At 72.4% G+C, this 55,618-nt stretch carries 58 protein-coding genes (2 of these 58 running past the window's edge); 23 read left to right on the plus strand and 35 right to left on the minus strand.

What is annotated here, in order from left to right; all coding sequences use genetic code 11:
* Positions 1 to 2,228, minus strand: partial view of a hypothetical protein gene (locus AB0G01_RS01395; protein ID WP_360938272.1) — the 5' portion only. Its footprint begins 601 nt before the window's first position; 2,228 of the gene's 2,829 nt are visible here — the first part of the coding sequence; its start codon is at positions 2,226 to 2,228; the stop codon falls past the left edge of the window.
* Complete coding sequence (locus AB0G01_RS01400) at positions 2,225 to 3,019, minus strand: DUF3027 domain-containing protein (RefSeq protein ID WP_360938275.1); 795 nt, start codon at positions 3,017 to 3,019, stop codon at positions 2,225 to 2,227. The genes AB0G01_RS01395 and AB0G01_RS01400 overlap by 4 nt, the downstream gene beginning before the upstream one ends.
* Positions 3,020 to 3,076: 57 nt before the next feature.
* On the opposite strand from AB0G01_RS01400, the gene AB0G01_RS01405 reads away from it, so the two are divergent.
* A complete protein-coding gene (locus AB0G01_RS01405; RefSeq protein WP_360938278.1) occupies positions 3,077 to 3,847 on the plus strand; it encodes a glutaminyl-peptide cyclotransferase in 771 nt (256 codons plus the stop codon).
* Here AB0G01_RS01405 and AB0G01_RS01410 read toward each other — a convergent pair.
* On the minus strand, positions 3,828 to 4,286 hold the full coding sequence (locus AB0G01_RS01410; protein ID WP_360938281.1) for an Lrp/AsnC family transcriptional regulator: 459 nt from the start codon (positions 4,284 to 4,286) through the stop codon (positions 3,828 to 3,830). The genes AB0G01_RS01405 and AB0G01_RS01410 overlap by 20 nt on opposite strands.
* A 69-nt stretch (positions 4,287 to 4,355) precedes the next feature.
* Between AB0G01_RS01410 and AB0G01_RS01415 the strand changes: the two genes are divergently transcribed.
* The 3 genes from AB0G01_RS01415 to AB0G01_RS01425 are packed head-to-tail and all read left to right on the plus strand — an operon-like array spanning position 4,356 to position 7,268.
* Positions 4,356 to 5,270, plus strand: coding sequence for a pyridoxal-phosphate dependent enzyme (locus AB0G01_RS01415; RefSeq protein WP_360938284.1), 915 nt, complete (start codon positions 4,356 to 4,358; stop codon positions 5,268 to 5,270).
* A gap of 34 nt (positions 5,271 to 5,304) precedes the next feature.
* Positions 5,305 to 6,783 (plus strand): MFS transporter, encoded by a 1,479-nt coding sequence (locus AB0G01_RS01420; RefSeq protein ID WP_360938287.1) that lies wholly within the window; start codon positions 5,305 to 5,307, stop codon positions 6,781 to 6,783.
* 11 nt (positions 6,784 to 6,794) lie between these two features.
* Complete coding sequence (locus AB0G01_RS01425; RefSeq protein WP_360938290.1) at positions 6,795 to 7,268, plus strand: DUF2771 family protein; 474 nt, start codon at positions 6,795 to 6,797, stop codon at positions 7,266 to 7,268.
* A 137-nt stretch (positions 7,269 to 7,405) separates the two neighbouring features.
* On the opposite strand, the gene AB0G01_RS01430 is transcribed toward AB0G01_RS01425, so the two are convergent.
* Entirely contained in the window at positions 7,406 to 8,251 is an 846-nt protein-coding gene (locus AB0G01_RS01430) for a tetratricopeptide repeat protein (protein ID WP_360938293.1), read from the minus strand.
* A gap of 482 nt (positions 8,252 to 8,733) precedes the next feature.
* Between AB0G01_RS01430 and AB0G01_RS01435 the strand changes: the two genes are divergently transcribed.
* A complete protein-coding gene (locus tag AB0G01_RS01435; protein ID WP_360938296.1) occupies positions 8,734 to 9,867 on the plus strand; it encodes a helix-turn-helix transcriptional regulator in 1,134 nt (377 codons plus the stop codon).
* Positions 9,868 to 9,908: 41 nt separating this feature from the next.
* Here the strand turns inward: AB0G01_RS01435 and AB0G01_RS01440 are convergent, their stop codons facing one another.
* Positions 9,909 to 10,295: a cold-shock protein gene (locus AB0G01_RS01440; protein ID WP_360939834.1), complete on the minus strand. Its 387-nt coding sequence runs from the start codon at positions 10,293 to 10,295 to the stop codon at positions 9,909 to 9,911.
* Between the two features lie 137 nt (positions 10,296 to 10,432).
* On the opposite strand from AB0G01_RS01440, the gene AB0G01_RS01445 reads away from it, so the two are divergent.
* Complete coding sequence (locus AB0G01_RS01445; RefSeq protein ID WP_360938298.1) at positions 10,433 to 10,624, plus strand: hypothetical protein; 192 nt, start codon at positions 10,433 to 10,435, stop codon at positions 10,622 to 10,624.
* On the opposite strand, the gene AB0G01_RS01450 is transcribed toward AB0G01_RS01445, so the two are convergent.
* On the minus strand, positions 10,590 to 11,228 hold the full coding sequence (locus AB0G01_RS01450) for an HAD hydrolase-like protein (protein WP_360938301.1): 639 nt from the start codon (positions 11,226 to 11,228) through the stop codon (positions 10,590 to 10,592). The genes AB0G01_RS01445 and AB0G01_RS01450 overlap by 35 nt on opposite strands.
* 60 nt (positions 11,229 to 11,288) lie before the next feature.
* On the opposite strand from AB0G01_RS01450, the gene AB0G01_RS01455 reads away from it, so the two are divergent.
* Positions 11,289 to 11,834: a TetR family transcriptional regulator gene (locus AB0G01_RS01455; protein ID WP_360938304.1), complete on the plus strand. Its 546-nt coding sequence runs from the start codon at positions 11,289 to 11,291 to the stop codon at positions 11,832 to 11,834.
* Between the two features lie 62 nt (positions 11,835 to 11,896).
* Positions 11,897 to 12,268: a YccF domain-containing protein gene (locus tag AB0G01_RS01460; RefSeq protein WP_360938307.1), complete on the plus strand. Its 372-nt coding sequence runs from the start codon at positions 11,897 to 11,899 to the stop codon at positions 12,266 to 12,268.
* A 22-nt stretch (positions 12,269 to 12,290) separates the two neighbouring features.
* Here the strand turns inward: AB0G01_RS01460 and AB0G01_RS01465 are convergent, their stop codons facing one another.
* From AB0G01_RS01465 to AB0G01_RS01480, 4 genes are all read right to left on the minus strand, one after another.
* Positions 12,291 to 13,082, minus strand: coding sequence for a metallophosphoesterase (locus tag AB0G01_RS01465; protein WP_360938310.1), 792 nt, complete (start codon positions 13,080 to 13,082; stop codon positions 12,291 to 12,293).
* A 322-nt stretch (positions 13,083 to 13,404) separates the two neighbouring features.
* Positions 13,405 to 14,133 carry a maleylpyruvate isomerase family mycothiol-dependent enzyme gene (locus tag AB0G01_RS01470; RefSeq protein ID WP_360938313.1) on the minus strand — a complete coding sequence of 243 codons (729 nt, stop codon included), beginning with the start codon at positions 14,131 to 14,133 and terminating at the stop codon, positions 13,405 to 13,407.
* A gap of 73 nt (positions 14,134 to 14,206) precedes the next feature.
* On the minus strand, positions 14,207 to 14,995 hold the full coding sequence (locus tag AB0G01_RS01475; protein ID WP_360938316.1) for an HAD-IIA family hydrolase: 789 nt from the start codon (positions 14,993 to 14,995) through the stop codon (positions 14,207 to 14,209).
* Positions 14,996 to 15,035: 40 nt separating this feature from the next.
* Positions 15,036 to 15,497 carry a MarR family transcriptional regulator gene (locus tag AB0G01_RS01480; protein ID WP_360938319.1) on the minus strand — a complete coding sequence of 154 codons (462 nt, stop codon included), beginning with the start codon at positions 15,495 to 15,497 and terminating at the stop codon, positions 15,036 to 15,038.
* A gap of 115 nt (positions 15,498 to 15,612) precedes the next feature.
* Between AB0G01_RS01480 and moaA the strand changes: the two genes are divergently transcribed.
* The 3 genes from moaA to AB0G01_RS01495 all read left to right on the plus strand — a co-directional run bounded on the left by moaA (position 15,613) and on the right by AB0G01_RS01495 (position 18,069).
* Positions 15,613 to 16,671, plus strand: coding sequence for a GTP 3',8-cyclase MoaA (gene moaA / locus AB0G01_RS01485; protein ID WP_360938322.1), 1,059 nt, complete (start codon positions 15,613 to 15,615; stop codon positions 16,669 to 16,671).
* A 1-nt stretch (position 16,672) separates the two neighbouring features.
* Positions 16,673 to 16,927 (plus strand): MoaD/ThiS family protein, encoded by a 255-nt coding sequence (locus tag AB0G01_RS01490; protein ID WP_360938325.1) that lies wholly within the window; start codon positions 16,673 to 16,675, stop codon positions 16,925 to 16,927.
* Between the two features lie 458 nt (positions 16,928 to 17,385).
* On the plus strand, positions 17,386 to 18,069 hold the full coding sequence (locus tag AB0G01_RS01495; protein ID WP_360938328.1) for a transglycosylase family protein: 684 nt from the start codon (positions 17,386 to 17,388) through the stop codon (positions 18,067 to 18,069).
* Between the two features lie 391 nt (positions 18,070 to 18,460).
* Here the strand turns inward: AB0G01_RS01495 and AB0G01_RS01500 are convergent, their stop codons facing one another.
* The 5 genes from AB0G01_RS01500 to AB0G01_RS01520 form a co-directional block, all read right to left on the minus strand.
* Positions 18,461 to 18,886: a molybdenum cofactor biosynthesis protein MoaE gene (locus AB0G01_RS01500; protein ID WP_360938330.1), complete on the minus strand. Its 426-nt coding sequence runs from the start codon at positions 18,884 to 18,886 to the stop codon at positions 18,461 to 18,463.
* Positions 18,883 to 19,386, minus strand: a complete 504-nt coding sequence (locus AB0G01_RS01505) for a MogA/MoaB family molybdenum cofactor biosynthesis protein (protein WP_360938333.1) — start codon at positions 19,384 to 19,386, stop codon at positions 18,883 to 18,885. The genes AB0G01_RS01500 and AB0G01_RS01505 overlap by 4 nt, the downstream gene beginning before the upstream one ends.
* Positions 19,383 to 19,856 (minus strand): cyclic pyranopterin monophosphate synthase MoaC, encoded by a 474-nt coding sequence (moaC, locus tag AB0G01_RS01510; protein ID WP_360938336.1) that lies wholly within the window; start codon positions 19,854 to 19,856, stop codon positions 19,383 to 19,385. Before moaC ends, AB0G01_RS01505 begins: the two co-directional genes overlap by 4 nt.
* A gap of 116 nt (positions 19,857 to 19,972) precedes the next feature.
* Entirely contained in the window at positions 19,973 to 21,361 is a 1,389-nt protein-coding gene (locus AB0G01_RS01515; RefSeq protein ID WP_360938339.1) for an NAD-dependent malic enzyme, read from the minus strand.
* Between the two features lie 191 nt (positions 21,362 to 21,552).
* On the minus strand, positions 21,553 to 21,738 hold the full coding sequence (locus AB0G01_RS01520; RefSeq protein ID WP_360938342.1) for a hypothetical protein: 186 nt from the start codon (positions 21,736 to 21,738) through the stop codon (positions 21,553 to 21,555).
* Positions 21,739 to 21,823: 85 nt separating this feature from the next.
* On the opposite strand from AB0G01_RS01520, the gene AB0G01_RS01525 reads away from it, so the two are divergent.
* Positions 21,824 to 24,067 carry a helicase-associated domain-containing protein gene (locus tag AB0G01_RS01525; protein ID WP_360938344.1) on the plus strand — a complete coding sequence of 748 codons (2,244 nt, stop codon included), beginning with the start codon at positions 21,824 to 21,826 and terminating at the stop codon, positions 24,065 to 24,067.
* 100 nt (positions 24,068 to 24,167) lie between these two features.
* Positions 24,168 to 24,443: a hypothetical protein gene (locus AB0G01_RS01530; protein ID WP_360938347.1), complete on the plus strand. Its 276-nt coding sequence runs from the start codon at positions 24,168 to 24,170 to the stop codon at positions 24,441 to 24,443.
* Positions 24,444 to 25,094: 651 nt separating this feature from the next.
* Here the strand turns inward: AB0G01_RS01530 and AB0G01_RS01535 are convergent.
* Genes AB0G01_RS01535 through AB0G01_RS01550 form a run of 4 tightly spaced genes read right to left on the minus strand, consistent with a single transcriptional unit; the run spans position 25,095 to position 30,282 of the window.
* Positions 25,095 to 25,700 (minus strand): ATP/GTP-binding protein, encoded by a 606-nt coding sequence (locus AB0G01_RS01535; protein WP_015097948.1) that lies wholly within the window; start codon positions 25,698 to 25,700, stop codon positions 25,095 to 25,097.
* On the minus strand, positions 25,681 to 26,427 hold the full coding sequence (locus AB0G01_RS01540; protein WP_360938350.1) for a DUF742 domain-containing protein: 747 nt from the start codon (positions 26,425 to 26,427) through the stop codon (positions 25,681 to 25,683). The genes AB0G01_RS01535 and AB0G01_RS01540 overlap by 20 nt, the downstream gene beginning before the upstream one ends.
* 31 nt (positions 26,428 to 26,458) lie before the next feature.
* A complete protein-coding gene (locus AB0G01_RS01545) occupies positions 26,459 to 26,878 on the minus strand; it encodes a roadblock/LC7 domain-containing protein (protein ID WP_015097946.1) in 420 nt (139 codons plus the stop codon).
* Entirely contained in the window at positions 26,875 to 30,282 is a 3,408-nt protein-coding gene (locus tag AB0G01_RS01550; protein WP_360938353.1) for a nitrate- and nitrite sensing domain-containing protein, read from the minus strand. The genes AB0G01_RS01545 and AB0G01_RS01550 overlap by 4 nt, the downstream gene beginning before the upstream one ends.
* Before the next feature lie 484 nt (positions 30,283 to 30,766).
* Between AB0G01_RS01550 and AB0G01_RS01555 the strand changes: the two genes are divergently transcribed.
* Entirely contained in the window at positions 30,767 to 31,705 is a 939-nt protein-coding gene (locus AB0G01_RS01555; RefSeq protein ID WP_360938356.1) for an ABC transporter substrate-binding protein, read from the plus strand.
* A gap of 88 nt (positions 31,706 to 31,793) precedes the next feature.
* Here the strand turns inward: AB0G01_RS01555 and AB0G01_RS01560 are convergent, their stop codons facing one another.
* The 4 genes from AB0G01_RS01560 to AB0G01_RS01575 all read right to left on the minus strand — a co-directional run bounded on the left by AB0G01_RS01560 (position 31,794) and on the right by AB0G01_RS01575 (position 34,752).
* Positions 31,794 to 32,609 carry a hypothetical protein gene (locus AB0G01_RS01560; protein WP_360938359.1) on the minus strand — a complete coding sequence of 272 codons (816 nt, stop codon included), beginning with the start codon at positions 32,607 to 32,609 and terminating at the stop codon, positions 31,794 to 31,796.
* Between the two features lie 100 nt (positions 32,610 to 32,709).
* Positions 32,710 to 33,180, minus strand: a complete 471-nt coding sequence (locus AB0G01_RS01565) for a hypothetical protein (protein WP_360938362.1) — start codon at positions 33,178 to 33,180, stop codon at positions 32,710 to 32,712.
* Positions 33,181 to 33,235: 55 nt separating this feature from the next.
* Positions 33,236 to 34,006, minus strand: a complete 771-nt coding sequence (locus tag AB0G01_RS01570) for a hypothetical protein (protein WP_360938365.1) — start codon at positions 34,004 to 34,006, stop codon at positions 33,236 to 33,238.
* A gap of 164 nt (positions 34,007 to 34,170) precedes the next feature.
* The gene (locus AB0G01_RS01575) at positions 34,171 to 34,752 is read right to left on the minus strand and encodes a hypothetical protein (RefSeq protein ID WP_360938368.1); all 582 of its coding nucleotides are present in this window, start codon (positions 34,750 to 34,752) and stop codon (positions 34,171 to 34,173) included.
* A 212-nt stretch (positions 34,753 to 34,964) separates the two neighbouring features.
* Between AB0G01_RS01575 and AB0G01_RS01580 the strand changes: the two genes are divergently transcribed.
* The 3 genes from AB0G01_RS01580 (at position 34,965) to AB0G01_RS01590 (ending at position 38,298) form a co-directional block, all read left to right on the plus strand.
* The gene (locus tag AB0G01_RS01580) at positions 34,965 to 36,626 is read left to right on the plus strand and encodes a DNA repair helicase XPB (RefSeq protein WP_360938371.1); all 1,662 of its coding nucleotides are present in this window, start codon (positions 34,965 to 34,967) and stop codon (positions 36,624 to 36,626) included.
* 66 nt (positions 36,627 to 36,692) lie between these two features.
* Positions 36,693 to 37,322, plus strand: coding sequence for a hypothetical protein (locus tag AB0G01_RS01585; protein WP_360938374.1), 630 nt, complete (start codon positions 36,693 to 36,695; stop codon positions 37,320 to 37,322).
* A gap of 25 nt (positions 37,323 to 37,347) precedes the next feature.
* Positions 37,348 to 38,298 (plus strand): o-succinylbenzoate synthase, encoded by a 951-nt coding sequence (locus AB0G01_RS01590; RefSeq protein WP_360938377.1) that lies wholly within the window; start codon positions 37,348 to 37,350, stop codon positions 38,296 to 38,298.
* Between the two features lie 2 nt (positions 38,299 to 38,300).
* Here AB0G01_RS01590 and AB0G01_RS01595 read toward each other — a convergent pair whose 3' ends face one another.
* The 4 genes from AB0G01_RS01595 to AB0G01_RS01610 form a co-directional block, all read right to left on the minus strand.
* A complete protein-coding gene (locus AB0G01_RS01595; protein ID WP_360938380.1) occupies positions 38,301 to 39,365 on the minus strand; it encodes a CapA family protein in 1,065 nt (354 codons plus the stop codon).
* A gap of 26 nt (positions 39,366 to 39,391) precedes the next feature.
* The gene (locus AB0G01_RS01600; protein WP_360938383.1) at positions 39,392 to 39,655 is read right to left on the minus strand and encodes a hypothetical protein; all 264 of its coding nucleotides are present in this window, start codon (positions 39,653 to 39,655) and stop codon (positions 39,392 to 39,394) included.
* A gap of 152 nt (positions 39,656 to 39,807) precedes the next feature.
* The gene (locus AB0G01_RS01605; RefSeq protein ID WP_360938386.1) at positions 39,808 to 40,926 is read right to left on the minus strand and encodes an XdhC/CoxI family protein; all 1,119 of its coding nucleotides are present in this window, start codon (positions 40,924 to 40,926) and stop codon (positions 39,808 to 39,810) included.
* On the minus strand, positions 40,919 to 41,095 hold the full coding sequence (locus AB0G01_RS01610; RefSeq protein WP_360938389.1) for a hypothetical protein: 177 nt from the start codon (positions 41,093 to 41,095) through the stop codon (positions 40,919 to 40,921). The genes AB0G01_RS01605 and AB0G01_RS01610 overlap by 8 nt, the downstream gene beginning before the upstream one ends.
* A 218-nt stretch (positions 41,096 to 41,313) precedes the next feature.
* Between AB0G01_RS01610 and AB0G01_RS01615 the strand changes: the two genes are divergently transcribed.
* A complete protein-coding gene (locus AB0G01_RS01615) occupies positions 41,314 to 41,535 on the plus strand; it encodes a PspC domain-containing protein (protein ID WP_360938391.1) in 222 nt (73 codons plus the stop codon).
* Positions 41,536 to 41,538: 3 nt separating this feature from the next.
* On the opposite strand, the gene AB0G01_RS01620 is transcribed toward AB0G01_RS01615, so the two are convergent.
* The 5 genes from AB0G01_RS01620 to AB0G01_RS01640 form a co-directional block, all read right to left on the minus strand.
* The gene (locus tag AB0G01_RS01620) at positions 41,539 to 42,831 is read right to left on the minus strand and encodes a beta-N-acetylhexosaminidase (protein ID WP_360939836.1); all 1,293 of its coding nucleotides are present in this window, start codon (positions 42,829 to 42,831) and stop codon (positions 41,539 to 41,541) included.
* Positions 42,832 to 42,890: 59 nt separating this feature from the next.
* Positions 42,891 to 43,724, minus strand: a complete 834-nt coding sequence (locus AB0G01_RS01625) for a carbohydrate ABC transporter permease (protein ID WP_360938394.1) — start codon at positions 43,722 to 43,724, stop codon at positions 42,891 to 42,893.
* Positions 43,721 to 44,611 carry a sugar ABC transporter permease gene (locus tag AB0G01_RS01630; RefSeq protein ID WP_360938397.1) on the minus strand — a complete coding sequence of 297 codons (891 nt, stop codon included), beginning with the start codon at positions 44,609 to 44,611 and terminating at the stop codon, positions 43,721 to 43,723. The genes AB0G01_RS01625 and AB0G01_RS01630 overlap by 4 nt, the downstream gene beginning before the upstream one ends.
* Entirely contained in the window at positions 44,608 to 45,900 is a 1,293-nt protein-coding gene (locus AB0G01_RS01635; protein ID WP_360939838.1) for an extracellular solute-binding protein, read from the minus strand. The genes AB0G01_RS01630 and AB0G01_RS01635 overlap by 4 nt, the downstream gene beginning before the upstream one ends.
* 89 nt (positions 45,901 to 45,989) lie before the next feature.
* A complete protein-coding gene (locus AB0G01_RS01640; protein ID WP_360938400.1) occupies positions 45,990 to 46,643 on the minus strand; it encodes a copper homeostasis protein CutC in 654 nt (217 codons plus the stop codon).
* A gap of 483 nt (positions 46,644 to 47,126) precedes the next feature.
* On the opposite strand from AB0G01_RS01640, the gene AB0G01_RS01645 reads away from it, so the two are divergent.
* The gene (locus AB0G01_RS01645; protein WP_360938402.1) at positions 47,127 to 47,732 is read left to right on the plus strand and encodes a sigma-70 family RNA polymerase sigma factor; all 606 of its coding nucleotides are present in this window, start codon (positions 47,127 to 47,129) and stop codon (positions 47,730 to 47,732) included.
* Complete coding sequence (locus AB0G01_RS01650; RefSeq protein WP_360938405.1) at positions 47,729 to 48,214, plus strand: carboxypeptidase regulatory-like domain-containing protein; 486 nt, start codon at positions 47,729 to 47,731, stop codon at positions 48,212 to 48,214. The genes AB0G01_RS01645 and AB0G01_RS01650 overlap by 4 nt, the downstream gene beginning before the upstream one ends.
* 197 nt (positions 48,215 to 48,411) lie before the next feature.
* Here the strand turns inward: AB0G01_RS01650 and groL are convergent, their stop codons facing one another.
* The 3 genes from groL to AB0G01_RS01665 all read right to left on the minus strand — a co-directional run bounded on the left by groL (position 48,412) and on the right by AB0G01_RS01665 (position 52,526).
* The gene (groL, locus tag AB0G01_RS01655; RefSeq protein ID WP_360938408.1) at positions 48,412 to 50,034 is read right to left on the minus strand and encodes a chaperonin GroEL; all 1,623 of its coding nucleotides are present in this window, start codon (positions 50,032 to 50,034) and stop codon (positions 48,412 to 48,414) included.
* Between the two features lie 360 nt (positions 50,035 to 50,394).
* Positions 50,395 to 51,669 (minus strand): serine/threonine-protein kinase, encoded by a 1,275-nt coding sequence (locus AB0G01_RS01660; RefSeq protein WP_360938411.1) that lies wholly within the window; start codon positions 51,667 to 51,669, stop codon positions 50,395 to 50,397.
* 212 nt (positions 51,670 to 51,881) lie between these two features.
* On the minus strand, positions 51,882 to 52,526 hold the full coding sequence (locus AB0G01_RS01665) for an AIM24 family protein (protein WP_360938414.1): 645 nt from the start codon (positions 52,524 to 52,526) through the stop codon (positions 51,882 to 51,884).
* A gap of 69 nt (positions 52,527 to 52,595) precedes the next feature.
* On the opposite strand from AB0G01_RS01665, the gene glp reads away from it, so the two are divergent.
* From glp to pssA, 3 genes are all read left to right on the plus strand, one after another.
* A complete protein-coding gene (gene glp, locus AB0G01_RS01670; RefSeq protein ID WP_360938417.1) occupies positions 52,596 to 53,804 on the plus strand; it encodes a gephyrin-like molybdotransferase Glp in 1,209 nt (402 codons plus the stop codon).
* Positions 53,805 to 54,086: 282 nt separating this feature from the next.
* A complete protein-coding gene (locus AB0G01_RS01675; protein ID WP_360938420.1) occupies positions 54,087 to 54,797 on the plus strand; it encodes a phosphatidylserine decarboxylase in 711 nt (236 codons plus the stop codon).
* A gap of 4 nt (positions 54,798 to 54,801) precedes the next feature.
* On the plus strand, positions 54,802 to 55,618 hold the 5' portion of the coding sequence (gene pssA / locus AB0G01_RS01680) for a CDP-diacylglycerol--serine O-phosphatidyltransferase (protein WP_360938423.1). 155 nt of this gene lie beyond the right edge of the window; only the first 817 of its 972 coding nucleotides appear in the window; it begins with the start codon at positions 54,802 to 54,804; the stop codon falls past the right edge of the window.

The following is a 55,618-nucleotide window of genomic DNA, read 5'->3' on the forward strand; positions in this document are numbered from 1 at the left end:
TCCACGACCTCCAGCGACGTCCGGACCCCGGCCGCCGCCAGCACGCGCGCGGGCAGGCCGACGTCGGGCACCACGTCGTACAGGCCGTCCAGGCCCTCGGCGTCGGCCAGCCGCCAGGCCGCCGGCGGCGCGCCGCCGAGGGAGGCGTAGCGGGCCAGCCACCAGCCCGTGTAGCCGTCCGGCTCGGTCACCGCGCGCCACGTCACCGGGTCGCCGGCCATCAGGCGCAGCGCCTCCGGCCACTTGTCGCGGGCCACCAGGTCCAGGTCGCGGATGCCGCGCACGCGCGTGGGCGGCTCGTCCGCGCCGTCCCACCAGTGGTCCTCGTCCGCCAGGTCGTGGTCGGGCCCGCTCGGCGCGTCGTCCACGACCACGGTGAACCCGTCCAGCACGCCCACGCCGGCCAGCACCTCGCGCGGCCACGACGAGGCCAGCCCGGCCGACAGCGTGCCGATCGGGGCGTCCTCCTCCAGCACCGGCAGCAGCGGCGAGTCCGGGAACGCCAGCTCGTCGGCGCGCCGCCACCCGCCCTCGGCGTCGGGGAGCGCCAACTCGCCCAGCCACGGCCGGCCACCGGCCCGCGCGACCAGCGACAGCACCGCCCGGACCAGCTCGGGGCCGTCCATCGCGGGATCGTCCAGGCTGCGGTGCACGGACTCGCGCACGGCCTCGGAGTCGAGCAGTTCGGCCGGCCCGGCCTCGGTCGCGCCCAGGCGCAGCAGCAGCGGGTGCGCGGCGTCCGGGTGCACGATCCGCAGCCCGGACAGGTCCGGCGGTACGTCCGAGGACAGCACCAGCACACCGCGCGGCGAGCTCACCAGCCGGCCGTCGGCCAGCGGCACGGGCAGCGCGGCCATCTCCTCGCGCGCGGTGGAGTCGACGTCCGCCAGCGGGGCCAGCGCCTGGTAGACCTGCCGCCACCAGCCCGGGTCGCCGCCGACGCCCGCCAGGGCCTCGACCACCTCGCCCACGGACATCCGCGGCACGTCCAGCGCGGCCAGCGCCCTGGCGTGGCCGGGCAACGTCAGCTCGGCGTCGAGCAGGCCGGGGACCACGTCCTCCAGCAGCTCGACCAGTTCCTCCGACGGCGCGTCCAGCACCTTCGCCGACGCCGGCGCGGCCCAGTCGCCGCTGGCCAGCGGCAGCCAGGCCGCCGTGCGCAGCGCGCCGAGCACCCCCTCGCGCAGCCGTCCGTCCACTTCGGACAGCGGGAAGCCGGGCAGCGGCACCAGCGCGGTCCGCTCGACGGCCGGCAGCGCGGTCACCAGGTCCGGGTACGCGGCGGCGGCCCGCTCCAGCACGAACGACGCGGCCGGGCCGACCAGCACCCGCCGCCGGGACGGCTCCACCGGCAGCGTGGCGATCAGGCGCGCGGGCAGCGACAGCTTCTCGTCGGTCGGCGTCGGCGCGTGCAGCACGTCGCCGGACAGCGGCTCGTCCATCGGCCACGCCCAGCACACGTGCCAGCGCGGTCGGGCCTCGACGCCCTGGACCAGCGACGACGGCAGCTCGCCGGCCGCGCGCAGGACCCGCCAGCGGGCCGTGCCGGCCGGGCCGGTGAGCACCACGACGCCGTCGTCCTCGGCGCGTTCCCACACGTCGGAGCCGATCTCGACCCGGCGCAGGCCGGGCAGCGCCAGCAGCAGGTCGGGGACCTGCTCGGCGAACTCGGCGAGCAGCGCCGAACCGTCGACCCGGAGCGGCAACCGCACCTCGGTGGCGAACCCCGGCGGCAGGTCGGCTTCGTCGGTCGGCCACACCATCCGCAGCACCGGCACGTCGCCGCCGCGCGCGGTGGCCAGCTCCGGCACCGCCTGCCGGGTGCGGGAGGCCGAGAACAGCACGCCACCGGAGGTGGACACGACGCGCGGCGCGTCGGTCACCGCCAGCACGGCCGCGAACCCGACGCCGAACTGCCCGACGGTGTCGGCGGACTTGGCCGACGCGCGCAGCGAGGCGAGCGCGGCCACGCCGGCCGCCGTCAGCGGCGCACCGGTGTTGGCCGCCCGCAGCTCACCGTCCACGACGGACAGCCGCAGCACGCCGGGTGCGGAGCCGGCCGCGTCGGAAGCGTTCTGCGCCAACTCCACCAGCAACCGGTCGCGGTAGCCGCCGAGCCTCAGGTCCTCCTCGGCGTTGGCGTCCTCGCGGAACCGGGTGGGCGAACCGCGCCACGCGGCGAGCACCGAGTCGCGCAGCGCCTCGGTGCCGAAGGGGTCCCGGTTCACCGAGAGGTGCCCGGCGCGGTCTCCGGTTCGGTCACCGCGTTCGCCTCGACGTCCAGCAGGGCGTCGTCGTAGACCAGGTCGGCCACCGGCACGGCGGGGATGTTCTCCACCTCGACCTCGGAGTGCGCGCCGCAGCCGTACTCCACGTGCACGACGTGGCCGTCCGCGGGCGTCAGCTCGTTCGCGCACACGCCGAACGCCGCGCCCAGCGATCCCGCCACCCGCTGGTAGAAGCCGCACGTGCCGCACTGCGCGGGCGCGCCGCGGGCCATGTCGCTGCGCGGGCCGAAGTCGCCGCCGTGCCAGCGCGCGGCGGCGTCGAGCACGCCTTCGCGGGACAGCACCCGCACGCGGCCGAGCCCGACCTCCAGCGCGACCTCCTCGACCGCCGGGTCCTCGGACTCGACGTAGCCGGGGACCAGGCGCGGGTCGTCCTCGCGGGGCGGGAGCAGGTCGCCGACGCCGAGGTCGCCCGCGCGGACGCGGTCGTGCCAGGGCACCCAGTCCGGCGCGACCAGCGCGTCGTCGCCGGGCAGGAGGACCACCTCGGACACGGACACGGGCGTGCCGTCGCCGGCGTGGGCGATGGTCACCGCCCAGGACCAGCCCCGGTAGCCCGCCCGTTCGGCCTCGAACAGGTGGGTGACCGACGCGTCGTCCTCGGCGAGCACCCCGACGTGGTCGCCGACGGGCTCGGCCCCGGCTTCCTCCTGCGCGGCGGCACGGGCGAGGTCGACCGCTCCGGAGTCGACGAGCACTGGATCGGGCTGCTGGGTCGGCGTGGCGGTCACAGGTGAATTGTGCCGCACGTCCGCGCGGTGCCGCGCACACGTGCCACCCTTTCGGACGTGCGGTGGCTCCCGGTGGTCGTGGTGTTCGTCCTGTCGGCGGCGTGCACGGCTGCGCCGAGCGGACCGGAACAGCACCCACCGCCCTCCTCCGGGGTCGAGGTCCTGGGCTCGATCCCGCACGACCCGGAAGCCTTCACCCAGGGCCTGGAACTGGTGGACGGCGTGCTCTACGAGGGCACGGGCCTCGAAGGACGGTCCACGATCCGCCGCGTCGACCCCCGGAACGGGCAGGTCACCAAGCAGGTCGACCTGGCACCCGAGCTCTTCGGCGAGGGCATCACCGTGGTCGGCGACGAGCTCTGGCAGATCACCTGGCAGAACGGCGTGGCGATCCGCCGGAACCGGGAAACACTCGAAGAAGTGAAGCGCGTCACGTACGAGGGCGAGGGCTGGGGCCTGTGCCACGACGCCGGCCGCCTGGTGATGAGCGACGGCACGGAGGAGCTGCGCTTCCGCGACCCCGGGACGTTCGCCGAGACCGGCCGGGTGACCGTGAAGCGCAACGGCGTCCCCCTGGTCAGGCTCAACGAGCTGGAGTGCGTCGGCGGTCAGGTGTGGGCCAACCTGTGGCAACTGGACGAGGTCGTGAGGATCGACCCGGCCAGCGGGAACGTCACCGCGACGGTGGACCTGGCGGGCATCCGCCCGCCGGACGTGCCGCGCACGGACGTGCTGAACGGCATCGCCGCCGTCCCCGGCACCGACGAGTTCCTGGTGACCGGCAAGAACTGGCCGACCACCTTCCGGGTCAGGTTCCCGACAGGGTGATGGCGAGCCCCGTCTTCACCGCGTCGAACACCGGCATCGTCTCGTAGCGCTTCACGTTCTCGTCCCGCTGGAACAGCGCGTCGCCCAGCTCCCGGCAGCGGCCCATGTCGGAGGTGGAGAGCACCACGAGGTAGTCCCACCGGCCGGCGAGCTCGTAGCACTGCTGCACCTCGGGCGTGGCCCGCATCCGCTCGGCGAACCGCCGGTGGTGCGCGTGGGACTCCCGCTCCAGCACGACCAGCACGACCGCCAGCATCCCGCCCAGCCGGGTGCCGTCCAGCACGGCGACCTCCCGGGTCAGCACGCCGGAGGAGCGGTAGCGGTTGATCCGCCGCTGCACCGCGCTGGGTGAGAGACCGACCAGTTCGCCCAGCTCGTGCAGGGTCAACCCGGCGTCGAGCTGGAGCTGGTCGAGCAAGGCGCGGTCCACGTCGTCCACGCAAAAATCTTGCGCCAAGGCGGGATGATTTTCAATCGCCACCACCGGGCCCCGCCCTACGGTTGCGGGGTGGACATCGCCTTGGAGAACATCGCCCGAGCGGCCGAGACCATCGACCCGGTGTTCCGGGGCAGCCCCCAGTACGTGGACGGGCAGTTGTGCGCCGAACTCGCCCGCCGGGTCCTGATCAAGGTCGAGACCGCCAACCCCCTGCGCAGCTTCAAGGGCAGGGGAGCCGACTTCCTGGCGGCCTCGCTGCCCGCCGGCCAACCGGTGGTGTGCGCGTCGGCGGGCAACTTCGGCCAGGCCCTCGCCTACGCCGGGCGCGGCCACGGCTTCCCGGTCGACGTGTTCGTCTCCACCCGGGCCACCCCCGCGAAGATCACCCGGATGCGCTCCCTCGGTGCCACCGTCCACGAAAGGGACGGCGATTTCACCCTGGCGAAGGACGCGGCCCGGGAGCACGCCGAACGGGTCGGCGCGACCTTCGTGGAGGACGGCAAGGAGCCCGCCATCACCGAGGGGGCCGGCAGCATCGCCGTGGAACTGCTCACCGCCGGCCGGGCGATCGACGCGGTCGTCATCCCGGTGGGCGACGGCGCGCTGATCACCGGGATGGCCCGGTGGCTCAAGGAGCACTCCCCGGCCACCCGGATCATCGGCGTCTGCGCCCGGGGCGCTCCCGCGCTGGCGCTGGCCTGGGCGGGCAAGACCCACAGCGGCCCGGTCGACACCATCGCCGACACCATCGCCGACGGCATCGCCGTCCGCGTCCCCGTCCCCGAAGCCGTCCCCCGCCTCCGGGCCCTGGTGGACGACATCGTCCTGGTCGACGACCAGGCGATCCGCCGAGCCGCCGACACCGCCTTCCGCGCCCTGGGCCTGGTGCTGGAACCGGCGGGCGCGGCGGGCCTGGCCGCCATCGCCGTGCACGACATCCCCGGCGAGACCATCGCCACCGTGCTCACCGGGAGCAATGTCTGAGACAGGGCGGTGCGCGTGAGGCAGGATTGACCACGTGACGCGTCCACCGCCGGAAGACCCGGCGCGGCGGTACCCGTGGGAAGACGACGAGTACAAGCCGCGCACCCGGCCGTACCCCTCGGCGGACCAGGAGGAAGCGCCCCCGCCGGCGGACCGCCCCACCGGTCCCACCGCGCCGAAGAAGCTCACCGTCACCCGGGTGGCGCTGTGGCGGACCAGGCAACTGGGCGGTCAGGCGGTGGCGGCGTTCCGCAAGGCCGCCCACGCCGACGGCGCGAAGCAGTCCGGCCTCTCCTCGCTCACCTACGCGGTGATGATGAACTACGCCGCCGACGCGGCGATGGCCGTGGCCCTGGCGAACACCCTGTTCTTCTCCGCCGCGACCGGCGAGAGCCAGGGCAAGGTGGCGCTCTACCTGCTCATCACCGTGGCACCCTTCGCCCTGGTCGCGCCGGTGATCGGCCCGGCCCTGGACAAGATCCAGCACGGCCGCCGGGTCGCCCTGGCGGCCTCCTGCGTCCTGCGCGTGGTCCTGGCCGTGGTCATGGCGGTGAACTTCGACAACTGGGGCCTCTACCCCGCCGCCCTGGGCAGCATGGTCCTGTCGAAGTCCTTCACCGTGCTCAAGGCCGCGATCACCCCGAGGGTGCTGCCCAGCGAGATCACGCTGTCCAAGACGAACGCCCGGATGACCGTCTTCGGCCTCGCCGCCGGCGGTGTCTTCGGCCTGGTCGCGGCAGGGTTCGCCAACATCTTCGGCTCCCCCGGCGCGCTCTGGTTCACCGCCGTCCTCTGCCTGGTCAACGCGTGGCTGTGCCTGCGCATCCCGTCCTGGGTGGAGGTGACCGACGGCGAGGTCCCCACGTCCCTGAGGGCGCAGCCGCAGAGGGCCGCACGCCAGCCCCTCGGCCGCACGGTCGTGGTGAGCCTCTGGGGCAACGGCGCGATCCGCATGCTCACCGGCTTCCTGATGCTGTTCTCCGCGTTCGTCGTGCGCGCGCAGACCGAAGGCGACGCCTTCATGCAACTGCTGCTGCTCGGCGCGATCGCCGGGGCGGCCGGCGTGGGCAGCTTCCTCGGCAACGCCGTGGGTGCCCGGCTCCAGTTCGGCCAGCCGGACCAGGTGGTCATCGGCTGCCTGAGCGCCGCGCTGATCTCGACGATCGTCGCCGCGCTGCTCCCCGGCCTGATCACCGCCGCCGCCGTCGGCCTCATCGGCGCGACGGCGAGTTCGCTGGCGAAGGTCAGCCTCGACGCGGTGATCCAGGACGACCTCCCCGAGCAGTCCAGGGCCTCGGCCTTCGGCCGCTCGGAGACCATCCTCCAACTGGGCTGGGTGTTCGGCGGCGCGCTGGGCGTCCTGCTGCCCACCGAGTACTGGGTGGGCTTCACCGTCCTGTCGGGCCTGCTGGCCTGCGGCCTGGCCCAGACCGTCCTGTCCCGGCGGGGCGGCTCGCTGATCCCGGGCCTGGGCGGCGACCGCCCCATCCGCACGTCCGCCGTGACGCCGTAGGCTCCTGGCCCGTGCGCCGAGTACTGCCGATCCTGCCGCTCCTGGTCGTCGCGGGTTGTGCCATGCCGCAGAACCCCGAGGTGACGTTCTACGCCGACGGCAAGGCCGTCAACGTCCACCCGACCCAGTACTGCGACGTGCGGTCGGAGGACTGCCAGGTGGACGCCCAGGCCACCGGCGTGCTCAAGATCCGGCCGGGAAAGCCCGTGCAGATCTCGGTTCCGGGCGACCTGGCGAAATCGGCCTGGTCGGTGAAGTTCACCTACCGGAACGCCCAGGGCGACCAACAAGAGCCGCTGCGCAGCAAGCTCTTCACCGAACGCGACCCGCAATACGCCTACACCCTGGTCCTGCCGAACCCGGACGACCAACTGGAAAGCGTGGAAGTCCAGCAGTACGGCTCCAGGATCGAAGCCGGCACCACCGGAGCCCTGGACTTCGTGGCCCGGGGAACCTGGGTCCTCTCGGTGGACGACCGGGAATAAGAGTCGGCTGCACAGGCAACTCACGACCGGTGGCTGACGACGTTGTCGCGCCGTAACTCCCCGAGCATCGAACGTCGACAACCTCCAGACCGTGACCGTGGCCGGCTCCACCCCGATGGACCGCTTGGCGACGAGGATCAGTTCCGAGCGTCGTGACCTCTGGGCAGGTTTGCGGGTTCTGCCGCGTCCCCGTCATTCCAGATCGGACGCCCGAACTCCCCGACCTGCACAGCTCCGGGAGGAGGAAGGGCCCGTCCGCCGCCGATTGCCCCAATCAGTTCTCGAACCTCCTCGGCAGCACCGCCTTCCAGGTGGTCCAACGCTTTCTCGAACCACTCGACAGCCTCGTCCGCGTCACCTTTTTCGTGAGCCAGTCGACCCAGTAGGACATGACATTCGGCCCGTTCCTGAGCGATCGAAGGATCGCCTGCGTCTTCGGCGTAGAGTTCGTCAGCGCGGGCGAACTTCTTAGCCGCGTTGTCCAACTTTCCCGACAGGAACGCCAGCGCTCCGAGTTCGCGCAACGCCCACGCGACCCCCACCTGGTTTCCGCACGTGAAATTCCACTCGACCAACTCGACCAGGCAGGCGATGACCCCGTCGTTCATTCCACGCGCTCGATAGACACTGGCGAGGGTGTCCAACGAGTGAGCGTGCCCGCTGAGTGCATCGTGAGTCGGGTTCGCCTGACACGAGGCTCGCCAGACGGAGACCATGCGGGACGCGGTAACCGTGGCGGCGGGGAAGTCGCCCAGCTTGGCGTAGGTGACTGTCGCCCCGTAGAGGAGCGTCGAGACGGACCTCGCCACCGGAAACCGATCAGCCAGTTCCAGGCTGACGCCGTGGAGCTTGGGTACGTCGATTTCCGGTCTGCCCGAAGGCAGCGCCGCCCACAGGTAGCCGAGCAACTCGACCGCTTCGTCGACTTCCCCCTTCGTCATGCAGAACCGGACAACCGACAGGACATTGTCGGGCGACGTCATGAGGACCACTTCTCATTCTCGGATTCAGACGGGCAGCTCGGGTGACGAGTTCACGACCGTGCCGGGCACAGCTCGGACAAGTCGACGAGTTCCAGCGGCGCGAGTGCGACCAGTGCGCTCGCGATAAACGTGGAACCCGGCTGAAGTTTTCGACGTTCTTTCTTAGTGGAGCAGTGTGCGGCATCTTCCCTCAGACCGTCCGACCGTAGCGCCGCGACCGATCAACAGAATTGGCCCGGCCACCTGGCGTAGATGCCTCGACAGCCGAAAATGCACTTCGGCCGTCCACACGGCCACCACCACGATGACGATCACCGCCAGACCGACCCGGCTCATCTCGCGCCCACCTCCACCTGTCAGGCCGCCGGAACCTTTGGATCAACCCGGAGGCGTGTAGTCAGGGAGTAGCCTGTTGGATGCGGAGCGTTGTCGGAATCAAGTAAGCGTCCACAGCCGTCCACAGTCGTCGGGAGCCAGTCGCCGTGTCCGAGACAGCACGAGCGCTTCGCGCGGCCAGAGAGGCGGCGGGCTTGAGCTTGGCCGTGATGGCCCAACGCACGCACTACAGCAAGTCGATGCTCGGGATGGTGGAGAACGGCCAACGGACCGCGACGCCCGACCTGGTGGCGGCCTACGAACGTGCGTTGAACGCACAGGGGTTGGGTGAGGATGTGAACAGACGGGAACTGCTGGCGGCAGCCGCAGCCGTGCTCGCCGGGGCGAACACGCCGGAGCCACTGGCCCGCCTGCTCGACGGGCTCACGGCCGCCGAGGCTCCCGGCAGGGTCGGACGTTCGGAAGTGGCAGCCGTTCGGCACGCCACCTCCGTCTACACGACGATGGATCTCCGCTACGGAGGTGCCGTGGCGGCAGACGTCTCCAGTGGCGCACTCCGTTGGGCGGTAAGCCTTTTGGACGCACCCATGCGGGAAGACACTCGCGTCGCCCTCTCAGCGGCGGTGGGGGCGCTGGCGGACCGGACGGCGTGGACGCACTTCGACTCCGGGCAGACCTATTCGGCGCGCCGGTTGTCGACGCTGGCGCTCCGCACGGCCGACGCCGGGGCCGATCCGGACCTCCGCGCGCACGTGGTGTTGAACATGGCCGCGCAGGTCGGTGACGCCCTGCCCACGGACGCGGTGAACCTGGTCGAGTCGGCCCTGTCCGACAGCCGGGTCTGCGGACCGGAGCGCGCGAACCTCCACGGCGTCCTGGGAAGGCACCTGGCGAAAGCGGGCGAGAAGCGCCTGGCGCTCCGGCACGTCGCCAAAGCGGAAACCCTCGCCCAGCACGGTGGGGAAACCCCGCCGTGGCTGAGCTTCGTCACGACGGCGCACCTCGACTCGATCATCACTCAAGCCCTGGCCGCCGCCGATGAGAACCGTGAGGCGATCCGACGGTTCGAGAACCTGCTACCCCGCCTGGGCGCGGACCGGTCGAGAGGCCGCGCGGGGCGCATGATCGACCTCGCCACCCTCTACGCCAGGACCGATCGGCTGGACGAAGCACGAGCACTGGCCGACAAGGCCGACAACGCCCTGAACGACGTCAGGTCCGCACGCGTGACCGCTCAACTGGCAGCCCTGCGGCAGCGAGTGCAGCCCTCAAGCCCCTGAAAACCTCCCAGAACCGAGCGACCGCAAGGCTCGACCCCGCTTTACGGATCAAGCTCCCGGGCCACCGCCCGAACCACATCCGCGATCACCTTGGTGTTCTTGCGCTCCGGGTACCGCCCCCGCCGCAACTCGGGCTGGACCTTCGTCTCCAACAGCTTGATCATGTCGTCGATCAACCCGTGCAGCTCCTCGGCCGGACGACGTCGGGCCTCGGCCACCGAGGGCGCGGGGTCGATCAGCCGCACGGACAGGGCCTGCGGCCCGCGCCGCCCCTCGGCCATGCCGAACTCGATGCGCTGCCCGGCCTTCAGGCCCTCGACGCCCGGAGGCAGCGCGGATTTCCGCACGTACACGTCCTCGCCACCGTCCTGGGTGACGAAGCCGAAGCCCTTTTCCGAGTCGTACCACTTGACCTTGCCGGTCGGCACCGCGCTCACCAATCCTTTTGACGATCACACGACGAACGCGCCCCGGGCGTGCCCAGGACGCGTCCCAACAGACTATCCAGAAGTGCCGCTCCGGGGCACCTCCGATTGCGGGACATGCCCGGACTACGCTCACCCGCATGACGTCGCAGAAGCTGATGCCGGTGGCGGTGGTCCTCTTCGCGGTGGGCGTCGTCGCGATCATCGCGATGTTCGTCGCCGGCGAGAGCGGCCTCCCCGCCTGGGTGTTCGCCGCCGGCTGGCTGCTCGCCCCGGCCGGTCTGGCGCTGGGCGTGCTCAGCGCCGTGCGCAACTCCCGGCGGCGAGCGTAGCGGCGTTCTCCCGCAACCAGCCCGGGAACAGCTCCAGCGAGGTCAGCACCACGTCCGCGCCCTCCGCGACCAGCTCGTCGTGCGAGCACGGCCCGGTGACCACCCCGACCGCCACCGCACCGGCGGCCAGCGCCCCGCGCACGTCCCCGACGTGGTCCCCCACGTACACCGCCGCGCCGGCGAGCTTCAACGCCTCGGCCTTGCCGGTGGACCACAGCTCGCCGAACAACCCGTCGACCTCCCAGCCGAGCGCCGACAGGTGCAGGGCCGCGTTCGCCCGGTACTTCCCGGTCACCACCAGCACGCTCCCGCCCAGCTCACGCACGGCCGCAAGCGATTGCGCCGCGCCGGGCAGGGCCACCGTCGCCGGGATGACGATCTCCGGGTAGAGCGCGCGGAACCGCGCCACCAGGTCCGGGATCTCCTCCTCGGGCACGCCCCGATCGCGGTAGACCATGTCCAGCGGCGGGCCGAGGTTGGCCGCGAAGTGCGCCCCGTCGAGCGGGTAGCCGCATTCGGCCGCGACGGCGTCCATCACCGCGACCATGCCCGGCCGGGGGTCGATGAGCGTCATGTCGAGGTCGAATCCCACGGTCAACGGCACATTCGCACTCTACGGTCCACCGGGGTTTACAAAAAAGCGCTCTGTGTAAAGCTGGACGCCGTGACGGAACTCACCCGCACGGTGCTCGAAGCCGCGACCGACCTCCTGGCGTCGCGGGGCGTCCAGGGCCTCCGGATGGCCGACGTCGCCACGAGGGCCGGGGTGAGCAGGCAGTCCGTCTACAACGAGTTCGGCAACAAGGAACGGATCGTGCACGCCGTCGCCCTCTACAAGACCGAGGAATTCCTCGACGGCGTGCGCTCCCGGCTCGCCACGGCGGCGGACCCCGTCGACGGGGTCCGCGACGCCACCGCCTTCGTCTTCGAGCGCGCCGCGCGGGACCCGCTCACCCAGTCCCTGTTCAGCGGGGCGAACGCCGAGGACATGCTCCCGCTGGTGACCACGCGCGGGCACCCGGTCATGGCCGCCGCGACCGACGTGTTCCTGGAGCACTTCCACCTGCACTACCCGTGGCTGTCGGCGGAGCGCGCCGAGCTGATCGCCGAGCACGTGGTCCGGCTCATGATCAGCCACCTGCTGACGCCCAGCCGCGACCCGGTGCAGGCCGTGGTCTGCATCACCCACGCGCTGCTCCACGCGCCCTGACGGCCCGCACCCGGTCCACGCCACTTCGGCACGCCACCGCCCGCGTGCGGCAAGATGGTGGGGTGCGGATCATCTTGAACCTCATCTGGCTGGTGCTGAGCGGGTTCTGGCTCGCGATCGGGTACGTGCTGACCGGGATCATCTGCTGCGTCCTGATCATCACCATCCCGTGGGGGCTGGCCGCGTTCCGCATCGCGAACTACGCGCTGTGGCCGTTCGGCCGGACCGTCGTGGACCGGCCGGGCGCGGGCGCGCCGTCGCTGCTCGGCAACGTCATCTGGATCGTCGTGGCCGGGATCTGGCTGGCGATCGGGCACGTGGTCAGCGGCGTCCTGCTGTGCGTCACGATCATCGGCATCCCGCTCGGGATCGCCAACTTCAAGATGGTCCCCGTGTCGCTCATGCCGCTGGGCAAGGAGATCGTCCCGGCCTAGCGCGGAACCACCCGCCGGCCGGCTACTCCGCGGGCCGCTGGTCGAGCTGGACCACCAGACACGGCCCGCCGCTGTACAGCCCGGCGTCGACGGCCAGCACCCGGTCGTCCGCGTACCGCAGCGGTCCGTCGATCTCCTGCGGCGGCACGCCCAACTGGTCGGCGATGACGCTGTGCCCGTGCACCACCTCGGCACCGCCCAGCACCTCCAGCAGGTCGGCGGCCACCGTCCCGCCGTCCGGGCCGCGGAACGCGTACCGGGTGGTCATCTTGCGCCAGCACTCCCACCACGCTTCGAGGTCGTGCCCGTCGAGCAGCTCGCGCACGGCGGCGTTGACCTCGTCGATGGAGTCGCCCCACTCCAGGTAGGCGAGGGTGTCGGAGTGCATCAGCAGGTGGCTGTCGACGCGGTGCAGCACCGGGCGCGACGTCAGCCACTCGATGTGCCGGTCGGTGAGCCGGTCCTGGTCGCTGCGCAGGCCGCCGTTGAGCAGCCAACTGCGCGCGAAGCTGCGCGGCGTCGGCGCGTTCGGCACGTGCTCGTCGCCGAACCGGTGCATCCCCAGCAACAGGATCTCGTGGTTGCCGATGAGGGCGTCCACCTGCCCGCCGCTCTGCTCGGACAGCCTCATCACGAATTCGATGACGCCGATGCCGTCCGGACCCCGGTCCACGAAGTCGCCGAGGAACCACAGCTCGGCGTCGCCGCCTGCCCAGTCGCCCGCCTCGTCCACGAGGTCTTGGGCGTGCAGGGCGCGGGTGAGCTCGGCGAGGTGCCCGTGCACGTCGCCTACCACGAAGAGCGGTCGGTCCACACCGCGACGATAAGCGACGTCGCCGCGCGGCGCGCACGTGTGGATCAACCGACGGCCCGGTTGGTCCGGATGGCGACGTCCGAACCGGCCCGACCGGCCTCCCCCTCCGGGGTGAACTCCGCGCCGTGGCCGTGGTGTCACGGGCGGTGAGCCCGTCCTCAGGTCCACGAAAGAGCACTTGGCGCGGGTCGCAATGGTGGACGCGGCGGTGGATGCGGTGGTGGGTCGCGGCGGTGGCGGAGACATCGCCACGGGAGTGCTGACGCCCCGGGAGCACGTCGGCCGGCTGCGACCGCACGCCGACCGGCTCAGCCGGCTCCCGTCACTCGGTCTCGGAGCCGGCCAGCACCCGGCCGAGCACCTCGCGGTCTCCGGTGACCCGCACCTCTTCCGGGGCGAGCCGACCCCAGAGCAGCAGGTAGAGCTGTTCGGCCGTGCCCGCCACTGTCACGGTCACCGTCGCGCCGCCCGCGTCCAGCCGCCGCAGCGCCCCCGTGCCGTCCGGTGCGCCGATCAACCAGGACCGGTCCGGCGCGACCAGCTCGACCACGACCGGGCCGAGGCCCCGCGCCCGGTCGCCCAGGCAGTGGTCGATGAACTCGTCCACCCCGTCCGCCGCCAGGTCCGCCGGGACCGGCTCGGGCGCGCCCACCGCGCTCTGCGCGTCCCAGCAGTGCACGACCAGTTCGTGCGCCTGCCGCCAGGCCACCGCCGTCGCCCGGTCCTTCCCCTCTTCTCCCCACCACGCCCACAGCACCGCGTCCGGCGAGCAGAAGCGCTGCACGGCCTGGTACCGCGCGGTGATCTCGCGCCAGCCGGCGACCCGGTCCGGGCCCGTCTCCCCGGCGCGGCGCGCGGCGTCCGCGTCCGGGCGCTCGCCCTTGGCCAGGACCACGGACGTCCACCACCCCTGGACCTCGGCGAGGTGCGCCACCAGGTCGTCCACCGTCCACCCCGGGCAGCTCGGCACCGCGCGCTCCAGGTTGCCGTCCACCGCGTCGCCGAACGCCTCGCCGTACCGCTCCAGAACCGCCAGGTGATCGATGCCCATCCCCGGACGCTAACCGGGCGGTACGACATTCCCGATCCCGTCGCGGGTCAGCGCCCGCGCGCAACGGGCCCGCCTAGCCCGGGAACGGGTCGGCCGACCTCCCCACCAGGTCCGCGATGGACTTCAGCACGAGGGTCGGCCGGTACGGGTAGAGCTCCGCCGTCGTGTCCGCCGAGATCCCGGTGAGCACCAGGATCGTCCGCAGCCCGGCTTCCAGCCCGGCCCGCACGTCCGTGTCCATCCGGTCACCGATCATCAGCGTGTTCTCCGAGTGCGCGCCCAGCGCCCGCAACGCCGAGCGCATCATCAACGGGTTCGGCTTGCCCACGTAGTACGGCTCGCGCCCGGTGGCCCGCTCGATCAGCGCCGCGATCGAGCCCGTGGCCGGCAGCGAACCCTCCCGCGACGGCCCGGTGGCGTCGGGGTTGGTCGCGATGAACCTCGCGCCCTCCTCCACCAGCCGGATCGCCTTGGTGATCGCGGTGAAGCTGTACGTGCGGGTCTCGCCGAGCACCACGTAGTCCGGGTCCCGGTCGGTCAGCACGTACCCGATCTCGTGCAGCGCCGTGGTCAACCCGGCTTCGCCGATCACGAACGCCGAGCCGCCGGGCCGCTGCGAGTCCAGGAACCGGGCGGTGGCCAGGGCGGACGTCCAGATCGCCGACTCCGGCACCTCCAGCCCGGTGCGGGCCAGCCGGGCGCGCAGGTCGCGCGGCGTGTAGATCGAGTTGTTGGTGAGCACGAGGAACGGGGTGCCGTTCGCGGTGAGCTCCGCGACGAACTCGCCGGACCCCGGGATCGGGTGCTCCTCGTGCACGAGCACGCCGTCCATGTCCATCAGGTAGTTCCAGCGCTCACCCATGCCCGCCATGCTGCCGGCCAACCCGCCGACCGGCCTCCGGTCAGCCTTCGACGACGCGCTTGCGGAAGAGGTCGATCACGGACTTGTGGTAGCGCTCCAGCACCGCCCACTCCTCGGGCGCGAACTGGGCCAACGCCTCCCGCAACGTCTCCTGCGCGCCCACGAACAGGTGGCCGAACCGCTCCTCTGCGACGGTGACCTCGACCAGCACCTTGCGCCGGTCGTGCGGGTCGCGCACGCGCCGCACGTACCCGGCCTTCTCCAGCCGGTCGATCACCCCGGTCACCGCGCCGGTGGACAGGCCGGACAGCTCGGCGATCTTGCCGGCGGTGATCGGCTCCTCCGCGCGCACCGCCAGGTCCAGGCACTTCTCGTCGGTCGGCGACAACCCCATCCGCTCGGCCACGCGGCTGTGGAACAGGGTGGTGAGCGCGCTCGTCTCGCGGGCGTAGAAGCCGAACCGCTCCAGCACTTCGGCGGGGACGTCGTGCTCGCTCGTCATGTCAAATAATTTAGCTGGCGAGAGACCCGCGCAGGCACCGTCCTCCAGCGCGGCCCACGACGCCGACCCCGTCGGGGGCCACGACCACGGAGGTGGGAGCAGTACCCTGGCAGAGGTGACGGCTGTCGAGTTGGGACTACCCGGCGTGCGCGGCACGCCCGAGACGACGACGAGGCCCGACTCCCCGCTGCTGGTCGACAAGTTCGGCCGGGTCGCGACCGACCTGCGGGTGTCGCTGACCGACCGGTGCAACCTCCGGTGCACCTACTGCATGCCCGCCGAGGGCCTGGACTGGCTGCCCAAGCCGGAACTGCTCACCGACGACGAGCTCGCCCGGCTGATCGGCGTGGCGGTGACCGGGCTCGGCGTGACCGACATCCGGTTCACCGGCGGCGAGCCGCTGTTGCGGCCCGGCCTGGAGCGGGTGATCGCCGCGACCGCCGCCCTGACCCCCCGGCCCCGGATGTCCATGACCACGAACGGCGTCGGCCTGGCGCGCCGCGCCGGTGCCCTGGTCGACGCGGGCCTGAACCGGGTGAACGTCTCGCTGGACACCCTCGACCCCTCGCGCTTCCACGCGCTGACCAGGCGCGACCGCCTTGAGGACGTGTTCGAGGGGCTGGCCGCCGCGCGCGCGGCCGGGCTGACCCCGGTGAAGGTCAACTCGGTGCTGATGCGCGGCGTGAACGAGGACGAGGCCGTGCCGCTGCTGCGGTTCTGCCTGGAGCACGGGTACCAGCTCCGGTTCATCGAGCAGATGCCGCTGGACCCGCAGCACGCGTGGGACCGGGACGACATGGTCACCGCCGAGGAGATCCTGGCGGCGCTGCGCGGCGCGTTCGAGCTGACGCCCGAGCCCGGTGCCCGGGGCGGCGCGCCGGCCGAGCGGTGGCTGGTCGACGGCGGGCCCGCCGTGGTGGGCGTGATCGCGTCCGTGACCAGGCCGTTCTGCGCGGCGTGCGACCGGACCCGGCTGACCGCGGACGGCCAGGTCCGCAACTGCCTGTTCAGCCAGTCCGAGACGGACCTGAGGGCGCTGCTGCGCGGCGGCGCGTCCGACGAGGAGATCGCCGGGCGGTGGCGGGCGAACTCGTGGGCGAAGGCGGCCGGGCACGGCATCAACGACGACGGCTTCCACCAGCCCGAGCGGCCGATGAGCGCGATCGGGGGATGACGTGGTGCGGCTGACGGTGCGGTACTTCGCCGGCGCGCGGGCGGCGGCCGGGGTGCCGGACGAGAGCCTGGAGCTGTCCGGTGCGCCCACGGTGGCGCACGTGCTCGACGCGATGTGCGCGCGGCACGGGGACGGCTTGGGGCGCGTGCTGGCGGCGTGCAGCTTCCTGTTGGACGGCGTGGCCGTGCGCGACCGCGACACCCCCGTCGGGCCGGGGGCTCAACTGGACGTGCTCCCGCCCTTCGCCGGCGGTTGACGAACCTCCCACCCCAACCCCCGCCCCGACCGTCCGAGGAACCTCATCGCCGACCGCTGAAGGACCTTCCGGACGCGGCCGGCAGGTGTTCTCCAAGGGGCCGAATGACGTGAGGGAGACCTCACTCAACGTGATCCATCTCGACAGATCTCAGAACGGAAACGAGACGGTAACGGCCATCTGACCTGGCTAAACACCCATCTCGACAGATCACCCCAAACCGTTACAGTGATGCCTGACACACCTAGAACGTTTGGACGTGCGCTCCTCGGTTACGTACGGTCGCTCTTCGGTTGGCCCCGACCAACCACGAGCACCACCGGGATGCCACGCACCGAACCCTGTCCAGTGGCCCCGGCACCAAACCCCGAGCGAGGAAAACCGCCGGACAGGGACTGATCGACGAGCCGGGCCCCGAACCCGCGTCGGTCGTGCAGGTGTGGTGGGCCGAGAGGGAAATGGCTTCTTACCGAGGCAAGCACCGCCCGACCATCAGCGCCACCGCCCGCACCGTCGCGAAGGTCGCCGTCGCCGGCGTCATCGTGGGTGCTCCCCTGGGCCTGGCCGCCGGAACCGCGAACGCGCAGGGCTCCGGAGTCAACTGGGACACGGTCGCCGCGTGTGAGAGTGGCGGTAACTGGGGCACCAGCACCGGCAACGGCTACTACGGCGGGCTCCAGTTCCTGCCCAGCACCTGGACCGCCAACGGCGGCTCCGGCATGCCCCACCAGGCTTCCCGCGAGGAGCAGATCCGCGTCGCGGAGAACGTCCTGGCGACCCAGGGCATCGGCGCGTGGCCGGTGTGCGGGCCGAAGGGCCTCGGCGGCGGTGCCGCTCCGGCCCCGAAGCGGACCGCTCCGGCCCCGGCGCAGCAGCGCCAGGCGACCCCGCAGCCCCAGCAGCCCCAGCAGCAGGCCCCCGCGCAGGTGCAGGAGGAAGCTCCCGCTCCCGCCCCGGTGACCGTGGCGCTGCCCAGCGACAACCCGGCCGGCGACTACGAGATCAAGACCGGCGACAGCCTGTCGAAGATCGCGACGGAGCTCAAGGTCGAGGGCGGCTGGTCGAAGCTGCACGAGCTCAACAAGGAGTTCATCCCGAACCCCGACCTGATCATGGTGGGTCACAAGATCGCCACCAAGTGATCCGGGCCGGCGACTGCCGGCACCAGACCAGAGACCCCGCCGTTCCCCCCGACGGCGGGGTCTCTGCTGTCCGACCCCGACCCCGACCCCGACCCCGACCCCGAGCTTGAGCTTGAGCTTGAGCTTCGTGCGCCGGGTAGTGTCGGTGGTCCGTGAGACGATGAGACCGGGGGCCGGAGGCCACGCCTCGACGAATCCCGCCCGCCTCCCGCCGAGCAACCAGTGCGGGGACCGGCGCGGAAACCGGCGCGGTGGCAAGCGCGGAGACCAGCGCGGCGATCGGTGCGGAGACCGGCGCGGCGCGACGAACCGGCCGACACGGCGGACAGCGCGGTGACCGCCTCGCGGTCAGGCGGTCAGGGCGGTCAAGCGGTCAGGGGCGGTCGGGCGGTCAGGGGCAGTTGACCCACTCGTCGGTACCGTCGGCGAAGACCTGGCGCTTCCACACCGGGAGGCGGCGCTTCACCTCGTCCACCAGCTCCGAGCACACCCCGAACGCCTCCGCCCGGTGCTCGGCCGACACCGCGCACACCAGCGCCACGTCCCCGATGGCCAGCTCCCCCACCCGGTGCGACACGGCGACCGCCCGCACCCCGGAGGACTTCGCCACCACGTCCGCCACCACCTCGGCCACCACGTCCGCCGCCGACGGGTGCCCGACGTACTCCAGCTCCCGCACCGCCCGCCCGTGGTCGTGGTCGCGGACGACGCCGGAGAAGGTCACCACCGCCCCCGCCGCCGCGTTCTCCACGAGGGTCGCGTGCTCGTCCACCGACAGCGGCTGATCGCTGACGGTCGCGCGCAGGACGTCGGTCATGCGTGGTCACCTCCGGCCAACTGGTCCACCGCGTGCTCCAGCAGCGTGCCGAGCACCGCCAAGCCGTCGCGCACCCCGCCGGTGGAGCCCGGCAGGTTCACCACGAACGTCCGCCCCGCCACGCCCGCCAGCCCGCGCGACAGCACGGCGGTGGGCACGCGCGGCCAGCCCGACGTGCGGATCACGTCCGCCACGCCCGGCACCTCGTAGTCCAGCACCGCGCGCGTGGCCTCGGGTGTGCGGTCCGTCGGGCTGATCCCGGTGCCGCCGGTGGTGATCACGACCGCCACCCCGTCCGCCACGGCCGCCCGCAGCGCTTCGGCCACCGGCTCGCCGTCGGGCACCACGGCCGCGTCGGGCACGGCGTACCCGCGCTCGCGCAGCCACGCCACGATGATCGGCCCGCCCCGGTCCTCGTACACCCCGGCGGCGGCCCGGTTGGACGCCGTCACCACCCGCGCTCCCCGCCCGCCGGTCGGCGGCGCGTCCCCGGCGGTCACGGGCGGACCCACCGGCCGGTCTTGCCGCCCTCTTTCCGCTCCACCCGCACCGCGTCGAGCGTCGCGGCCGGGTCGATCGACTTCACCATGTCGTGCAACGTCAGCCCGGCCACCGAGACGGCGGTCAGCGCCTCCATCTCCACGCCGGTCCGGTCGGTGGTGCGCACGGTCGCGGTGATCCGGACCTCCGCGTCCTCCAGCGCCAGGTCCACGACCACGCCGGACAGCGAGATCGGGTGGCACAGGGGCACGAGTTCCCAGGTCCGCTTGGCCGCCATGATCCCGGCGATCCGCGCCGTCGCCAGCGCGTCGCCCTTGGGCAGGCCGTCGCTGCCGAGCAGCACCACGACCTCGGCGGTGGTCCGCAGCACGCCGGACGCGACCGCCGTGCGGGTCGTCTGCTCCTTGGCCGACACGTCGACCATGCGGGCCGCGCCGCTTCCGTCGAGGTGGGTGAACTGCTTGCTCATGCGAACGATGCTATTCCCCGCACCCCACCGCGCACGACGTGTGCGACCCACCCGGCGCAACGACCCGGCCCGGCGCGACCGCACCGAGCCGGGCCCGTGCGATCAGGACCACGCGATCAGGACTGCGCGGCAGCGGCTTTCCGGACGGCTTCGGCGACCGCCGGCGCGACGGAGGTGTCGAACACGCTCGGCACGATGTACGAGGCGTTCAACTTCTCCCCGTCCACCACGTCGGCGATGGCGTTCGCGGCGGCCAGCAGCATCGAATCGGTGATGGTGCGGGCGTGCGCGTCCAGCAGGCCGCGGAACACGCCCGGGAACGCCAGCACGTTGTTGATCTGGTTCGGGAAGTCCGACCGCCCGGTGGCGACCACGGCGGCGTGCTTCTGCGCCTCCATCGGGTCGATCTCCGGGTCCGGGTTGGCCAGCGCGAACACGATCGCGTCGTGGTTCATGGTCGCGACCTGCTCGGCGGTGAACAGGTTGGGCGCGGACACGCCGATGAACACGTCCGCGCCGACCAGCGCGTCGTGCAGCCGGCCGGACACGTCGTCCTTGTTCGTCGCCGCCGCGATCGACTTCAGGTTCTCGTCCAGGCCGGGCCGGTCGCGGTGCACGATGCCGTCCACGTCGACCGCGACCACGTCGCCGGGCTCCTGCTTGAGCAGCAGCCGGATGATCGCCGAGCCCGCCGCGCCGACGCCGCAGACCACGAGCTTGCAGTCGGAGATCTTCTTGCCGACCACCCGCAGCGCGTTGCGCAGCGCGCCGACCACGACGATCGCCGTGCCGTGCTGGTCGTCGTGGAACACCGGGATGTCGAGCTTCTCGCGCAACCGGGCCTCGATCTCGAAGCAGCGCGGCGCGGCGATGTCCTCCAGGTTGATGCCGCCGTAGACCGGCGCGATCAGCTCGACCGCGCGGATGATCTCCTCGGTGTCCTGGGTGTCCAGGCACACCGGCCACGCGTCGACGCCCCCGAACTTCTTGAACAGCGCCGCCTTGCCCTCCATCACCGGCAGCGCGGCGGCCGGGCCGAGGTTGCCCAGGCCGAGCACGGCGGAGCCGTCGGTCACGACCGCGACCGTGTTGCGCTTGATGGTCAGGCGGCGGGCGTCGTCGGGGTTCTCCGCGATCGCCTGGCACACCCGCGCCACGCCGGGCGTGTACGCGCGGGACAGGTCGTCGCGGTTGCGCAGCGGGACCTTGGAGGAGATCTCGATCTTGCCGCCGAGGTGGACCAGGAACGTCCGGTCGGACACCTTGCGGACCACGATCCCCGGCAACTGCCCCAGGGTGTCGGTGATGTCCTTGGCGTGGTTGGCCGACAGGGCGTTGCAGGTGAGGTCGATCACCACCCGGTCGTTGTGCGACTCGACGACGTCGAACGCCGTGATCACCCCGCCCGCGCGGCCGACCGCCGAGGTCAGGTCGCCCGCCGCGCTCGCCGACGGCGGTGCCTCCAGACGGACGGTGATCGAATACCCAGGGCCGGGGACCGGCATCGAAATCCTCCCACGAACGGCGCGCTCAAGCGGGAGCCGAGCCTAGTCCGCACGGATTAGCGGAACGCGCGCGGCTCGACCCCGCGCCGCAAGCCTTCCGGCCGCACGCCCCGCCGGGCGGAAACCTGCCGGGCACGCGAACTGCCCCACGGCCGGTGCACGGCCGTGGGGCAGCGGGGGAGAGCCGGGGCTCAGCGGTTGATCTCGGTCACCGGGTGGTGGTAGCCGAGCTCGTCCACCGGCAGCGGGAACGTGGTCGTGCCGAACGGCGACAACGCGCCTTGGACGTCGCTGGCCAGTTCGCTGACCGCGTACTTGCCGTCCGCCGGCGGCTCCGGCCAGTTCGGGTCGATGCGCTCGGGGCGGGCCTTGGCCACGGGTTCCTCCTCGGTGGTGCTGCACGTCGTGGACAAGTGTGCCTCACCGGTCCGGTCCCGCGCGCGGCCCTATACCGTGGTGGGGATGTCCGGCACCACACTCGCCGAGTGGCTGCGCGCGCAGGACGACACCGCGCTCGTGGCCCTGCTGCGCGCGCGTCCAGACCTGGCCACGCCGCCACCGGCCGACACAGCGGTGCTCGCTGCCCGGGTCGGGTCGCGGGCGTCGGTCGCGCGGGCGTGCGAGGAGCTGGACACGCTCACCCTCACCGTGCTGGAGGCGCTGCTCGTCCTGGACGCCGACCAGCGCCCGGTGCGGCTCGCCGACGTGGCCGGCCTGTTCGACGTGGACCTCCGCCCCGCGCTGGACCTGCTGCGCGCCCGCGTGCTGGTGTGGGGCGGGGACGACGCGCTGAGCACGCCGCCGGCCGCCCGGGACGCGGTCAACCCGTTCCCGTGCGGGCTGGGCCGCTCGGTGCCCTCGTTGGCGGGCGCGGACCTGTCCGGGCTCGGCGAGGACGAGCTCCGGGTGCTGGGCGCGCTGGCCGCCGGTCCGCCGGTCGGGCAGACCAAGGACGCCGCGCACGTGGTGTCGCTGGCCGGTGCCCGCACCCCGATCCAGAAGCTGCTGGCGCGGGGCCTGCTGGTGCGCCGGGACGCGCTGACCGTGGAGCTGCCCAGGGAGATCGGCCTCGCCGTGCGCGGCGATCGGCCGCTGGGCGGGATCACGACCGCCGAACCGCCGCTGACCACCCTGCACCGCGACCCGGTGACGGTGGACAGCACCGGCGGCGGCGAGGCGCTGGAGCTGTCCCGACACGTCGAGGCGCTGCTGACCGCGTGGTCGGCGGACCCGCCGGCGGTGCTGCGGTCGGGCGGGGTGGGGGTGCGCGAGCTGCGCAAGCTCGCCAAGGAGCTGGACGTCGAGGAGCGCCGCGCGGCCCTGCTGGTGGAGCTGGTGGTCAACGCGGGCCTGGTCGCGGACAGCGAGGGCGTGGAGCCGGAGTGGGTGCCGACCCCGCAGGCCGACACCTGGCTGGCGGCGGCACCGGAGCACCGCTGGGCGACGCTCGCGCAGGCGTGGCTGGACCTGCCCCGGCTGCCGGGGCTGATCGGCCGGCGCGACGAGCGGGACCGGCTGCTCAACCCGCTGGCCCCCGAGCTCAACCGGCCCGCCGCGCCGCGCGACCGCAGGCGGGTCCTGGAGGCGCTGGCCGCCCTGCCGCCCGGCACCGCCGCGCCGAACGCCGACGAGCTGGCCGCCGTGCTGGCGTGGCGGGCCCCGCGCCGAGGCGGCCGGCTGCGCGACGAGCTGGTGCGGTGGGCGGTCGAGGAGGGCACGGCGGTGGGCGTGCTGTCCCTGGACGCGCTGACCGCGCAGGGCCGGACGCTGCTCACCGAGGGCCCCGGCCCGGCCGCCAAGCGGCTGGGCGACGCGCTGCCCGCGCCGGTGGACCACTTCCTGGTGCAGGCGGACCTGACGGTGGTCGCGCCGGGCCGGCTGGAACCGGACCTGGCGGACGAGATCGCGCTGGTCGCCGACGTCGAGTCGGCCGGTGGCGCGACCGTCTTCCGGGTGCGCGAGGAGTCCGTGCGGCGCGCGTTCGACGCGGGGCGCACGGCCGCCGACCTGCACGAGCTGTTCCGCGGCAAGTCCCGCACCCCGGTGCCGCAGTCGCTGACCTACCTGATCGACGACGCCGCCCGCAAGCACGGCCGGCTGCGCGGCGGTGCGGCCGGGTCGTTCCTGCGCTGCGACGACCCGGTGCTGGTCACCGAGGTCGCCGTGCACCCGGCGGCCGAGCGCCTGGAGCTGCGCAAGATCGCGCCGACCGTGCTGGTCAGCCCCTACCCGCTGGCCGAGGTGCTGGACGGGCTGCGCGCGGCCGGGTTCGCCCCGGCCGCCGAGGGGCCGGACGGCCGGGTGCTGGAGCTGAAGGCGGGCGGACGGCGGACACCGGGCCGGGGCAGGCGTCGTTCACCGGTCCCGACACCCCCGTCCGACGAGCAGCTCGGCGAGCTGGTCCGGTTGGTCCGGGCGGGCGACCAGGCCGCGACGACTACGGGCGGTGCCCGGGTTTCCGTCCCCGGTCACCTGGGCGCGGGACCCAGCGCCACCGTCGGGTTGCTGCAACAGGCTGCCCGGGACGGCCGCGCGGTGCTGGTGGACTTCGTGGACAGCCACGGCACGGCCGCCCGCCGGGTGATCAAGCCGCAGGTCGTGGGCGGCGGCGTGCTGGAGGGCGTGGACGTCAGCTACGGCGACGTCCGGCGTTTCCCGCTGCACCGGATCACCTCCGCGGCCTTGGTAGAAGACGACTCGCAGTGATCCCCGACCGTGTCCCCGGACTACCGGATAGTGATCGATTTGCGGCCTAGCGTCGATGTCAGGCGCTGGTAAGGCGCCCCGACGTCACGAGGAGCACAGCATGTCGATCATCCGACGAGCACTGCTGATCGTCACGGCATCCGTCGCGGCTTTCGCCGTGTCCGGACTACCGGCCCAGGCCGATACCACCATCATCTTCGGTGATGACAACGAAGTCACGAACACGCACACCACCAACAACCTCACCTGGATCGACGACTCGTTCAACGAGATCTCGACCGTCGACGTGGAGGTGGACGTGGAGGGCAACCCGACGTGGTGGGGTGGCCAGGACCACGACCACCACGGCGGTCACTGGGACGGGCTCGGTGACTGATCGACTGATCGACTGATCCACGCTGTGTCGCGGTGGGCGTGACAACGCCCTCCCGAGCGGCTTGAAAGGGCGGCTCCCCACGAGGGAGCCGCCTTTTCGCGCACCGCCCCCGCCACCCGCGACTCCCCGTGATCCCCGATCGGGAAGACCTACCACCCGACAGGGCGCGCGCGGCCACCTAGTTTCGAGGTAGGGCGCTGCCGACGCGCCCCGGCCCCGGGGAGGAGGCGACATGTCGATCACCCGCGACGCGGTGCCGGCGGCCCGGAGAGCGGTCGCGCCGGTCCGGGCGGGCCCACCGACCGGCGACCGGACGACCGGCTCGACGGACGACCTCTAGACCGCGCGACACCCGGCGACCGGGCCGGCGGGCGGCACCCCGCTCGGCGGTGCGGCTTCCGGCCCCCGCACCGGGAGTCCCGCGCGAAGCCCCGCGCCCGTGGTCGGGCACCGCCGGTCCGCGCCGAACCAGGTGCCACGGGACCGCGCCGCGCCCGAGTGCCCCACCGGCGGCCGAGCCGCCGGGCGGTGCGCACGCGATCCGCGACCGCCGGGCAACGGGTGCCCGCTCCCGACGAGGAAGCGCGAGCGGGCAGCAGCGAGGGGCGGCCACCCGCACGCGGGTACCGCCCCTCGCCCGAACCCGGGCGGTCAGCCCGCGCGCACCGACATCCACTGCCGCATGGCGTGCTCCACCAGCGTGATCAGCGTCTGCTTGGTCGACTGCCGGTTCCGGGCGTCGCACGTCACCATCGGCACGGACTGGTCGATGGTCAGCGCTTCCCGCACGTCCTCGATGCGGTGGTGCAGCAGACCGTCGAAGCAGTTCACCCCGACCACGTACGGCAACTGCCGGTCGTCGAAGAAGTCGATGGACGCGAACGCGTCCGCCAGTCTCCTGGTGTCGACCAGCACGATCGCCCCGATCGCACCGCGCACCAGGTCGTCCCACATGAACCAGAACCGGTGCTGACCCGGTGTACCGAACAGGTACAGGATCAGGTCCTGGTCCAGGGACACCCGACCGAAGTCCATCGCGACCGTGGTGGTGACCTTGTTCGGCGTCGCCGAGAGGTCGTCGACCCCGGCGCTCGCCTCGGTCATCACCGCTTCGGTGGTCAGCGGAACGATCTCCGACACGGAACCGACGAACGTAGTCTTGCCCACGCCGAAGCCACCGGCCACCACGATCTTCGCGGAGGTCGTCGGCTTCCGTTCGCCATCGGCCGCGTTGGGGCTAGAGCCTGCGAAGCCCACTGAGCACCCTCTCAAGGAATTCAATGGACGGCCGGTCCCCCACGACCAGGCCACCCTGGTGAATCAATACCAAACCCATGCTCGCCATGTCGCCGATCAACACCCGGACGACACCGAGCGGCAGCCGCAGGTGGGCCGCCACCTCCGCCACCGACCTCGTGTCGGTGCACAGACCGCAGATCGAGCGGTGCTCGGGCAGCACCGCCGCGTCCCGCTCCAGACCCCGCTCGCTGGTGGACACCAGCGCCTCGATGGCCAGGTCGTAGTCCGGCCGCGTGCGGCCACCGGTGCGGGTGTACGGGCGGACCAGCGAGCCCGATTCCCCGGCCGGGTCTTCCTCCTGCCGCACGACCGGTTGCGGCCCGGTCGGGTAGGGCAACTGCTCGGGCACGCTGTCCGGCAGGCCGTGGGAGCCGAACAGGTCTGCGCCCGGCCCCCCGAACAGCCCGCTGCCGTACCCGTCGATGTCGAACCGGTTGGGAACGTCGTCGTAGTCGTACGACGAGTCGTCAACCTCACGCTGAGACATATCGCCTAGCCCCTGCCCTGTGCCTTCGACCCGTGGAGGTTCGGCCGCCCGACCTTTCCACGAGTTGGGTGCGTCCTCGGCTTCCTCTGCTGAGGGGTCGGCATCCGGCTCTTCGAATTGGAACCCGCCGGCGGCCCACTCCTGGTAGTCGAAGTTCCTACCGAAGCGTCGTCCGCCCGCGCCAGATCGTTCAGCCATCTACCGCTCACCCCCACGATCTCATGAGGATCTACCGCCGAACCGCACCCTGGAGCTGCGCGCGCAGCTCCGGGGTCAACTGTTGGCCCACGCGTTCGACCAACAAGGTCATCTCGTAGGCCACGAGGCCGATGTCGCAGTTCGGGGCCGCGAGCACCGCGAGGCACGACCCGTCGCTGATCGACATCAGGAACAGGTAGCCCCGCTCCATCTCGACCACGGTCTGGTTCACGGTGCCCGCCTCGAAGCACCTGGCCGCGCCGGCCGTGAGGCTGACCAGACCGGAGGCCACTGCGGAGAGCTGCTCGGCGCGGTCTCGCGGAAGGCCCTGCGAGCCGGCGAGCAGAAGCCCGTCCGCCGACACCACAACGGAATGGGCCACACCGGGAACCCGGCGCACGAAGTCGGTGATAAGCCAACCAAAGCTGCCTGGCTGAGCTGCGGTCGTCACTCCTGCTCCTCGTCTTGCCGGCTCGACATGTCACCAGCGTAAGCGTCGATCAACGCGTGTCGCCCTCGACGGACGCCCTGCTGAAGACTCGACATGCGTCCACGGATCGCGTCAGCCGATCGTGGTGGCAGCGGGGGCCGCTGCGGTTGCCGCTCCGCGGCCTGGGGCTTGGGAGCGGCTGATCCCGGCACAAGCTGAGCCTTGGGCACCCGCTTGGGCAACCCCGCCTGTGTCGTGGTCTCTGGGGACTTGCTGAGCAGTGCCTGGGCAGCTTGCCAGCCTTCGTCGGCGGGCGAGTGCCAAGCTTGCTCGGACGACGACCCCGGGTCGTCGTCCTGGTGTTCGTGGTCACCGCGGTCGTGATCACCGGGCGTGTGATCATTGTGCACGGGATCGGCGTGCGCGTGGGCACCGCGCACAAGTCCGCCGGGTGCGGCAGGTTCCGATTCGGCGACCGGTTCGGCGGCCGGTTCGGCCTCGGACACGCGGGGCACCTCCGCAGCGCGCTTGGGCAGGTTGTCGGGCGAGCCGGGACGGCGCTTCGGCAATCCGCCCTCGGTGAACGGCCGGCCCTTGTCCACGTCGCGCGTCAGGACCGGCGGGTCGTCCTCGGTGGTCGGCGCGACCGGCGGCACCGGCAGCGGCCGGCGGGTCGGCAGCGCGGGTCCGGCCACGACCTCCGGTTCGGGCTCGGGCTCCGGCTCGAACTCGGCCTTCGGCTCGGTCCGGGGCTTCGACGCGGGCGGCACGGCCTGGGCGGTCCCGGCCGACGTCTCGCTGCCCACGGCCTGGAACCACTGGGAGAGGACCGCCTCGTAGATCGGCAGCCGCTCGGTCGGGGCGTCCAGGTCCTGGTGCGCCTCGCGGGCCGGTTCCGGGGCGTGCGGCGTGGAGCCGTTGCGCCGGGCGGGCTCGGGCTCCTCGACCGGCGGGGCCTCGGCGAACGGTTCGGCGAACGGCTCCTCGAACGGTTCGGCGACCGGCGGGGCCTCCGCGAACGGCTCGGCGTAGGGCTCACCGTCCGGCCGGCCCTCGATCGCGGGGGCGAACTGGGTGGTCTGGAAGCCGTGCGCGTCCGGGTCGTCGTCGTCGGGCCGGTCCTCGTAGGCGGTGAAGAGGGTCGGCTCGCCGAACGAGCCCACGGGCTCGTGGTCCACGTCCCGGTCGGTGAACCCGTCGCCCATCGGCAGCCACGGCTGGGAGATCTCGCCGGAGGTCTCCGCCGGGGTCTCGCCGAACGTCGGCAGCCCGGCGGCGTCCGGCTCGGTGTCGCTCCGCACGAAGCTCACCGGGAAGGCCGGCTCGTCGTCCACGCGCGGCATGGAGCCGGTGAACGCGCCGGCGATGCCGCTGGCCCGCTCCGCCGGGTTCGGGTGGACCGGGACGGCGGGGGTGCCGAACACCGATTCCTGGGGCGTGCCCGGCGCACCGGGCGCGGCGACCAGGTTCTCCGGCACCACGACGAGTGCGGTGGTGCCGCCCTCGATGTCCTCGTTGCCGCGCAGCCGGACCTTGATGTCGTGCCGCTTGGCCAGCCGGGCGACCACGTACAGGCCCATCCGGCGGGACACCGCGACGTCCACCTCCGGCGGGTCGGCCAGCCGCTCGTTGGCGTCGGCGATCTCCTGCTCGGCCATGCCGACGCCGCGGTCCTGGATCTCGATCGCGAGTTCGCCCTTGCGGGTGCGGGCGGTGCGGACGGTGACCTTGGTGATCGGGTCGGAGAACGCCGTGGCGTTGTCCAGCAGCTCCGCGATCAGGTGCACGAGGTCGTTGACCGCGCGGCCCTGGACGGTGAGCTCCGGGGTCTGGCCGACCTGGACGCGGGCGTACTGCTCGACCTCGGACACCGCCGCGCCGAGGACCTCGGCGGCCGGCACCGGGCGGGTGAGCCGGCGGGACAGGTCGGTGCCGGAGAGGACCAGCAGGTTCTCCGAGTTGCGCCGCATCCGGGTGGCCAGGTGGTCCAGCTCGAACAGGCTGGCGAGCTGGTCCGGGTCCTGCTCGTCCTGCTCCAGCCGGTCGATCAGGTTGAGCTGGCGCTCCACCAGGGCCTGCGAGCGGCGGGACAGGTTGACGAACATCGCGTTGACGTTGTCGCGCAGCAGCGCCTGCTCGGCGGCCAGCCGGACCGCTTCGCCGTGCACCGCGTCGAAGGCGCGGGCGACCTGCCCGACCTCCTCGTTGGTGGTGATCGGCACCGGCGCGATGGCGGTCTTGGCCGCCTCGTGCGGGTTCGGGTCGACCAGGATGCGGCTCACCGCGTCGGGCAGGCCGTGGTCGGCGACGTCGAGCGCGGTGCGGCGCAGGGTGCGCAGCGGGTTGAGGATCGAGCGGGCCACGAACAGCGCCATGATCAACGCCAGCAGCAGCGCGCCGAGCACGATGCCCGAGTCGCGCAGCGCCGAGGTGCGGGCCTGGCCGGTCAGCTCGTCGGTGCGGTTCTGGAGCTGCTCCAGGAGCAGGTTCTCCACGTCGCGGGTCAGGTTCACGGTCAGCGTGGACGCGATGTCCCACCGCTCCGGGCGCAGCGAGGAGAGGCTCTTGCCGCCGGCCGCCAGGTTCAGCGCCGACTCCTGCATGTCGTTCGCGGTGTCGACGATCAGGCCGGTCACCATGTCGTCGTAGATCTTGGCCTGGTCCGGCGTCGCCGACTTGCGGAAGTCGTTGCGCGCCGCTTCCAGCTCCGCGTTCGCGGCCAGCAGGGCGCGTTCCTGGCCGGGGCCGAAGCCGCCGCGCTGGAACACGTCGAGCATGATGCCCCGCTTCCGGGACTCCTGCTCCTTGATGCGGCCGATGGCGTTGGTGGCCAGGTGCAGCCGCACCAGCTCGGGGTGGTTGATGCCGGCGATGGCCTGCTCGCCGAGGTCGAGGAGGCTCTCCACGGATTCGGAGTAGGTGCGCAGCACCGCGTCGGACGGGTACGCGGTGTCCCGCACGGCGTTGCGCAGGCTGCTGAGCCTGTTGAGCTGCTCGGCCGCCCGGCGGAACCGGGTGACCACGTCTTCGTCGAGGTCGCCGCTGAGCTCCGCGATCTTGTTGTTCAGCGCGTCCGTGGTGTCGTTCACGCGGCGGAGCTGGCGGTCGAGCACGACGCGGTCGAGGGTCTTGCCCGACGCCACGTGGCTCGCGCTCAGGTCGCGCTCGCGCTGGAGCTGCTGGACGACGTCCGCGACCGCGGCCTCCAGTTGGATCTGGTTCGCCAACCGGTTGAACTCGGTCGCGTCGCCGAGGTCGGTCTGCACCCGCAGGCCGCCGAGGGCGAGCGCGGCGATCGTCGGGATCAACAGCACCGCGGCCAGCTTGGTGGGCAGCCGCCAGTTCCGCAGCCGCCACGGCGCGGTTCCCGCGTTCCGCTTCCCGCGCACCCCGGTGGTCGGCCCGCCACCCGTCGACTCGGTCACGGTTCCATCACGCAGCGCAGCCAGTCCGTCACCCATTCCGGGAGTAACGGAGCGTGGCGGAATCTCCACGCTTGACTGGCTGGGACCTCTCTCTCGTCGGGCCACCCTGGGCTTCCTCTTCCGGCAGCAGTGTTCCCCGGCCTCTCCCCACGGACCGAAGCATGGACACGAATTCGGGCCGAATTGCAGCACAGGAGCGGTAGCGCCGGCTAGGCACCCCACCCCGCACAGGGACGCAAGGGACCTCGTGGACCTTGTGCCACCCGGCCGGGAGCGTAGTGCCGGACCCCTGCCGCGGGGAAGACTCTGGAGACACTCACAGTATCGGCCGGGACTGTCGTTTCACACCTCCGGGTGGTTACCATCCCCCGCATCGACAACATGCGTCGACAATTCGGTTGATCAAATAGACCCCGCTCAAGAGGTCATCGCGGCGAGAGGTGCCATGCCTACCCCAGCGCGTGTTCTGCGACGTGCGGCAGCGTTGTTCGCGTGTGCCGCGACCTTGACGGCGTGCGGTCTGCTGCCCGGCACCGACAGCGGCGGCCTGCCCGAGGTGGAGCGCAACACGCTGCGCATCGGCGTGATGCCGGTGGTGGACGTCGCCCCGCTGAAGCTGGCCACCAACGAGAAGCTGTTCGAGAAGGCCGGCCTGTCCGTGCAGCTCGTGACGTTGAACAGCGAGGCCGAGGGCATCAAGCAGCTCGACACCACGCTGGACATCACCTGGGCGAGCCACGTCAACCTGTTCCGCACCGTCGCCGAGGGCACCCAGCTCCAGCTCCAGGGCGAGGCGTACCAGGCGGGCGCGAACACGATGGCGCTGGTCACGCTGGACCCGGAGTACGACAGCCCGGCCAAGTTCGCCTCGCCGCGGATCGCGGTGAACAGCGACACCGACGTCGGCGCGCTGACCACCAAGGCCGTGCTGGACACCGCCGGCGTGGAGAAGCAGCGGATCAACCTCAAGGTCATGCCCTTCGAGCAGATGGTCGACGCCATGAAGGCCGACCAGGTCGACGCGGCCTGGATGACCGAGCCGTTCATCACCAAGGCGCAGAAGGACGCGGGCGCGCGGATCGTGACCGACACGGCGATCGGCCCGACCAAGGACTTCCCCATGTCCGGGTACGCGTCGAGCAAGAAGTTCGCCGACGCCAACCCCCGCACGCTGACCCTGTTCCGCCAGGTCCTGCGGGACGCCCAGCAGCTCGGGACGAACAACAAGCTGTCCGTCCAGGACGCCCTGACCAGTTACGTGGACGTCGACCAGCAGACCGCCGCGCTGGTGTCGGTGGGCACGTTCCCGCTGTCGCTGAACCAGATCCGGCTCCAGCGGGTCGCGGACATGATGGACACCGAGGACGTTCTGCCGGCTCGATTGGACGTTCAGGCGCTGCTTCCCCCGGGCACCACGAACTAGCGCCGAGCGACTGCCCGGTCGCTCGCGGTGAAGTGCCGGTGGTGTTTTAGGGGCCTTCCGCGTCGCCGCGGAAGGCCCCCCGTTTTTGTTATTCAGTCTTGACCAGGCAGATCGTGGTAGCCGGCTGTGAGTAAACGAACACGGTCTCGCCGCTCTCGCACTGGTTCTCGTCCTGGGTGTTCGCGACCACGCGCGCCTTGTGCGTGGCGGACGAATCGCAGGTCACCTTGGTCGTTTTGCCCGCGACAATCGTGCCCTCCTGCTTGAAGCAGTCGCCCTCCGCCGCGTTGAGCGCGAGGCACAGCTTGAAGCCGTCGCTGCGCCGCCCGCCCCGGTCGCTGTACTCGGAGTAGTCGCCGGACGGGCACGCGTCGGTGCTGCTGTCCAGGGTGACGGCCACCTTGAACGCCGCCTCGGCCGAGGCGCAGTCGATCGTCTCGACGTCCGCGTCGGTCACGCTCACCGAGTTGACCTTGATGCAGTCCCCCACCGCCGCGCGGCCGGGGCTGCCGACACCCGCGATCATCCCGGCCACCACGATGCCGACGATGCCCAGCCCGACCACGCCGACCAGCACCTTCGCGCCGCGCGAGGTGCGGTTGCGCGGCGGCGGCGGGAAGTTCTGCTGACCGGGCTGCTGCGGGTAGCCCGGCGGGGGCGGATAGCCCGGCGGCGGATATCCGGCCTGCTGCGGGTAACCGGCCTGCTGCGGGTAGCCGGGCTGCTGCGGATACCCGGGCTGGGGCGGGTAGCCGGGCTGGGGGTAGGGCTGCTGCGGGTAACCCCGGTGGCCCTGGTCCGCCGGCGGCGGCGCGGCGGGGAAGCCCGGCGGGGGTGTCGGGCCCCAGCCCGGCTGCGGGGGCGGGTGGCCACCCGGCGGCGGCTGGTTCGGGGGCGTGGTCACGCGGTGTTCCTCTCGGATCGGACGAGCGGAACGTACCGCCGGGCCCCCGGCGTGCGCAGCGGTTTCCGGTCAGGACGACCGGCCCGGCCCGGTCGCCGGGTCAGCGCGGGTCGCCGGCGCGGGAGAGGCAGAACGTGACCGCCGGCTCGGGGTAGGTCAGGGTGCGCCCGCTGCCGCAGGCCGTCGTGCCCGGGTCGGCCTTCACCACCCTGATCGCCTCGGTGGCGGCGCAGTCCGCCTTCCGCACCCCCGCCTCGGCGTCCTGCCGGTAGCAGGAGCCCTCCACGAAGTTGGGGATCAGGCACAGCGTGACCGGGCCGGAGTAGGTCGAGTACGGCGCGCCGCCGCCGGGGCACTGCCCGACCTGGTCGACCACCTTCGCGACCTTCACGTTGGCCTGCGCGGCGGCGCAGTCCGCGACCTCGTAGCGGGGCCGGTCGGACTGCCCGGAGATGTTCGCGCAGTCCCCCGGCACCGGTCGCGGGCCGGCACCGCCGGACGTGGTCAGCGCGTAGCCGCCCGCCAGGACGACGACGGCCGCGCCGAGGGCCCACCACCCGAGTTTCCGCATGGTCAGGGACATCGGCACGGCCGCGCGCCGGGTTGAGCGGGTTCACCGCATGTGGTTACACCTCGGCCGGTGCCAGGCAGTACGTGACGGCGGGCTCCGGGTAGGACATGCCGGCGCTGTCCGGGCACTGCGTCAGGTCGGTGGAGTCCTGGATGACCTTCGTCACCTTGAACGCGTCCGTGCCGACGCACTCGCCCTTGACGAACCCGGTGCCCTCGTCCGGCTTGTAGCAGAAGCCCTCGGCCATGTTGGGCAGCAGGCACAGCTTGTAGCCGTCGCCGGGACCGCCGGCCGGGGACACCTCGGTGTAGAGGCCCTCCTCGGGGCACACCGCCTCGGCCGTCTCCAGCACCTTGCCGACCTTGAACGTCGCCTGGTCGTCGTCGCAGTCGAGGCTCTTCACGTCGGCCCGGTTCTCGGGCTGCTGGGTGAGGCTCACGCAGTCGCCCGCCGAGGCGACCGCGCTGTTGTTCACGAAGTACCGGATGGCGAAGAAGCCGCCCACGACGACCAGCACGGCCAGGCCGACGAGCAGGATCTTCTTGACCGGGCCGCCACCCGTCGAGCGCGGTTCCTCGCGCTCCTCGGCGTCCGGGGCGATCAGGTACCGCTCGGGACCGGGTGCCGTCTCACCGGACGGGGTCTCGACGGGTGCCGCCGGCACCGGGCCGGGCGCGGGCGACGCACCCGACCTGCCGGCGGGCGCGGCTTCGGCGGGTGACGCCGCTGCGGGTGCTCCGGGCTTGGCGTCCGGCCCGGCCCCGCCACCGGCCGCGGACTCCGGCTCGGGAGTGCCCTCGGCGGGCTGGTTCGGCTCGTTGCTCATGATCATCCTCGCTGGACGGGGTGCGCGTGACGACCCAGAAGGTAGCGGCACGGGCACCCGGCTCGGCGTGAAGGCGCACGACGACGAGGCCCCCGGGCCGGGGACGTCCGGGGGGAACGTCCCCGGCACGGGGGCTGATCAGCGCGAAGAGGCGCTGTGCGCGGTCAGGCGATCTCGGCGGGCGCGAAGCAGTAGGTGAGCTTCGGCTCGGAGAACGTCATCGGCACGCCCTCGGTGCACGCCGACTCGTCGTCGGAGCCCTTGACGGTCTTGGCCAGCTTCAGCACGTCCGACTTGGCGCAGTCGACGGGCGGGTACCCGACGTTCGTGGAGTTGTCGAGTTCGTAGCAGGAGCCCTCGACGTAGTTCGGCACCAGGCACAGCTTCGAGTCCGGGCCGCGCCGCGCGGTCTCGGTGTACTCGTCGTAGTACTGGCCGCCGCACGACTCGGACACCCCGCCGAGCACCTTGCCCACGGTGTAGTTCGCCTCGGCCGCGCCGCAGTCGATGGTCTTGAACTCCGGCTTGGTGCGCGTGCCGGACAGGCTCGCGCAGTCCCCGGCCTTCGTCTGCGCGGCGTCGCTGGTGAAGTAGTTGAAGCCGTAGACGACCAGAGCCGCCACCAGCAGACCCCCGACGTAGGTCAGGATCTTGACCGCGATGCTCTTCTTCTTCGGCTGCGCGGGCTCCTGCTGCGGCGGGGCCGGGGGGAAGTTCGGGGTGGGCGCGGGCGCGTCCGTGCTCATGATGACCTTCGTTCGAATCGGGAACCCGCTCTGATTCCGCGCGGTACCGCGCGAGCGGGAGGCAAGGCAAGGTATCCACTGCGCCATCCGGGTGTACGCGGTTTTACCGAACCGAGTCCAAGCGCTTTGCGTGCGCTTCCGCCCACGCTCCGTGGTCGACTTGCACCCGCTTGGAACACTGGGGGTACGCCAAGCGACAGGAGTGCTTTCCCGTGACCGACGGCCCCTTGATCGTCCAGTCGGACAAGACCCTGCTGCTGGAGGTCGACCACCCGCTCTCGGAGGACGCGCGCACCGCCATCGCGCCGTTCGCCGAGCTGGAGCGGGCCCCCGAGCACATCCACACCTACCGGGTCACACCGCTCGCGCTGTGGAACGCGCGCGCCGCCGGGCACGACGCCGAACAGGTGGTCGACGCCCTGGTGCGGTTCTCCCGCTACCCCGTGCCGCAGCCGCTGCTGGTGGACGTGGTCGAGACCATGGGCCGGTTCGGCCGGCTCCAGCTCGCCAACCACCCCGCGCACGGCCTGGTGCTCGGCTCGCTGGACCGCGCCGTGCTGGAAGAGGTGCTGCGGCACAAGAAGATCAAGCCGATGCTGGGCGACCGCATCGACGACGACACGGTGATCGTGCACCCCAGCGAACGCGGCCGGCTCAAGCAGATCCTGCTCAAGGTCGGCTGGCCGGCCGAGGACCTGGCCGGGTACGTCGACGGCGAGGCGCACCCGATCGACCTGGTGGAGGACGGCTGGCAACTGCGCGACTACCAGCGGGCAGCCGCGCGGGCGTTCTGGGCGGGCGGCTCGGGCGTCGTCGTGCTGCCGTGCGGCGCGGGCAAGACGCTGGTCGGCGCGGCGGCGATGGCCGAGGCGGGCGCGACCACGCTGATCCTGGTGACCAACACGGTCGCGGGCCGGCAGTGGAAGCGCGAGCTGGTCGCGCGCACGACGCTGACCGAGGACGAGATCGGCGAGTACTCCGGCGAGCGCAAGGAGATCCGCCCGGTCACCATCGCGACCTACCAGGTGATCACCCGCAAGTCCAAGGGCGAGTACCGGCACCTGGAGCTGTTCGACTCCCGCGACTGGGGCCTGATCGTCTACGACGAGGTGCACCTGCTGCCCGCGCCGGTGTTCCGGATGACCGCCGACCTCCAGTCCCGGCGGCGGCTGGGCCTGACCGCGACCCTGGTCCGCGAGGACGGCCAGGAGGGCGACGTGTTCTCGCTGATCGGTCCCAAGCGGTACGACGTGCCGTGGCGCGACATCGAGGCGCAGGGCTGGATCGCGCCCGCCGAGTGCACCGAGGTCCGGGTCACGCTGACCGACCACGAGCGGCTGGAGTACGCCACCGCCGAGCCGGAGGAGCGCTACAAGCTGTGCTCGACGGCGCGCACCAAGCTGCCCGTGGTGCGGGCGATCCTGGACCGCCACCCGGACGAGCCGACGCTGGTGATCGGCGCGTACCTGGACCAGCTCGAATCGCTGGGCGAGGCCCTGGACGCCCCGGTCATCCAGGGGTCCACGAAGAACAAGGAGCGCGAGCAGCTCTTCGACGCGTTCCGGCGCGGCGAGCTGCGCACGCTGGTGGTGTCGAAGGTGGCGAACTTCTCCATCGACCTGCCCGAGGCGTCGGTCGCGGTGCAGGTGTCCGGCACCTTCGGGTCGCGCCAGGAGGAGGCGCAGCGGCTCGGCAGGTTGTTGCGGCCCAAGGGCGACGGGCGGCAGGCGCACTTCTACTCGGTGGTGTCGCGGGACACGCTGGACACCGACTACGCCGCCCACCGCCAGCGCTTCCTGGCCGAGCAGGGCTACGCGTACAAGATCGTCGACGCGGACGACCTGCTCGGACCGAAGCTCCCCGAGGTCGGCTGACCTCCTCCGCGCCGGGGCGTACCACTAGGTTGATCACTTCACTACGGCCCGGAGATCGGGTGGGACATGACGGTGGTCGTGCGGCTGGAACCGGTGCCGCGCTGGTGGGTGTGGCGGCCCGGCGCGGATGGCGCGGCGGCCGGGCGGCGGGCCCGCGCCCGGTCCCGACGGGCGCGGGCGCGGGTGCTGCTGCCCGTGGCCGCGCCGGTGGCCGGGGTGCTGCCGGTGCTCGTGCCCTGGCCGTGGGCGGTGCTGCCGCTCGCGGCGGCGGGCGTGCTGTCGCTGTTACCCCGGCGGGTCGACGGGTGGGACGTGGCGCGGGCCGCCCGGGAGCGGGACGTGGTGCACTGCGGGCAGTTCGCCGACCCGGGGCAGCGCCGGCGCGCGCGGCGGCTGTGCGAGGACTTCCTGGCGCTGCGGGAGAACGCCGACCCGGTGCGGCTGGCGCACGTGGAAGCGGTGCTGTGGCAGGCGTTGACCGCGTTGCGGGACAGCCTGGGGGTGCGCGGCGAGTTGGCCGGCGCGGACAACCGGCCCGGCCTGGCCGCGTCGCTCGCCGAGTCGACCCGGGCGCTGGCCGGGCTGGACCGGCGGGTGGACGGGTTCGCGTCGGCGCTGCGGATCGCGGTGGAGGAGGTGGAGCCGGACCTGGCCGCGCGCGCCCTGCGCCGGGTCGCCGCCCTCGACCCGCTCTGACACCGGCCCGTTCTAGGCTTCCGGCGTGTTCGTCTACTCGATCCCCCTGCGCAACCGGTTCCGCGGCATCACCGTCCGGGAGGGCGTGCTGGTGGAAGGTCCGCGCGGGTGGGGCGAGTTCTGCGCCTTCCTCGACTACTCCGACGTCGAGTGCGCGCCCTGGCTGGCGTGCGCCGTCGAGTCGGCGGCGGACGGGTGGCCCGCGCCGGTCCGGTCCCGCGTCCCGGTGAACTGCACGGTGCCCGTGGTGTCGCCGGAGCGGGCGCACGAGATCGTGACCGCCTCCGGGTGCCGCACGGCGAAGGTGAAGGTGGCCGACCCGGGCGCGGCGCTGTCCGACGACCTGGCCCGCGTCGAGGCGGTGCGGGACGCGCTCGGGCCGGCCGGCGCGATCCGGGTGGACGCGAACACCGCGTGGGACGTCGACACGGCCGTGCGCGCGATCCGCGAGCTCGACCGGGCGGCGGGCGGGCTGGAGTACGCGGAGCAGCCGTGCCCGTCCGTCGAGGAGCTGGCGGCGGTGCGGCGGCGGGTCGACGTGCGGATCGCGGCGGACGAGTCGATCCGGCGGGCCGAGGACCCGATGCGGGTCGCGGTGGCCGGGGCGGCGGACCTCGCGGTGATCAAGGTCGCGCCGCTGGGCGGGGTGCGGCGGGCGCTGGAGGTGGCCGAGGCGTGCGGGCTGCCGTGCGTCGTGTCGTCGGCGGTGGAGACGTCCGTCGGGATGGCCGCCGGGCTGGCGCTGGCCGGCGCGCTGCCGGAGTTGGACTTCGCGTGCGGGCTGGGCACCCTGGCGCTGCTGGACGGCGACGTGGCGGGCGACTCGCTGCGGCCCGTGGACGGGTGGCTGCCGGTGCCGGCGACGACGCCCGAGCCCGACCGGCGCGACGCGTTCGCCGCCGACCCGGCCACCACCCGCCGCTGGGAGGACCGGGTGGCGCGGGTCGCCTCGGCGGCCGGGCTGCCGCTGCCCTGAGGTCAGCGCCGGGTGATCGCGCTGCCCAGGCTCCGCACCACGCCGTCCGTGCGCGCCAACGCCTCCGCGCGGCGCGGGGTCGAGGGCGCGCGGGTCAGGTCGACCACCCGGATCGGCGGGCCGAACTCGACCAGGGTCGGCACGTACTCGGCGTGCCGCACGGCCCAGCCGTTCGGGCCCTTCTCGAACGTGAACCGGGTGATGATGCCCTCCTCGGTGATCCCGCGCGGCTCGGAGTGGCGGGCCACCTCGTTGCCCATCCCGTAGACCACCCACTTGCCGCCGACCTGCCCGATCGGCTGGACCGCGTGCGCGTGCGTCCCGATGATCAGGTCCACCGCCGGGTCGGCCAGGACCGCCTCGGCCAGCTCGCGCTGCTCCGCCGTGACCTCGTGCCGGTACTCGGCACCCCAGTGCAGGCTCGCCACCACGACCTCCGCACCGGCCGCCTTCGCCGCGCGGGCGGCACCCAGCACGCCCTCGACCGAGAGCTGGTTCGCCATCCACGGCTGCGGCAGCGGGATGCCGTTGAAGCCGTAGGTGAAGGAGAGCTGCGCGACCTTCACGCCGCGCACGTCCAGCAGCAGCGGCGTGGCGGACTCCTCGGGGGAGCGGAACGACCCGGTGTGCTCCAGGCCGGCCGCGTCCAGCACGTCCAGCGTGGTCCCGATCGCGTCGGGACCCCGGTCCAGGGTGTGGTTGGAGGCCGTCGAGCAACTGTCGTAGCCGATGGCCTTCAACGCGGTCGCGACCTCGGGCGGGGCGCTGAACGCCGGGTAGCCGTAGGTCGGGTCGCCGGGCGCGGACAGCGGGGTTTCGAGGTGGCAGATCGACAGGTCGGCGTCGATCGCCTGGCGCAGCCCGTCCAGGACGGGGACGAAGTCGCGAGCGCCGTCCCGGTCGGCCTGCTCGGTGAGCAGCGGGTGCACCAGGATGTCGCCGCCGGCGGCGAGCGTGAACGACGGGGGCGGTGGCGGTGTCGTGGTGGTCGGCGGGGGCGGCCGGGACGACGTGACGACGGCCGGCGTCCCGGTGCAGGCCGCGGTGAGGCAGGCGACCAGCGACACCGCCGCGAGCCGCCCGCCCCCGCGGTTCAGCGGTGCCGCCTGCGGCGCAGCAGGAGCACCAGCGCGACCAGCACCGCCACGACCGGCAGCACCCGCTTGAGCGCCGGGGCGCGGGGCGTGTCGAGCAGGTCGGTGGATTCGTGCGGCTCGTGCGGCAGGGCGCGCAGGTGCGGCGGCTCGGCCTTCGCGGCGTCGGCGGCGTCGGCGGTGACGTCGGCGGCAGCGGCGGTGGCGGCGGCGGTCGTCTGGGCGGCGGTCGCCGGGTCGGCTTCGGGTTCGGGGGAAGTCACCCGTCCAGCCTCCCGCGTCGCGGGCCGGGTCGCCAGGCAATCGGCGAACCCGGCCCGTGATCTTGCCGCTGACGGCGCGGGCGGGCCGAGCTCGGGTTCTCCGGGCACGGGGTGGAACCGCCCGTCGCGCGCGAGCCCTTCGACGGTGCCCGTCACACGACACCCGGAGCGCGGTGGATGGAGCCGGTCGTCCGGGTGAGGCGGTCACCTCCCCCGCCCCAGCGCAGGGCGATGATCTCGGCGGCGATCGACACGGCGGTCTCCTCGGGCGTGCGCGCGCCCAGGTCCAGGCCGATCGGGGACGCGAGGCCGGCCAGCTCGTCCTCGGCCAGCCCCGCCGCGCGCAGGCGGCGCACCCGGTCGTCGTGGGTGCGGCGGGAGCCCATCGCACCGACGTAGCCGAGCTTGAGCCGCAACGCGACCTCCAGCAGCGGCACGTCGAACTTCGGGTCGTGGGTGAGCACCGCGACCACCGTGCGGCCGTCCACCCGGCCGGCGTCGGCCTGCTCCGCGAGGTAGCGGTGCGGCCAGTCCACGACCACCTCGGCGTCGGGGAAGCGGCTCCGGGTCGCGAACACCGGGCGGGCGTCGCACACCGTGACCCGGTAGCCGAGGAACGCGCCGAGCCGCGCCAGCGCGGCGGCGAAGTCGATCGCGCCGAACACCAGCAGCCTCGGCGGCGGCTCGAACGAGTTCACGAACACCGCCATGCCCTCGCCCCGGCGCTGCCCGTCCGGGCCGTAGTGCAGGGTCGCGCTCCGGCCGGCCGCGAGCAGGCCGCGCGCGTCGTCGGCGATCGCGTCCCGGGCCCGCGCCGAGGGCACGTCGCCGGCGACCCGGTCCGGCCACACCACCAGCCGGCGGCCCGTCCACCCGGGGTGCTCGACGATCGTGGCGACCGCGACGGGCTCCTCCGCGCGCACGGTGCCCAGCACGTCGGGCAGCTCCGGGAACGACGCGGCCGACACCGCCTCCACGTAGACGTCGATGATCCCGCCGCAGGTCAGCCCGACCGCGAACGCGTCGTCGTCGGTCACGCCGTAGCGCCGCAGCACCGGCGGCCCGGCCACTACGACCTCCCGCGCCAGCTCGTAGACCGCGCCCTCGACGCACCCGCCGGACACCGACCCGACCACGTCGCCGTCCCCGCCGACCAGCATGGCCGCGCCGGGCGGGCGGGGCGCGGAGCTGAACGTGGCCACCACCGTGCCGACGCCGACCACCTCGCCGGCCGCGACCCGACGGGCGAGTTCCGCGAGGACGTCACGCACGGCCGATTCCCCCCACCAGGGCGACCAGGCCGTGCCCGGCGTGCGGGTCGCCCCGGAAAACCTCGTGCGCCAAGCGTTCCAGCCGGGCCGCCGGGCCGCCGGGCACCCCGGCGCGCCGCAGCACGGGAACGAACCCCGCGAGTCCCGTCAGCGCACCGGCCTCGATCATCTCCCGATTGTGCTCCCGGACGGGGTCGTCAGCACACCGGCCGGCAGAGCGCGCGACCGCCGCACGACTGGTCGCCCGCAGGTCCCGCGCCCGCGCGAGCGCGTCCCACGTCGACGGGAGCACCGGACGGGTCGGGGACGGGCCCCGGTTCTCCCCTGAGGGAGAGTTCAGGGTCCGTCCCCGATGTGCCCGAGCCCGCTGACCAGCACCATTGGGCCATGACGAACGACGTGATCGGCGAAGCCACCGCGAAGGTCAAGAAGCTGCGCCGCAGCCGGGACGACCGGATGGTCGCCGGGGTGTGCGGCGGTGTCGCCAAGATGATCGGCGTGGACGCCGCGATCCTGCGCGTGGTGCTGGTGGCCGCCACCCTGTTCGGGCTCGGCGCGGGCGCGCTCCTCTACCTGGCCGCGTGGATCATGGTGCCCGAGGAGGGCTGACCGCTACCGGGGGAAGCCGGGGACGCCGGGGAGCGTCTGCCACGGCTTCGGCCCCGCCAACGGCCGGTACTCGACGCCCAGGGCGTCCAGGCGCGGCAGGTGGTGGTCGGCCAGCCTGGTCCGGAACTCCGCGACGTCACGGGTCGCGGTGCTCCATACCACCTCGGCGAACGCGCACAGCCGGGGAAAGACGGCGTAGTCGACGCGACGCGGGGAATCGAGGTGCTCGGTCCACACGTTCGTCTGCGCGCCGAGCACCCGATCGGCCGCCGCGGGCTCGTAGGCGTAGACGTCCTCCCAGGTCAGCAGGGTGCCGACGGGGATGGGTTCGTCCTCGCCCGCGCCCTGGCGGTAGTCCAGGTAGACGTGCGCCTCGGGGCACATGACCACGTCGTGGCCCCGCTCCAGCGCCGTCAGCCCCGCTTCCTCGCCCCGCCACGACGCGACGACGGTCGTGGCGGGCAGCGGACCGACGTCCAGCACCTCGTCCCAGCCGTGCGGTCGACGGCCGCGCCGCACCAGGTGCTCGGCGATGCGCCGGACGAACCGCCCGTCGCCGCCTTCCGCCTCGTCCCCGCCGAGGCCGACGACCTCGCTCGGGAACACGTCCAGCAGCTCGTCGAACACCTGCCGGAAGAAGTCCACCGCGGACTCGTCGGCCTTGAGCACGTTGGGGTTCACGCCCCAGTCGGTCCACACCCCGCCGCCCGCCGCGCCGAGTTCCGGGTAGGCCGCGATCGCCGCCTGGCTGTGGCCGGGCACGTCGATCTCGGGCACGACGGTGATGTGCCGCTCGGCCGCGTACGCCACGAGCTCGCGCAGGTCGTCCTGCGTGTAGTAGCCGCCGTGCGGCCGGCCGGTCTGGCCGCCGCTGCGCCGGTCGCCGTACCGCGAGGACGGCCGCCAGCCGCCGACCTCGTGCAGCAGCGGGAACTTCTTGGACTCGAAGCGCCAGCCCTGGTCGTCGGTGAGGTGCAGGTGCAGCACGTTCAACTTGTGCGCGGCCAGCAGGTCCACGTACCGCAGCAGGTCGTGCTTGGGCAGGAAGTGCCGCGCCACGTCGAGCATCACGCCGCGCCACGCGAACCGCGGCGCGTCCTCCACCACGCACACCGGCAGCCGGACCGGCTCCCGGGAGATCGGCGCGGCGCGGAAGGAGTCCGGCCCCGCGAGCTGCTTCACCGTCTGGCGCGCGTAGAACAGGCCGGCGTCGTCGGCCGCCTCCACCACCACGCCCGGCCCGATCACCAGCCGGTACGCGCCGGACGGGCCGTCCAGGGTCAGCCGGGCGTCCACCGAGCCGTCCCAGACGACCTCCCCGTCGCCGGGGGTGAATGACACCGGTCGAGGAAGAATCACGACTTCACCGCTCCCGCCAGTCCCGCGACCAGTCGTCGCTGCACCACAATGAAGAAGATCAGCACCGGGATCGTCATCAACGTCGACCCGGCCATGATCGCGCCCCAGTCGTTCTGGTCCGGTTTCAGGAACACCTGCAACGCCAGCGGCAGCGTCTGGTTCTCCGCCGCCGAGATGATGAACGTCTTGGCGAACAGGAAGTCGTTCCACGCGTGGATGAACGACAGCACGCTGGTGGCCACCAGGCCCGGCGCGACCAGCGGGAACAGCACCTGCCACAGGAACCGGGTCCGGGACGCGCCGTCCAGGGTCGCGGCCTCCTCCAGCTCCACCGGCACGGCCGCCACGAACCCGCGCAGCATCCAGATCGCGAACGGCAGGCTGAACGCCAGGTGCACCAGCACCAGCGAGCCCAGGTGGTTGAGGCCGAAGGCCGGTGCCACGTCCCGCACCGACTTCATCATGAAGAACAGCGGGATGGTCAGCGCCTCGACCGGCACCATCTGCACGACCAGCAGCATCACCAGCAGCGTGGTCCGGCTGCGGAACCGGAACCGGGTCAGCGCGGTGGCCGCCAGGAACGAGATGAGCAGGCTGAGCAGCACCACCGCGAACGCCACCACGAGGCTGTTCACCAGGTACCGCCCGAAGCTCTGCACGGTCAGCGCGCGCACGAAGCTGTCGAAGTTCGGCGCGAGCGTCCACGGCCGGGGATCGGCGGAGATCACCTCGGACTCGGGCTTGACCGCCGTCAACACCATCCAGTACAGCGGGAACGCCACCACACCGGCGATCAGCACGGTGACGCCCTCGGCGATGCGCCGCCTCACAGCGTCTCCCCCGACTTCTTCAGCGCCCGCAGGTACCCGAGCGTGACCAGCAGCAACAACGCCGTCATGACCACGCCGATGCTCGCGCCCAGCCCGTACTCGGAGGCGGCGAACGCCTGCTGGTAGGCGTAGACGTTGAGCACCAGGTTGCGCCCGGCGATGCCGCCGCCGTTGGTCATGATGTAGATCTGGGTGAACAGCTTGAAGTCCCAGATGATCGACTGGATCGTCACCACGATCAGCAGTGGCCGCAGCAGCGGCAGGATCACCGACCGCGCGGTGCGGAACGCGGAGGCCCCGTCCAGCGCGGCGGCCTCCAGCACCTCGCCCGGGATCGACTTGATGCCCGCGTAGAGCGTCACCATGACGAACGGGAACGAGCACCAGATCACCTGGGCGGCGACCAGCCCGAAGGCCATCCACTTGTCGTAGGTCCAGGAGAACCCGGTGGTGCCGAGCACCTCGTTGACGAAGCCGAAGTTCGCGTCGAACAGGAACAGCCAGATGGTCGACCCGGCCACCGCCGGTGTCGCCCACGCGCCGAGCGCGGCCAGGAACAACGTCATCCGGGCCCAGGTGCGGACCCTGGTGGCCAGCACGGCGAGCGCCGCACCGACCACCAGCGTCCCGACCACGCACACCGCCGCGAACCCGACCGTCTGCCCGAGCACCGACCAGAACTTGGCGTCGGCCAGCAGGTTCGCGTAGTTCTCCAGGCCCAGGAAGGTCAGTGGCGCACCGCCGCTGACCTGCTCCTGGCCGTAGTCGAACAGCGAGATCAGCACGAGCTGGTAGATCGGGTAGCCGAGCAGCCCGGCCAGCACCAGGAGCGCCGGGGCGAGGTAGGCGAACGCGATCCGCCCGTCGCCCCGGTGAGCGCGCATCATGAACCGAACGCCGCATTCATGGCGTCGGCGGCCTTCTTCGCGGCGGTGTCCAGGTCACTGCCGCCGGTCGCGACCTCCTGGAGGAGGGTCGGCAGCACGGCCTGCGCGTCGATCGTGGCCCACTTCGCGGTCACCGGCACGAACCTGGTGCCCTCGTTGAGGGTCTTGATGAACGGCTCGACCGCCGGTTCCGCCTTGGCCACGTCGTCCTGCACGTCGCCGAAGGTCGGCATGTTGCCCATCGCGTCGAACATCTTGCGCTGGTACTGCTTGCCGCCGAGGAGCTGGAGGAACTGGGTGGCGAGCGTCTTGCGCTCGGAGCCCTTCATCACGCCGAGCAGGTTGCCGCCCGCGAACGCCGGCGCGATCGAACCCGCGGTCTTGCCGGGCAGCGGCACGACGGCGTACTTGCCGGCGGCCGTGGAGGCGTCGACGGACTTGCGGTTGAAGTCGCCGCCGACCACCATCGCCGCCTTGCCGGCGCGGAAGGCCTCGACGCTGGCGTCGCCGCCGTTGCCGGCGCACTGGGACGGCGGGCAGATGTCCTCGGCGATCAGCTCGGTGTACTGGCGCAGGCCGGTCTTGGCCTCCGCGCTGTCGATGGTGGCGACGAACTTGTCACCGTCCTCGCGGGCGATCTCGCCCCCGTTGGCCCACACGAACGGCATCGCGCCGTAGGTGTACTTGCCGCCGGCGGAGATGCCGAGCAGGTCGGGCTTGGCGGCCCGGATCCGCCGGGCGAGCGGCGCGATCTCGTCGATCTTCGTCGGCGGCTGGAGGCCGAGCTCGCTGAACACGTCCGTGCGGTAGTAGAGGGCGCGGACGCCGACGTACCACGGGATGCCGTAGACCTTGCCGTCCACCTTGCCGGTGTCCAGCACGGCCGGCAGCAGGTCCTTGGAGTCGGCCCACGAGCCGAGGTCGATCTCGGAGAACCCGCCGCCGGACACGTAGCCCGCGAGGTCGGTGTTGCCGAACTCGGCGACGTCCGGCGCGCTCTTCGGGTCGCTGAACGCGGCCTTGAAGCGCTCGGCGCGCGACTGGACCTGGATGTACTGCACGTCCACGGTCACGCCCTCGTTGGCCTTCTGGAACTCGGTCACCGCCTCCTTGACGACGGCTTCCTTCGGGCCCCGGTTGACCTCGTCGAACAGCCACACCCGGAGCTGCCCGGTCTGCTGGTCCGAACTCGACGTGGTCGAACCGGACTGCACCGGGGCGCACCCGGCCGACACCGCGACGGCAAGCCCTGCCGCCACAGCGGCCCACCTCTTCGCTACCCGCATCATCCGAACCCCCTCCAGCACGTGTTGCGTCTTGTGCAACGGCCATTTCATGGGAAGCAACGGAGATGGTAGTGTCCGAATCGGCAAGCGGTCTAGACCAGATTTGCCCAGGTCCGGACGGCGTCGGCGGACAGCGGAGCGTTCCACCCGCCGGGTCGGACCGCGCTCCCGACGTGGAACCCGGACGCCCCGGCGGCCTTCAGCGGAGCCACCTGGTCCTGCCGGAGACCGCCGCCGACCAGCAGCGCCACCTCGTCCTGGCGGGCCGCGAGCCGTTCCAGCACCGCGACACCGTCCGCGACACCGCGCGGCGAGCCGGACGCGAGCACCGTGTCGCAGCCCAGGCCCGCGACCACGCCCCAGGCCGCCTCCGGGTCGGCGGAGTGGTCGAGGGCGCGGTGGAACGTCCACCGGCACCCGTCGAGCTCGGCGAGCACCGCGCGGCACGCGTCCTGGTCCACCCGGCCGGCGGAGTCCAGGAAGCCGAGCACGAACTCGGTGGCACCCGCCTCGCGCAGCGCCGCCGCGTCCCGGCGCAGGCCGTCCAGGGAACCGGGGGCGAACCCCGGCGCGTCGCGCAGCATGACGCGGACCGGCAGGTCGGTGGCGGCGAGCACGGCGCGGACCAGGTCGGGTGACGGGGTCAGGCCGTCGGCGGCCATGTCGGTGACGAGTTCGAGCCGGTGCGCGCCACCGGCCTGGGCGGCGACGGCGTCGGCCGCGTCGAGAGCGATTACCTCAAGCATGGTCTGGACCATAACGGTCGACCGCGCCCGACCAGGTGGGCCGGCCGCCCGACCGCCCGCCCCGCCCCGGCTCGGCCGGACCGGGGCAGGGCCGGCGGGCCCAGCCGGCGAGCAAGGTCGGACGGGTGCCCCCACCTGCGACAACGCTCGCGAAATCCGTCAACGGTGAACTGTTAACGGCGCACCGTGTATCCACCGCAGAACTACTCACTCCTTATCTGATGACCGACCTTCGAACCACCAGGAGGCGTCTCGTGGACAACCCGTCCGCCGGCACCCGCGCACAGCCGTCCGGCTGACCACTCGGGGGAGAGGGGCGGTGCTCGGTCGGCTTCGAGGGGTGTCGACCGGTCGCCGCCCGCGGTGAGGAAGAGGTGTGGCGGTCCGCGGTGCGAGGGGGGCATCGCGGACCGCCGCCGCAGGCCGCGGCGGGGTGTGTGACGATCAGCTTCGGCTGGGGGATGTCGAGGAGGAGGTGACGACGTGGGAGATCTGCGCACAGCCGGTGAGCGCCCACCGTGGGAGGGTCTGGACGGGACCGACCGGCACGCCGCCTGCGTCATCGCCGCGCGCGACGGCGACCGCAGGGCGCTGGACGTGCTGGTGGCCGACCTGACCCCCCTCGTGTGGCACGTCGCCCGCGGGCACGGCCTCGACCGCAGCACCGCCGAGGACGTCGTGCAGACCGTGTGGCTCGCGCTGCTGCGCCACCTGGACCGGTTGATCGAACCCCGCGCGCTGGCGGGGTGGCTCGTCGTGGCGACGCGCCGGGAAGCCCAGCGCACGTGGACCCCCGCACGTCGGGAATCGGCACTGTCCGACGAGTTGGCGGAGCAGTTGGAGAGCGGGATCGGGTTGCCGGAGGACGCCGCCCTGGTAGACGACCGGGACGTCCGGTTGTGGCGGGCTTTCGGGCGCTTGTCGCAGAAGTGCCAGGAGTTGCTGCGACTCACCGTGCTGGCCGGGCGGGCGGAGTACCGCGCGGTCGCGGAAGCACTGTCCATGCCACGTGGCAGCATCGGTCCTACCAGGGGCCGCTGCCTGACCACGCTGCGCACACATCTCGACGCGGAAGGAGGATCGCGGTGAACGACATCGACCCGCGCGATGACCGCAGAGGCCAAGAGGACACCGCTGTCCTCACCGAGCTCAACCGGTTGGTGTACGAACTCGACGCCCCGCCGGTGGGACTGGTCGAGCGCATCCAGTTCGCGGTGGCGCTGGAGAACCTGGACGTGGAGGTCGCCCGGTGGGAGCGGGCGGGCTCGTTCGCCGGGGTGCGCGGTGGCAACCCCGGCACCATCACGTTCACGGTCGACAACCTCACCCTGATGGTCAACTTCACCCCGAGCGGGGCCAAGCACCGGATCGACGGCTGGCTGGTGCCCGCGGGTGAGCACACCGTCGAGGTCCGGGTGGCGGAACACGAGTCGAGCAGCACCAAGGCCGACGACGGCGGCCGGTTCGTGCTGTCCGACGTACCGACCGGGACGACCCAGATCGTCGTGCACCTGGTGAACTCCAGGGGTGAGCCCGGCCGCACGGTGGTGACACCGACGATCATGCTGTAACACCCCCCGGTGCCCGACCGCACCGACCTGAACCTCCGCAGGGCCTCGTGCACCCCTTCCGCCGGGGGCACGGGGCCTTTTCCACGACCAGCGCCAGCGGGCTCCCGCCCCGGCCCGGTCACCGGACCCGGCCCCCCGGACGCCGGAAGGCCCGGTCCGCGAGCGGACCGGGCCTTCCTGAACAGCGGTACTCCGGATCAGAAGTCCATGCCACCGGCGTCCGGGACGGCCGGGGCGGAGCCCGCCTTCTCCGGCTTGTCGGCCACGACGGCCTCGGTGGTCAGGAACAGCGCCGCGATCGAGGCGGCGTTCTGGAGCGCGGAGCGGGTGACCTTCGTCGGGTCCGGCACGCCGGCGGCGAGCAGGTCCTCGTACACGCCGGTCGCGGCGTTGAGGCCGTGGCCGACGGGCAGGCCCTTGACCTTCTCCACCACGACGCCGCCCTCAAGGCCGGCGTTGATGGCGATCTGCTTGAGCGGAGCCTCGACGGCGACCCGGACGATGTTCGCGCCGGTCGCTTCGTCACCCTCCAGCTTCAGGCCCGCGAACGCGGCCTCGGCGGCCTGGAGCAGGGCCACGCCACCACCGGCGACGATCCCCTCCTCGACGGCGGCCTTGGCGTTGCGCACCGCGTCCTCGATGCGGTGCTTGCGCTCCTTGAGCTCGACCTCGGTGGCCGCGCCGGCCTTGATGACCGCGACACCACCCGCGAGCTTGGCCAGGCGCTCCTGGAGCTTCTCGCGGTCGTAGTCGGAGTCCGACTTCTCGATCTCCGCGCGGATCTGGTTGACGCGGCCCTGGATCTGCTCCGCGTCGCCCGCACCCTCGACGACCGTGGTCTCGTCCTTGGTCACGACGACCTTGCGCGCCTTGCCCAGCAGCGACAGGTCGGCGTTCTCCAGCTTGAGGCCGACGTCCTCGGTGATGACCTGGCCACCGGTCAGGATCGCGATGTCCTGGAGGATCGCCTTGCGGCGGTCACCGAAGCCGGGGGCCTTGACGGCCACGGACTTGAAGGTGCCGCGGATCTTGTTGACCACCAGGGTCGCCAGGGCTTCGCCCTCGACGTCCTCGGAGATGATCAGCAGCGGCTTGCCGCCCTGCATGACCTTCTCCAGCAGCGGCAGCAGGTCCTTGACGGACGCGATCTTCGAACCGTAGAGCAGCACGTACGGGTCTTCGAGGACCGCTTCCTGCCGCTCCGGGTCGGTCACGAAGTAGCCGGAGATGTAGCCCTTGTCGAAGCGCATGCCCTCGGTGAGCTCAAGCTCGAGCCCGAGAGCGTTGCTCTCCTCGACGGTGATGACGCCTTCCTTGCCGACCTTGTCCATCGCCTCCGCGATGAGCTCGCCGATGGTCGTGTCGCCCGCGGAGATGGACGCCGTGGCGGCGATCTGCTCCTTGGTCTCGACTTCCTTGGCGGTCTTCAGGAGCTGCTCGGTCACGGCCTCGACGGCCTTCTCGATGCCGCGCTTCAGGCCCAGCGGGTTGGCACCCGCGGCCACGTTGCGCAGGCCCTCGCGGACCAGGGCCTGGGCGAGGACGGTGGCGGTGGTCGTGCCGTCACCGGCGACGTCGTCGGTCTTCTTCGCCACTTCCTTGACGAGCTCGGCCCCGATCTTCTCCCACGGGTCCTCCAGCTCGATCTCCTTGGCGATGGAGACGCCGTCGTTGGTGATCGTCGGCGCGCCCCACTTCTTTTCGAGCACGACGTTGCGGCCCTTGGGACCCAGCGTCACCTTGACGGCATCCGCGAGGATGTTCATGCCGCGCTCAAGACCACGGCGGGCGTCCTCGTCGAACGCGATCATTTTGGCCATTGCGGTGTGTTCCTCCGCCTATGTAACGACTTATGGGGCCACTGCGGACACGCACGTCCACAGCGGAACACGGCGCTCGGCCAGGCTCGGTGCCCGCGACGGACGACCTGCTCCCGGGGGAGCCTGCCTCACCGTCCCAGCCTGCGTGCTGGCACTCGGGTGGTCCGAGTGCCAGGTCCGTGTTTAGCACTCAACCAGGGCGAGTGCAAGAACAGCAGGTCAGCGGCGTGGCTTTCAACCCGCGTGGACACGCCCCCGGGACGCGCACCGCGTCGATGCGGTCCCGGAGGGGGTCGGCGGCGGTCCGCGCCCGAGCGCGGCAGGGCCCGGACCGGCGGGACCGGGGTCGGCGGGGCCGGGTCAGCGGGTGGTCTGGACGGGCACGCTGGTCGGCAGCGGCTTCCGGCTCCCGCTGCCGTCGCCGACGTCGATCGACTGGCCGGCGGTGGTCGGCGAGGGCGACCGGGGCTCCTCGGACTTCGGCATCAGGATCAGCACCAGGACGACGACCGCCACGATGGCCACCACGCCCACGACGACCGGCGCGATCCACGCGGGACGCGACTTCGCGGTGGTGAACGCGGACGCGCCGACCTGGGCGGGCGGGCGCAGCCGGACCGGCTCGGCCAGGAAGCCCGGTTGCTGGGCGAACCCGCCGGACTGGGGCTGCGGCGGCTGCTGCTGCGGGTAGCGCGGGGCCTGCTGGACCGGCACGCCGCCGGTCTGCGCGCCGTGCTGCTGCGGGGTCGGCACCGGGCCGGGCACCGGCGCGTCGGCGCGGCGCGGCGGGGTGGTCACGGTGGCCGCGCCGCCCAGCGCGGTGCGCGCGGCGGCCATCAGCTCCTGGCACGACCCGAACCGCTGGTTGGGGTCCTTGGAGGTGCCCTTGCGCAGCACCTCGTCGATGCCGGGCGGCAGCGCCACCAGGGACGTGAGGGGCGGGATCTCGGCGGCCAGGTGGCCCTGGATGACCTCCTGCACACCGCCCTGGAACGGCGGCCGGCCGGACAGGCAGGCGAACACCATGCAGGCCAGCGCGTACTGGTCGGTGCGGCCGTCCAGCGGCTCGCCGCGCAGGTGCTCGGGCGCGGCGTAGGTGGGCGAGCCGAGGAAGTCGCCGGTCCGGGTGCGGTGGCCGGTCGCGCCGCGCCTGGTCAGGCCGAAGTCGGCCAGGTAGACGTGCTCGCGGGAGGCTTCCTTGGTGGTCACCAGCACGTTGGCCGGCTTCACGTCCAGGTGCACGAGGCCCTTGCCGTGCAGCATGTCCAACGCCTCGGCCACCTGGCCGAGCAGCGTCAGGGTGCGCGCGGGCGAGATCGGGCCGTCCTTGATGTGGCCCGCCAGGTCCTGGCCGTCGACCAGCCGCATCGCGATGTAGAGCAGGCCGTCGACCTCGTCGAAGTCGTACAGCGGCACGATGTTGGCGTGGTCGATCGCCGAGGTGTTGCGCGCCTCGTCCACGAACCGCTCGCGGAACTCGGCGTCGGCGGTCAGGTGCTCGCCGATGACCTTCAGCGCCACCTTGCGACCGAGCCTGACGTCCGTGGCCTTGTAGGTCACGCTCATGCCACCGCGGCCGAGCACCCCGTCGATCCGGTAGTGGCCCAGCCGTCGCCCGCTCAGGTCCTCCGACACGCGGGGCAGCCTAACGCCCGCGCGGCCCGACGTGCGCCGGGTTCCGGGTAAGACCACCGGTCAACGGCCCGGAACACGTCGCCGGACGGAACGGCCCGACCCGCCGGGTGACGGGCCGGGCAGGGGTTCACGACGCCCTCCGGACATCCGGAGCCTGGGCGAACCGCCACGCCAGAGGCGCGCGGGGATTCGCCGGCACTTCCCTCGTGGAGTCAGGCGCGGAGGCTGAACCCGTTGTCGCGCAACCAACCGACGAGTGCTCGCGGACTGCGCGTCCGGGTCAGCACGAGGCCCGGTCCGGCGAAGTCGAGGACGAGGCCGTCACCACTGCGCACGGATTGCGGCACGTCGGGGGAAAGCGCTCGCAACCGGCACTGGAGGGTGTCGGCGAAACCGACGACGTGCCCGCTGTCGAGGGTGACCAGCTCGCCCACGTCCAGGGTGACCACGTCGAGCGTGCCGTAGCAGGCCAGCACGACCGAGCCGGTGCCGTAGACGTAGGTGAGGAAGCCGCTGTCGCCGCCGTGCAGCGAGCGCAGGGGCGGCGCGGACGGGTCCATCGCGACCGAGCCGGACGAGGCGAGCCAGCTATTGCGGGCGACGCACCACCCCGTCGCGCCGTCGAGCTCCAGCACGTGCAGGTCGCCGGGCAGCGGCGGGGCGACGTCCACCCACCCGCCTTCCGCGCCCGCCGTGCACAGCGCGGCCTTGACGCCGGGGGCCTTGCCCTTCGTGTCGCGGCTGATGCCGTAGCTGGTCGCGAACAGCGACGAGCGTTCGACGAGCGCCGGTTCGGCGGGTGCGAGCACCAGCCTGGCCACTCCGAAGGTCGGCGTGTGTCGCGTGCGGACCTGCACCGGAACGTTCCCCCTACCTGCTGTCGCGCGTGGCGGCCGGTCGGGGCAGTTTCGCACGAGCGCGGCAGGATGGTGGACGTGCCGAACCCGTTGACCACCGTCGCCGCCCACCGCTCGCGGATCTCGGAGCTGGTCGGGGTGATGCCACCGGTCACCCTGCCGGTGGCCGGCTGCCTCGGCCTGGCGCTGGCGGAAGACCTGGTGGCGGCGGTCGCGCTGCCGCCGTTCGACAACTCCGCGATGGACGGCTACGCGGTGCGGGCGGCCGACGTGGCGACCGTTCCGGTGACGTTGCCCGTGACGGACGACATCCCCGCCGGGCGGGCGTCGTCGACCCCGCTGGGGCCCGGGACCGCGCAGCGGATCATGACCGGCGCTCCGGTGCCGGTGGGCGCGGACGCCGTGGTGCAGGTGGAGTGGACCGACGGCGGCACGTCGTCGGTGCGGGTGGACCGGGGCGTGCCGGCCGGCGCGAACGTGCGGCGGACCGCGGACGACGTGGCGGTCGGCACGACGGTGCTGGCGGCGGGGACCGCGCTGGGTCCCGCGCAGCTCGGGCTGGCGGCGGCGCTGGGCTTCGGGTCGCTGCCGGTGCGGCGGCGGCCCCGGGTGCTGGTGCTCTCGACCGGGTCGGAGCTGGTCGGGCCGGGCGAGGCGCTGGGGCCGGGGCAGATCTACGAGTCCAACGGCGTGATGCTGGCGGCGGCCGTGCGGGAGGCGGGCGGCGAGGCGGAGCTGGTGCGGTTCGTGCCGGACGACGTGGCCGCGTTCCGGGCGGCGGTGGAGCCGAGGTTGGCCGGGGTCGACCTGCTGCTCACCTCGGGCGGGGTGAGCGCGGGTGCGTACGAGGTGGTGAAGGACGCGTTGACCGGGCGCGGGGTGGAGTTCACCAGGGTGGCGATGCAGCCGGGCGGGCCGCAGGGCGCGGGCCGGTACCGGGGTGTGGCGGTGGCGACGCTGCCGGGCAACCCGGTGAGCGCGCAGGTGTCGTTCGAGGTGTTCATCCGGCCGGCGCTGCGGGCCGCGCTGGGGTTCCCGGTCGTGGAGCGGCCGACGGCGGTGGCCGCGCTCGACTCCCCGCTGACGTCGCCGGCCGGCCGGACCCAGTTCCGGCGCGGCAGGTACGACCCGGCGTCGGGCCGGGTGGTGACGCCGGTCGGCGGCCCCGGTTCGCACCTGCTGTCGGCGCTGGCGCTCAGCGACTGCCTCATCGAGGTGCCCCCGGACGTGACCGAACTCGCGGCCGGGGCCGAGGTCCTGGTCCGCTTCCTCCAGTAGGATCGTCGAACGATCTCCGCACGTCACGGCACGTCCGGCGCGGCGGTCGGGGAAAGCCGCGAGTCGGGTGACCGGACCGGTCAGCGGGCAGGTCGAGTACGCTCGGTCACAGCGGGTCGACTCAGAGCCATTGAACAACCCATGTGACCTGGATTACACTCGCCGGCACGCCCGCCCGGTGTGTCCGTGCGTTCGTCGGGGGACGCACGGACATACCGGACGGGCCCAGGGGTCGCCGGCGTAGCGTGTGGCCGGCCAGCGTTTCCCTGACCCGGAAGAGCCATGACCGTCGATCGCGACAAGAACAGTGGTGCCGTCTCCCACTTCATCGACCTCGCTCGGGGGTTCATCCCCCCGATGCACCCCGCGGGCCGCCCCTTCGTGGCGGGTGCGGCCGTCGCGACCCTCCTGGTGCGCCGGTTCTCCCGCCGCGCCGGCGTGGTCGGCGCGCTGCTGACCGCGTGGGTGGCGTGGTTCTTCCGCGAACCGCGGCGGACCACCCCGACCCGGGACGACGTGGCCGTCGCGCCCGCCGACGGCACCGTGTCCCACGTCGTCGAGGCCGTCCCGCCCGCCGAACTGGGCCTCGGCGACGTGCCGATGACCCGGATCAGCGTGTTCCTGACCGTGTTCGACGTGCACGTCCAGCGCGTGCCGGTCTCCGGCGCGGTCCGCCAGGTGTCCTACCGGCCGGGCAAGTTCCTGTCCGCCGACCTGGACAAGGCCAGCGAGGACAACGAGCGCAACACCGTCTGGCTGACCTCCACCCGGGGCCACGAGGTCGTCGTCGTGCAGATCGCCGGCCTCATCGCGCGGCGGATCGTGTGCCACGTCGCCGACGGCGACCGGGTCGAGGCGGGCCGGACCTACGGCCTCATCCGCTTCGGGTCGCGCGTCGACCTCTACGTGCCGCGCGACAGCCGGGTGCTGGTGGAGGCCGGTCAGCGCACCATCGGCGGGGAGACCGTGCTCGCCGAACTGCCGGAGCTCTGACCCGGTGGCTCCGAGCGGGCCCGGCGTCCGGCTGCTGCCCAACGCGATCACCGTGCTGGCGATGTCCGCGGGCCTGTCGTCCGTCTACTTCGCCATCAACGCCTACTACGGCGCGGCCATCGCGGCCATCGCGATGGCCGCCGTGCTCGACGGCCTCGACGGCCGGCTGGCCCGGCTCCTCGACGCGACCAGCAAGATGGGCGCGGAGCTCGACTCGCTGGCCGACGCGGTGTCGTTCGGCGTCGCGCCCGCCCTGGTCATCTACGTCTGGAAGTTCGAGCCGCACCGCGAGGGCTGGGTGGTGGCGCTGATCTTCGCGGTCTGCATGGTGCTGCGGCTGGCCCGCTTCAACACGCTGCTCGACGTCGAGCAGCCGCCGTTCGCGAAGGAGTTCTTCGTCGGCGTGCCCGCCCCGGCGGGCGGGCTGCTGCTCCTGCTGCCCCTGATCGTCGACGAGCAGGTCGGGTCGCACGGCTGGTGGTCGAACCTGTGGGTGGTCGCCGGGTGGACGGTCGGCATCGCGCTCCTGCTGGTCAGCCGGATACCGACGCTGTCCGTGAAGACGATCAAGGTCCCGCCGCGCGCGGTCGCGCCGCTGCTGGTCCTGGTCGCCCTGCTGGCCGCGGTCGTGTTCACCTTCCCGCTGGTCGCGCTGATCGCGGCGATGCTGCTCTACCTGGGGCACCTGCCGTACTCGGTGCGCCGCTACCGGTGGCTGGCCAAGCACCCGGAGGCGTGGTCCGTGCCCGCCGCCGACCGCCGGGCGATCAAGCGCGCCCACGGCGTGGCCGCGCGCCGGCTCGGGCTGCGGCAGCCGCTGG

Source organism: Actinosynnema sp. NPDC023587, from assembly GCF_040640215.1.
GTDB lineage: Bacteria > Actinomycetota > Actinomycetes > Mycobacteriales > Pseudonocardiaceae > Actinosynnema.

What these genes read in the sequence shown, in the direction of transcription:
- AB0G01_RS01430 (WP_360938293.1), bottom strand. Translation starts at nt 8,251, where the DNA reads ATGACGTCGCCCGACAATGTCCTGTCGGTTGTCCGGTTCTGCATGACG.
- AB0G01_RS01445 (WP_360938298.1), top strand. Translation starts at nt 10,433, where the DNA reads ATGACGTCGCAGAAGCTGATGCCGGTGGCGGTGGTCCTCTTCGCGGTG.
- AB0G01_RS01470 (WP_360938313.1), bottom strand. Translation starts at nt 14,133, where the DNA reads ATGGGCATCGATCACCTGGCGGTTCTGGAGCGGTACGGCGAGGCGTTC.
- AB0G01_RS01475 (WP_360938316.1), bottom strand. Translation starts at nt 14,995, where the DNA reads ATGGGTGAGCGCTGGAACTACCTGATGGACATGGACGGCGTGCTCGTG.
- AB0G01_RS01480 (WP_360938319.1), bottom strand. Translation starts at nt 15,497, where the DNA reads ATGACGAGCGAGCACGACGTCCCCGCCGAAGTGCTGGAGCGGTTCGGC.
- AB0G01_RS01495 (WP_360938328.1), top strand. Translation starts at nt 17,386, where the DNA reads ATGGCTTCTTACCGAGGCAAGCACCGCCCGACCATCAGCGCCACCGCC.
- AB0G01_RS01500 (WP_360938330.1), bottom strand. Translation starts at nt 18,886, where the DNA reads ATGACCGACGTCCTGCGCGCGACCGTCAGCGATCAGCCGCTGTCGGTG.
- moaC (WP_360938336.1), bottom strand. Translation starts at nt 19,856, where the DNA reads ATGAGCAAGCAGTTCACCCACCTCGACGGAAGCGGCGCGGCCCGCATG.
- AB0G01_RS01515 (WP_360938339.1), bottom strand. Translation starts at nt 21,361, where the DNA reads ATGCCGGTCCCCGGCCCTGGGTATTCGATCACCGTCCGTCTGGAGGCA.
- AB0G01_RS01525 (WP_360938344.1), top strand. Translation starts at nt 21,824, where the DNA reads ATGTCCGGCACCACACTCGCCGAGTGGCTGCGCGCGCAGGACGACACC.
- AB0G01_RS01530 (WP_360938347.1), top strand. Translation starts at nt 24,168, where the DNA reads ATGTCGATCATCCGACGAGCACTGCTGATCGTCACGGCATCCGTCGCG.
- AB0G01_RS01540 (WP_360938350.1), bottom strand. Translation starts at nt 26,427, where the DNA reads ATGGCTGAACGATCTGGCGCGGGCGGACGACGCTTCGGTAGGAACTTC.
- AB0G01_RS01565 (WP_360938362.1), bottom strand. Translation starts at nt 33,180, where the DNA reads ATGCGGAAACTCGGGTGGTGGGCCCTCGGCGCGGCCGTCGTCGTCCTG.
- AB0G01_RS01570 (WP_360938365.1), bottom strand. Translation starts at nt 34,006, where the DNA reads ATGAGCAACGAGCCGAACCAGCCCGCCGAGGGCACTCCCGAGCCGGAG.
- AB0G01_RS01575 (WP_360938368.1), bottom strand. Translation starts at nt 34,752, where the DNA reads ATGAGCACGGACGCGCCCGCGCCCACCCCGAACTTCCCCCCGGCCCCG.
- AB0G01_RS01585 (WP_360938374.1), top strand. Translation starts at nt 36,693, where the DNA reads ATGACGGTGGTCGTGCGGCTGGAACCGGTGCCGCGCTGGTGGGTGTGG.
- AB0G01_RS01610 (WP_360938389.1), bottom strand. Translation starts at nt 41,095, where the DNA reads ATGATCGAGGCCGGTGCGCTGACGGGACTCGCGGGGTTCGTTCCCGTG.
- AB0G01_RS01615 (WP_360938391.1), top strand. Translation starts at nt 41,314, where the DNA reads ATGACGAACGACGTGATCGGCGAAGCCACCGCGAAGGTCAAGAAGCTG.
- AB0G01_RS01630 (WP_360938397.1), bottom strand. Translation starts at nt 44,611, where the DNA reads ATGATGCGCGCTCACCGGGGCGACGGGCGGATCGCGTTCGCCTACCTC.
- AB0G01_RS01635 (WP_360939838.1), bottom strand. Translation starts at nt 45,900, where the DNA reads ATGATGCGGGTAGCGAAGAGGTGGGCCGCTGTGGCGGCAGGGCTTGCC.
- AB0G01_RS01640 (WP_360938400.1), bottom strand. Translation starts at nt 46,643, where the DNA reads ATGCTTGAGGTAATCGCTCTCGACGCGGCCGACGCCGTCGCCGCCCAG.
- groL (WP_360938408.1), bottom strand. Translation starts at nt 50,034, where the DNA reads ATGGCCAAAATGATCGCGTTCGACGAGGACGCCCGCCGTGGTCTTGAG.
- glp (WP_360938417.1), top strand. Translation starts at nt 52,596, where the DNA reads ATGGTGGACGTGCCGAACCCGTTGACCACCGTCGCCGCCCACCGCTCG.
- AB0G01_RS01675 (WP_360938420.1), top strand. Translation starts at nt 54,087, where the DNA reads ATGACCGTCGATCGCGACAAGAACAGTGGTGCCGTCTCCCACTTCATC.